General features: G+C 65.1%; 50 protein-coding genes and 1 tRNA gene (1 of these 51 cut by a window edge). 25 read left to right on the forward strand and 26 right to left on the reverse strand.

Annotated elements, in window-relative coordinates; translation table 11 throughout:
- The first annotated feature begins 58 nt into the window (after positions 1–58).
- The 3 genes from QA642_RS05670 to QA642_RS05680 are packed head-to-tail and all read left to right on the forward strand — an operon-like array spanning position 59 to position 3890.
- On the forward strand, positions 59–2140 hold the full coding sequence (locus QA642_RS05670; RefSeq protein ID WP_283083779.1) for a M3 family metallopeptidase: 2082 nt from the start codon (positions 59–61) through the stop codon (positions 2138–2140).
- Positions 2140–2778, forward strand: a complete 639-nt coding sequence (locus tag QA642_RS05675) for a DUF1007 family protein (protein WP_283083780.1) — start codon at positions 2140–2142, stop codon at positions 2776–2778. Before QA642_RS05670 ends, QA642_RS05675 begins: the two co-directional genes overlap by 1 nt.
- Positions 2769–3890, forward strand: a complete 1122-nt coding sequence (locus QA642_RS05680) for a nickel/cobalt transporter (RefSeq protein ID WP_283083781.1) — start codon at positions 2769–2771, stop codon at positions 3888–3890. The genes QA642_RS05675 and QA642_RS05680 overlap by 10 nt, the downstream gene beginning before the upstream one ends.
- 32 nt (positions 3891–3922) lie before the next feature.
- Here QA642_RS05680 and QA642_RS05685 read toward each other — a convergent pair whose 3' ends face one another.
- Complete coding sequence (locus QA642_RS05685; RefSeq protein ID WP_283083782.1) at positions 3923–4321, reverse strand: MAPEG family protein; 399 nt, start codon at positions 4319–4321, stop codon at positions 3923–3925.
- Positions 4322–4403: 82 nt separating this feature from the next.
- Between QA642_RS05685 and hemH the strand changes: the two genes are divergently transcribed.
- The 4 genes from hemH (at position 4404) to QA642_RS05705 (ending at position 8177) form a co-directional block, all read left to right on the forward strand.
- The gene (hemH, locus tag QA642_RS05690) at positions 4404–5441 is read left to right on the forward strand and encodes a ferrochelatase (RefSeq protein WP_283083783.1); all 1038 of its coding nucleotides are present in this window, start codon (positions 4404–4406) and stop codon (positions 5439–5441) included.
- Positions 5442–5452: 11 nt separating this feature from the next.
- A complete protein-coding gene (locus QA642_RS05695) occupies positions 5453–6421 on the forward strand; it encodes an ABC transporter substrate-binding protein (protein WP_349253867.1) in 969 nt (322 codons plus the stop codon).
- A 237-nt stretch (positions 6422–6658) separates the two neighbouring features.
- Positions 6659–7654 carry an SPFH domain-containing protein gene (locus QA642_RS05700; RefSeq protein WP_283083785.1) on the forward strand — a complete coding sequence of 332 codons (996 nt, stop codon included), beginning with the start codon at positions 6659–6661 and terminating at the stop codon, positions 7652–7654.
- A gap of 79 nt (positions 7655–7733) precedes the next feature.
- Positions 7734–8177, forward strand: a complete 444-nt coding sequence (locus QA642_RS05705; protein ID WP_283083786.1) for an NfeD family protein — start codon at positions 7734–7736, stop codon at positions 8175–8177.
- Positions 8178–8449: 272 nt separating this feature from the next.
- On the opposite strand, the gene QA642_RS05710 is transcribed toward QA642_RS05705, so the two are convergent.
- Entirely contained in the window at positions 8450–8776 is a 327-nt protein-coding gene (locus tag QA642_RS05710; RefSeq protein ID WP_283083787.1) for a winged helix-turn-helix transcriptional regulator, read from the reverse strand.
- Between the two features lie 72 nt (positions 8777–8848).
- Between QA642_RS05710 and QA642_RS05715 the strand changes: the two genes are divergently transcribed.
- Positions 8849–9400, forward strand: coding sequence for a carboxymuconolactone decarboxylase family protein (locus QA642_RS05715; RefSeq protein ID WP_283083788.1), 552 nt, complete (start codon positions 8849–8851; stop codon positions 9398–9400).
- Positions 9401–9433: 33 nt separating this feature from the next.
- Here QA642_RS05715 and QA642_RS05720 read toward each other — a convergent pair whose 3' ends face one another.
- Entirely contained in the window at positions 9434–10381 is a 948-nt protein-coding gene (locus QA642_RS05720) for an alpha/beta hydrolase (RefSeq protein ID WP_283083789.1), read from the reverse strand.
- A 222-nt stretch (positions 10382–10603) separates the two neighbouring features.
- Here QA642_RS05720 and QA642_RS05725 point away from each other — a divergent pair, with 222 nt between their 5' ends.
- Positions 10604–11065: an Hsp20 family protein gene (locus QA642_RS05725; RefSeq protein WP_283083790.1), complete on the forward strand. Its 462-nt coding sequence runs from the start codon at positions 10604–10606 to the stop codon at positions 11063–11065.
- 148 nt (positions 11066–11213) lie between these two features.
- The gene (locus QA642_RS05730; RefSeq protein ID WP_283086809.1) at positions 11214–11984 is read left to right on the forward strand and encodes an alpha/beta hydrolase; all 771 of its coding nucleotides are present in this window, start codon (positions 11214–11216) and stop codon (positions 11982–11984) included.
- 239 nt (positions 11985–12223) lie between these two features.
- Here QA642_RS05730 and QA642_RS05735 read toward each other — a convergent pair whose 3' ends face one another.
- Positions 12224–12970: a hypothetical protein gene (locus QA642_RS05735; RefSeq protein WP_283083791.1), complete on the reverse strand. Its 747-nt coding sequence runs from the start codon at positions 12968–12970 to the stop codon at positions 12224–12226.
- Between the two features lie 490 nt (positions 12971–13460).
- Between QA642_RS05735 and gltB the strand changes: the two genes are divergently transcribed.
- Positions 13461–18194, forward strand: coding sequence for a glutamate synthase large subunit (gltB, locus tag QA642_RS05740; RefSeq protein ID WP_283083792.1), 4734 nt, complete (start codon positions 13461–13463; stop codon positions 18192–18194).
- 141 nt (positions 18195–18335) lie between these two features.
- The gene (locus QA642_RS05745) at positions 18336–19787 is read left to right on the forward strand and encodes a glutamate synthase subunit beta (protein WP_283083793.1); all 1452 of its coding nucleotides are present in this window, start codon (positions 18336–18338) and stop codon (positions 19785–19787) included.
- A gap of 166 nt (positions 19788–19953) precedes the next feature.
- On the opposite strand, the gene QA642_RS05750 is transcribed toward QA642_RS05745, so the two are convergent.
- On the reverse strand, positions 19954–21711 hold the full coding sequence (locus tag QA642_RS05750) for an outer membrane beta-barrel protein (RefSeq protein ID WP_283083794.1): 1758 nt from the start codon (positions 21709–21711) through the stop codon (positions 19954–19956).
- A gap of 193 nt (positions 21712–21904) precedes the next feature.
- On the opposite strand from QA642_RS05750, the gene QA642_RS05755 reads away from it, so the two are divergent.
- A complete protein-coding gene (locus QA642_RS05755) occupies positions 21905–22912 on the forward strand; it encodes a KpsF/GutQ family sugar-phosphate isomerase (protein WP_283083795.1) in 1008 nt (335 codons plus the stop codon).
- A gap of 54 nt (positions 22913–22966) precedes the next feature.
- Here QA642_RS05755 and QA642_RS05760 read toward each other — a convergent pair whose 3' ends face one another.
- Together QA642_RS05760 and QA642_RS05765 are read right to left on the reverse strand one after the other, a co-directional pair.
- A complete protein-coding gene (locus QA642_RS05760; protein ID WP_283083796.1) occupies positions 22967–25750 on the reverse strand; it encodes a di-heme-cytochrome C peroxidase in 2784 nt (927 codons plus the stop codon).
- A 196-nt stretch (positions 25751–25946) separates the two neighbouring features.
- On the reverse strand, positions 25947–27743 hold the full coding sequence (locus QA642_RS05765) for an adenylate/guanylate cyclase domain-containing protein (RefSeq protein ID WP_283083797.1): 1797 nt from the start codon (positions 27741–27743) through the stop codon (positions 25947–25949).
- Positions 27744–27962: 219 nt separating this feature from the next.
- On the opposite strand from QA642_RS05765, the gene QA642_RS05770 reads away from it, so the two are divergent.
- On the forward strand, positions 27963–28595 hold the full coding sequence (locus QA642_RS05770; RefSeq protein ID WP_283083798.1) for a LysE family translocator: 633 nt from the start codon (positions 27963–27965) through the stop codon (positions 28593–28595).
- A 235-nt stretch (positions 28596–28830) separates the two neighbouring features.
- Here the strand turns inward: QA642_RS05770 and QA642_RS05775 are convergent, their stop codons facing one another.
- A complete protein-coding gene (locus QA642_RS05775) occupies positions 28831–29583 on the reverse strand; it encodes a sulfite exporter TauE/SafE family protein (RefSeq protein ID WP_283083799.1) in 753 nt (250 codons plus the stop codon).
- Positions 29584–29733: 150 nt separating this feature from the next.
- Between QA642_RS05775 and QA642_RS05780 the strand changes: the two genes are divergently transcribed.
- Positions 29734–30624 (forward strand): LysR substrate-binding domain-containing protein, encoded by an 891-nt coding sequence (locus QA642_RS05780; protein WP_283083800.1) that lies wholly within the window; start codon positions 29734–29736, stop codon positions 30622–30624.
- Positions 30625–30865: 241 nt separating this feature from the next.
- On the opposite strand, the gene QA642_RS05785 is transcribed toward QA642_RS05780, so the two are convergent.
- From QA642_RS05785 to QA642_RS05795, 3 genes are all read right to left on the reverse strand, one after another.
- The gene (locus QA642_RS05785) at positions 30866–31843 is read right to left on the reverse strand and encodes a tripartite tricarboxylate transporter substrate binding protein (RefSeq protein WP_283083801.1); all 978 of its coding nucleotides are present in this window, start codon (positions 31841–31843) and stop codon (positions 30866–30868) included.
- Positions 31844–31865: 22 nt separating this feature from the next.
- The gene (gene hisN / locus QA642_RS05790; RefSeq protein WP_283083802.1) at positions 31866–32648 is read right to left on the reverse strand and encodes a histidinol-phosphatase; all 783 of its coding nucleotides are present in this window, start codon (positions 32646–32648) and stop codon (positions 31866–31868) included.
- Between the two features lie 525 nt (positions 32649–33173).
- On the reverse strand, positions 33174–34064 hold the full coding sequence (locus QA642_RS05795) for an N-formylglutamate amidohydrolase (protein WP_283083803.1): 891 nt from the start codon (positions 34062–34064) through the stop codon (positions 33174–33176).
- Between the two features lie 327 nt (positions 34065–34391).
- Here QA642_RS05795 and QA642_RS05800 point away from each other — a divergent pair, with 327 nt between their 5' ends.
- The 3 genes from QA642_RS05800 to QA642_RS05810 all read left to right on the forward strand — a co-directional run bounded on the left by QA642_RS05800 (position 34392) and on the right by QA642_RS05810 (position 35274).
- The gene (locus tag QA642_RS05800) at positions 34392–34751 is read left to right on the forward strand and encodes a cell cycle two-component system response regulator CpdR (RefSeq protein WP_007597092.1); all 360 of its coding nucleotides are present in this window, start codon (positions 34392–34394) and stop codon (positions 34749–34751) included.
- Positions 34752–34826: 75 nt separating this feature from the next.
- Positions 34827–34901 (forward strand) — tRNA-Val (locus QA642_RS05805).
- Positions 34902–35046: 145 nt separating this feature from the next.
- Positions 35047–35274, forward strand: a complete 228-nt coding sequence (locus QA642_RS05810; protein WP_283083804.1) for a DUF2945 domain-containing protein — start codon at positions 35047–35049, stop codon at positions 35272–35274.
- 68 nt (positions 35275–35342) lie between these two features.
- On the opposite strand, the gene QA642_RS05815 is transcribed toward QA642_RS05810, so the two are convergent.
- Positions 35343–35867, reverse strand: a complete 525-nt coding sequence (locus QA642_RS05815; protein ID WP_283083805.1) for a DUF4440 domain-containing protein — start codon at positions 35865–35867, stop codon at positions 35343–35345.
- 239 nt (positions 35868–36106) lie between these two features.
- Here QA642_RS05815 and QA642_RS05820 point away from each other — a divergent pair, with 239 nt between their 5' ends.
- Complete coding sequence (locus tag QA642_RS05820; RefSeq protein WP_283083806.1) at positions 36107–36580, forward strand: L-2-amino-thiazoline-4-carboxylic acid hydrolase; 474 nt, start codon at positions 36107–36109, stop codon at positions 36578–36580.
- An 11-nt stretch (positions 36581–36591) separates the two neighbouring features.
- Positions 36592–36837, forward strand: a complete 246-nt coding sequence (locus QA642_RS05825; protein ID WP_283083807.1) for a hypothetical protein — start codon at positions 36592–36594, stop codon at positions 36835–36837.
- Positions 36838–36913: 76 nt separating this feature from the next.
- Here QA642_RS05825 and QA642_RS05830 read toward each other — a convergent pair whose 3' ends face one another.
- Entirely contained in the window at positions 36914–37411 is a 498-nt protein-coding gene (locus QA642_RS05830) for an NUDIX hydrolase (protein WP_283083808.1), read from the reverse strand.
- A 213-nt stretch (positions 37412–37624) separates the two neighbouring features.
- Here QA642_RS05830 and QA642_RS05835 point away from each other — a divergent pair, with 213 nt between their 5' ends.
- Entirely contained in the window at positions 37625–38047 is a 423-nt protein-coding gene (locus QA642_RS05835; protein WP_283083809.1) for a RidA family protein, read from the forward strand.
- Positions 38048–38084: 37 nt separating this feature from the next.
- Here the strand turns inward: QA642_RS05835 and QA642_RS05840 are convergent, their stop codons facing one another.
- Positions 38085–39173, reverse strand: coding sequence for an enolase C-terminal domain-like protein (locus tag QA642_RS05840; RefSeq protein ID WP_283083810.1), 1089 nt, complete (start codon positions 39171–39173; stop codon positions 38085–38087).
- A gap of 396 nt (positions 39174–39569) precedes the next feature.
- Between QA642_RS05840 and QA642_RS05845 the strand changes: the two genes are divergently transcribed.
- Positions 39570–41132 carry an adenylate/guanylate cyclase domain-containing protein gene (locus QA642_RS05845; RefSeq protein ID WP_283083811.1) on the forward strand — a complete coding sequence of 521 codons (1563 nt, stop codon included), beginning with the start codon at positions 39570–39572 and terminating at the stop codon, positions 41130–41132.
- 263 nt (positions 41133–41395) lie between these two features.
- On the opposite strand, the gene QA642_RS05850 is transcribed toward QA642_RS05845, so the two are convergent.
- The 5 genes from QA642_RS05850 to QA642_RS05870 all read right to left on the reverse strand — a co-directional run bounded on the left by QA642_RS05850 (position 41396) and on the right by QA642_RS05870 (position 45792).
- Complete coding sequence (locus tag QA642_RS05850) at positions 41396–42619, reverse strand: ABC transporter substrate-binding protein (protein ID WP_283086810.1); 1224 nt, start codon at positions 42617–42619, stop codon at positions 41396–41398.
- 413 nt (positions 42620–43032) lie between these two features.
- Entirely contained in the window at positions 43033–43962 is a 930-nt protein-coding gene (locus tag QA642_RS05855; protein WP_349253868.1) for a carboxylesterase family protein, read from the reverse strand.
- A gap of 122 nt (positions 43963–44084) precedes the next feature.
- Entirely contained in the window at positions 44085–44579 is a 495-nt protein-coding gene (locus tag QA642_RS05860) for a hypothetical protein (RefSeq protein WP_283083813.1), read from the reverse strand.
- 23 nt (positions 44580–44602) lie between these two features.
- Entirely contained in the window at positions 44603–45019 is a 417-nt protein-coding gene (locus QA642_RS05865; protein WP_283083814.1) for a DUF3606 domain-containing protein, read from the reverse strand.
- 203 nt (positions 45020–45222) lie between these two features.
- The gene (locus tag QA642_RS05870; protein ID WP_283083815.1) at positions 45223–45792 is read right to left on the reverse strand and encodes an alpha-ketoglutarate-dependent dioxygenase AlkB; all 570 of its coding nucleotides are present in this window, start codon (positions 45790–45792) and stop codon (positions 45223–45225) included.
- Between the two features lie 81 nt (positions 45793–45873).
- Here QA642_RS05870 and QA642_RS05875 point away from each other — a divergent pair, with 81 nt between their 5' ends.
- On the forward strand, positions 45874–46014 hold the full coding sequence (locus QA642_RS05875; protein WP_007597071.1) for a hypothetical protein: 141 nt from the start codon (positions 45874–45876) through the stop codon (positions 46012–46014).
- On the opposite strand, the gene QA642_RS05880 is transcribed toward QA642_RS05875, so the two are convergent.
- Genes QA642_RS05880 through QA642_RS05890 form a run of 3 tightly spaced genes read right to left on the reverse strand, consistent with a single transcriptional unit; the run spans position 46011 to position 49807 of the window.
- The gene (locus QA642_RS05880; protein ID WP_283083816.1) at positions 46011–47597 is read right to left on the reverse strand and encodes an ATP-binding protein; all 1587 of its coding nucleotides are present in this window, start codon (positions 47595–47597) and stop codon (positions 46011–46013) included. The two genes, QA642_RS05875 and QA642_RS05880, sit on opposite strands and share 4 nt — an antisense overlap.
- Positions 47594–48298, reverse strand: a complete 705-nt coding sequence (locus QA642_RS05885) for a response regulator transcription factor (protein WP_283083817.1) — start codon at positions 48296–48298, stop codon at positions 47594–47596. Before QA642_RS05885 ends, QA642_RS05880 begins: the two co-directional genes overlap by 4 nt.
- A gap of 12 nt (positions 48299–48310) precedes the next feature.
- Positions 48311–49807, reverse strand: a complete 1497-nt coding sequence (locus QA642_RS05890; RefSeq protein WP_283083818.1) for a DUF4173 domain-containing protein — start codon at positions 49805–49807, stop codon at positions 48311–48313.
- 189 nt (positions 49808–49996) lie between these two features.
- On the opposite strand from QA642_RS05890, the gene QA642_RS05895 reads away from it, so the two are divergent.
- Positions 49997–51340, forward strand: coding sequence for a glycoside hydrolase family 3 N-terminal domain-containing protein (locus QA642_RS05895; protein ID WP_283083819.1), 1344 nt, complete (start codon positions 49997–49999; stop codon positions 51338–51340).
- On the opposite strand, the gene QA642_RS05900 is transcribed toward QA642_RS05895, so the two are convergent.
- Together QA642_RS05900 and QA642_RS05905 are read right to left on the reverse strand one after the other, a co-directional pair.
- Positions 51337–52959: an ABC transporter substrate-binding protein gene (locus tag QA642_RS05900; RefSeq protein ID WP_283083820.1), complete on the reverse strand. Its 1623-nt coding sequence runs from the start codon at positions 52957–52959 to the stop codon at positions 51337–51339. The two genes, QA642_RS05895 and QA642_RS05900, sit on opposite strands and share 4 nt — an antisense overlap.
- An 88-nt stretch (positions 52960–53047) precedes the next feature.
- Complete coding sequence (locus QA642_RS05905) at positions 53048–53929, reverse strand: LysR substrate-binding domain-containing protein (RefSeq protein ID WP_283083821.1); 882 nt, start codon at positions 53927–53929, stop codon at positions 53048–53050.
- 97 nt (positions 53930–54026) lie between these two features.
- Here QA642_RS05905 and QA642_RS05910 point away from each other — a divergent pair, with 97 nt between their 5' ends.
- Complete coding sequence (locus QA642_RS05910) at positions 54027–54704, forward strand: peroxiredoxin-like family protein (protein ID WP_283083822.1); 678 nt, start codon at positions 54027–54029, stop codon at positions 54702–54704.
- A gap of 126 nt (positions 54705–54830) precedes the next feature.
- Here QA642_RS05910 and hydA read toward each other — a convergent pair whose 3' ends face one another.
- On the reverse strand, positions 54831–56285 hold the full coding sequence (gene hydA / locus QA642_RS05915; RefSeq protein WP_283083823.1) for a dihydropyrimidinase: 1455 nt from the start codon (positions 56283–56285) through the stop codon (positions 54831–54833).
- Positions 56286–56395: 110 nt separating this feature from the next.
- A protein-coding gene (locus tag QA642_RS05920; RefSeq protein ID WP_283083824.1) for a TetR-like C-terminal domain-containing protein crosses the window boundary here: on the reverse strand, positions 56396–56945 show its 3' portion. Its footprint extends 59 nt past the window's final position; only the last 550 of its 609 coding nucleotides appear in the window; the start codon falls outside the window, past its right edge; the stop codon is at positions 56396–56398.

Raw genomic sequence — 56945 nt, forward strand, 5'->3', positions numbered from 1 at the left:
AGCCCCATCGCGTGCTATAGCTGACGCAGCAATCGAGCCACGAAAATCGGGACTTGTGATGTCAGAACCCCGCCAAAATCCGGACACCGAGATCAACCCGCTGCTGAAGGCCTGGGTGACGCCGTTCGCGACCCCGCCCTTCGACGAGATAAAGCCGGAGCACTTCCTCCCCGCCTTCGAGCAGGCCTTCGCCGATCACTCCGCCGAGATCGCGGCGATCACCAATGATCCGGCCGCGCCCGACTTCGCCAACACCATCACGGCGCTGGAGCGCTCGGGCAAGCTGCTGAGCAAGGTCGCGGCGGTGTTCTACGACCTCGTCTCGGCGCATTCCAATCCGGCCATCCTGGAGATCGACAAGGAGGTCTCCTTGCGGATGGCGCGGCACTGGAATCCGATCATGATGAACGCCGTGCTGTTTGGACGCATCGCCCATCTGCACGAGAACCGCGCTGGCCTTGGTCTTTCGCCCGAGCAGCTCCGCCTCCTGGAACGCACCTACACCCGCTTCCACCGCTCTGGCGCCGGCCTCTCCGAGGAGGCCAAGACGCGGATGGCGGAGATCAACGAGAAGCTCGCCCAGCTCGGCACCAGTTTCAGCCATCATCTGCTCGGCGACGAGCAGGAATGGTTCATGGAGCTCGCCGAGGCCGATCGCCAGGGCCTGCCGGAGAGTTTTGTCGCCGCTGCCACGGCTGCGGCAGAAGAGCGCGGCATGGAAGGCAAGGCCATCGTGACGCTGTCGCGCTCCTCGACCGAGCCGTTCCTGAAGAGCTCGGCGCGGCGTGACCTTCGCGAGAAGGTCTACAAGGCCTTCACCGCGCGCGGCGACAACGGCAATGCCAACGACAACAACGACACCATCGTCGAGATCCTCAAGCTGCGGGAGGAGAGTGCCAAGCTGCTGGGCTATCCCACCTTCGCCGCCTACCGGCTGGAGGATTCCATGGCCAAGACGCCGGACGCGGTGCGCGGGCTCCTGGAGCGGGTCTGGAAGCCGGCCCGCGCGCGGGCGCTCGCCGACCGCGACGAGATGCAGGCGCTGATCACGGAAGAGGGCGGCAATTTCAAGCTCGCGCCCTGGGACTGGCGCTTCTATGCCGAGAAGCTGCGCCTCCAACGCGCCAATTTCGACGATTCCGCGATCAAGCCGTATCTGACGCTCGACCATATGGTCGCCGCCGCCTTCGACTGCGCCACGCGGCTGTTCGGCATCACCTTCGAGGAGCGCAAGGACGTTCCCACCTGGCACCCCGACGTCCGGGTCTGGGAGGTGAAAGGCCCCGATGGCAAGCACAAGGCGCTGTTCTACGGCGACTACTATGCCCGGCCGTCGAAGCGGTCCGGCGCCTGGATGACCTCGCTGCGCGACCAGCAGAAGCTCGACGGCGACATCGCGCCGCTGGTCATCAATGTCTGCAACTTCGCGAAGGGAGCAGGCGGCGAGCCCTCGCTGCTGTCGCCGGACGACGCCCGCACCCTGTTCCACGAGTTCGGCCACGGCCTGCACGGCATGCTCTCCAACGTGACCTACCCGTCGCTGTCGGGCACCTCCGTGTTCACCGACTTCGTCGAGCTGCCCTCGCAGCTCTACGAGCATTGGCAGGAACGGCCCGAGGTGCTGCAGCAGTTCGCCCGCCACTACCAGACCGGCGAGCCGCTGCCCGACGACCTGCTCCAGCGGTTCCTCGCTGCGCGAAAGTTCAACCAGGGCTTTGCCACGGTCGAGTTCGTCTCCTCGGCGCTGGTCGATCTCGAATTCCACACCCAGCCGGCCGCCGCCGCGCAGGATGTCCGCGCCTTCGAGAAGAAGGAGCTGGAGAAGATCGGCATGCCCGAGGAGATCTCGCTGCGCCACCGCCCGACCCAGTTCGGCCACATCTTCTCCGGCGACCATTATGCCTCCGGCTATTACAGCTACATGTGGTCGGAGGTAATGGATGCCGACGCCTTCGGCGCGTTCGAGGAGGCCGGCAACATCTTCGACCCGGCAGTGGCAAAGCGCCTGCACGACGACATCTACTCCTCAGGCGGATCGGTCGATCCGGAAACGGCCTACGAGGCCTTCCGCGGCCGCCCGCCCGAGCCCGACGCACTGCTGCGCCGCCGCGGCCTGCTCGACGACGCAAAGGCGGCCTGATGCGCATGCGCGTCCTGTTTGGAATGCTGCTCGCCGCTGGCATGATGCTGGCGGCGGGGGCGGCGAGCGCGCATCCGCATGTCTGGATTACCGCGACTAGCGAACTGCTCTACGCCGCCGACGGCAGCATCACCGGCGTCCGCCATGCCTGGACCTTTGACGAGATGTTCTCGGCCTATGCGGTGCAGGGGCTCGAGAGCAAGACCAAGGGCGCCTATACGCGCGAGGAGCTCGGGCCGCTGGCGCAGACCAATGTCGAGTCGCTGAAGGAATATGCCTATTTCACCTTCGCCAAGGCCGACGGCAAGAAGGAGCGATTCCAGGAGCCGGTCGACTATTTCCTCGACCACAAGGACACGGTGCTGACCCTGCACTTCACGCTGCCGCTGAAGAACCCGGTCAAGCCGAAGCAATTGGTGCTCGAAGTGTTCGACCGCTCCTTCTTCATCGACTTCCAGATGGCCAAGGACAATCCGGTCAAGCTGGTCGGCGCGCCCGCCGGCTGCCAGATGAAGCTGGACCGTCCCAGCGACGGCTCGGCCACTGCCCAGAAGCTCAATGAGCAGACCTTCCTGAACGGTGAGAACACCAATTTCGGCATGATGTTCGCCAACAAGATCACGGTGGATTGCCCTTGACCGGTCGCCTTCAGTCCCCGCTTGCACGCGGCCTTCTCGCCTGCGCTGCGGTCGTCGTCGTGCTCGGCGTGGCTGATGCTGCGCTCCACGATCTCCTCGCGCAAAACCCCTTTGGCGCGCCGCGCCCGGCACAGGCGGCCGAGCCCGAGGCCAGCGGCATCGTCGGCTGGCTGCTGGCAAAGCAGTCGGAATTCTATCGTCAGATGTCGTCGACCATCCGCGCCGCCAAATCCGACGGCTCGGCGGTCTGGACGCTGCTCTTCATCTCGTTCGCCTATGGCATCTTCCATGCCGCCGGCCCCGGCCATGGCAAGGCGGTGATCGCCTCCTATCTGGTCGCCAACCGCGAGACCGCCCGGCGCGGCATCGCGCTGTCGTTCGCCTCGGCGCTGATGCAGTCGCTGGTCGCGATCCTGATCGTCGGCATCTCGGCCTGGATCCTGAACGCGACCGCCAAGACCATGTGCAAGGCGGAGGGCGCGATCGAGATCGCGAGCTACGCCCTGATCGCGCTGTTCGGCCTGCGCCTCGTCTGGGTCAAGGGCCGCACCTTCATCCGCACGCTCCCGGCGGCCCAGCCCGTGCCGGCCATCGCCGGCGTGCCGCATGAGCATCATGATCACGACCATCACCATCATCATGATGCGCATGGTCATCATGATCACCATCACCACGATCACGCCCAGGCCCATGACCATCACGGGCATGACCACGTCCACGACGAGCATTGCGGCCATTCCCACGGCCCGACGCCGAGCGAGCTCGCCGGCCCCGGGGGCTGGCGGCGTGGCTTTGCGGCGATCCTGACCGTCGGCATCCGACCCTGCTCGGGGGCGATCCTGGTGCTGGTGTTCGCGCTGGCGCAGGGCCTGTTCTGGGCCGGCATCGCCGCGACCTTCCTGATGGGGCTCGGCACCGCGATCACGGTCGCGGCCATCGCGGTCGTCGCCGTCTCCGCCAAGGACATCGCGCAGCGCCTCAGCGCCGGCCGCGACGGCGGCGGCGCGCTGTTCATGCGCGGCATCGAATTCGCGGCGGCTGCCGTCGTGCTGCTGTTCGGTGCGGGGCTGTTGTTCGGCTACATCGCGGCCGAGCGGACGACGTGTTTCTGAGCTCCTCTTCCCCCTCCAGGGGAGGGTAAGAGTCACACCGGCAAAAACTTCATCAACGCCGGCATGAAGAAGATCCCGAGATTGATCGCAAAGCCGATGCTCCACAGGATCGAGCGCAGCGTCGGGCGGTTGCCGAGATAGGTCAGCACATAGGCGATCCGCACGATCAGGAACAGCACCGCGAGCTCGTCGATCAGGCGCTGCGGCGCATCCCGGAATTCGGCGAGCAGGACGGCGAAGGCGAAGAACGGGAAGGTCTCGATGCCGTTCTGATGGGCGCCGAGCGCACGCTGCGCGAGGGCGTCCTCATAGAAGGCGGGATCGCGCGGCCGTGAATTGTCGAAGCCGCGAAACCTGATCCATTTGATCGAGACGATCGTCGACAGATACAGCAGCAGCGCCCCGAATACGCACCATTCTGCGAGCGTCATCTTTCCTCCCCCGCTTGGGTGCGACCCTAGCGAAACCCGCCTCATCTTGACAAGTTCGGGGCAACGCGCGACGCAAACGGCCATGACGAACGTTGTCCCCATCGAGACCGCGAAGGCGGCCGTGCAGTCCGGCCGCCCGCGGGTCGGCGTGCTCCTGGTCAATCTCGGCACACCCGATACGGCCGATGCGCCGGGCGTGCGGGTCTACCTCAAGGAGTTCCTCTCGGACGCCCGCGTCATCGAGGACCAGGGCCTGATCTGGAAGCTGGTGCTGAACGGCATCATCCTGCGCAGGCGCCCGCGCACCAAGGCGCTCGACTACCGGAAGATCTGGAACAACGAGCGCAACGAATCGCCGCTGAAGACCATCACGCGCTCGCAAGCCGACAAGCTCGCGGCCGCGCTGTCGGACCGCGCGCATGTCGTCGTGGACTGGGCGATGCGCTATGGCAATCCGTCGATCCAGGCGGGCATCGATGCACTGATCGCCAAAGGCTGCGAGCGCATCCTCGCCGTGCCGCTCTATCCGCAATATTCCGCCTCGACCTCGGCAACCGTCTGCGACGAGGTGTTTCGCGTGCTCGCGCAGCTTCGCAACCAGCCGACGCTGCGGGTGACGCCGCCGTATTATGAGGACGCGGCCTATATCGAGGCGCTCGCGACCTCGATCGAGACGCAACTGGCGACGCTGTCCTTCAAGCCCGAGTTGATCGTCGCCTCCTTCCACGGCATGCCGAAATCCTATGTCGACAAGGGCGATCCCTATCAGGGCCACTGCATCGCCACGACCGAGGCGCTGCGCCGTCGGCTCGGCATGGACGAAACAAAGCTGCTGCTGACCTTCCAGTCGCGCTTCGGTAATGACGAGTGGCTGCAGCCCTACACCGACAAGACCATGGAGCGGCTGGCGAAAGAAGGCGTGCGCCGCATCGCGGTGGTGACGCCGGGCTTTTCCGCCGACTGCCTCGAGACGCTGGAGGAGATCGCGCAGGAGAACGCCGAGATCTTCAGGCACAATGGCGGTGAAGAGTTTTCCGCGATCCCCTGCCTCAACGACAGTGAGCCCGGGATGGACGTGATCCGCACCCTGGTGCTGCGTGAGCTTCAGGGCTGGATCTGATGGTTCGCCCCGTGAATCGCCGCGACTGCCTGGCGCTTCTCGGGATGACGGCCGCGCTGCCGACCGCGGTGCTGGCGCAGCAGCCGAACGCAACGCGCCGGCTCGGCGTGCTTTCGGTCATTGCGGGCGATGAGGTGATCGGCCAGGCACGACTGGCCGAGGCGCTCGCCACCCATGGTTGGAAGGAGCAGGACAATCTGAAGGTCGACTGGCGCAGCGGCGCCGGCGATCGCGCGCGTATCGCCCAGCTTGCCGACGAGCTGATCGCGCTCAAGCCCGACGTCCTGCTCGCGCTCGGCACGCCCTCGGTGGAGGAGCTGCGCCAGCGCACCACGACGATCCCGATCGTGTTCGCCGTCGTCACCGATCCCGTCAGCCAGGGCTTTGTCAAAAATCTCGCTCATCCCGGCGGCAACATCACCGGCTTCACCGATTACGACGGTCCGCTGGCCGGCAAATGGCTGGAGATGCTGACTCAGGTCACGCCAAGGGTGTCCCGCGTCTTCGTCGTCTACAATCCCGCCACCGCGCCGTTCGCACCCCTGATGCTGCGCACGGTCGAGGAGGCGGCACGGACCCTGCACGTGACAGTCGAGGCCGCGCCGGTTCATGACGCCGCCGCGATCGCGGCGCTGGCGGCGCGCAAGGAGGGCGGCCTGCTGGTGCTGCCCGATTTCTTCACCATGGCCAATCGGGTGCAGCTCCTGGCGGCGATCAGCGAAGCGCACCTGCCGGCGGTGTTCTGGAGCCGCACCTTCGTCGACGAAGGCGGGCTGATGTCCTACAGCACTGATAGCGCCGAACAGTTGCGGCGCGCCGCGTCCTACATCGACCGCATCCTCAAGGGCGCGCAGGCGGCCGACCTCCCGGTTCAGAACCCCACCAAGTTCGAGCTCGCGATCAACCTTAGGACCGCGAGGGCGATCGGCGTCACGCTTGCCCCGGGCCTCATCGCACTCGCGAACGACGTCATCGAATAGGTGATCGAATGGAGGCGTCGAACGGACGCCTTGCCGGATTCGTTAATTCTCGTTGCTAGGTCTGCGCCTGCGCGCTTTCAAGATCCCGTTGCAAATACATATCGTGACCATTCCCTCCCTCTCCGTCTTGTGCAGAATCGGGCCGATACCGACGTGAATCGCGACCGCTGAACCGGCAGGGTCGCGCTCCCGACCAATGACGGCGCGGGAAGGGCCTTTTCCCGCCTTGGAGGAAATATGAGCGGTTTCGACATTTTCGCGATTGTTCTGGTGTTGCTCGTCATCGCCACGCTGCTGGCCGGCGTGAAGACGGTGCCGCAGGGCTATGACTGGACCATCGAGCGGTTCGGCAAATACACGCAGACGCTCAGCCCCGGGCTCAACCTGATCGTGCCCTATTTCGATCGCGTCGGGCGCAAGATCAACATGATGGAGCAGGTGATCGACATCCCCGAGCAGGAGGTCATCACCAAGGACAACGCCACCGTGACGGTGGACGGAGTCGCCTTCTACCAGGTGTTCGACGCCGCGAAGGCGAGCTACGAGGTCGCCAACCTCAACCAGGCGATCACGGTTCTGACCATGACCAACATCCGCTCGGTGATGGGCTCGATGGACCTCGACCAGGTGCTCTCGCATCGCGACGAGATCAACGAGCGCCTGTTGCGTGTGGTTGATGCCGCGGTCTCGCCCTGGGGCGTCAAGGTCAACCGGATCGAGATCAAGGACATCGTGCCGCCGGCCGACCTCGTCGAAGCCATGGGCCGGCAGATGAAGGCCGAGCGCGTCAAGCGCGCCGACATCCTCGCCGCCGAAGGCCAGCGCCAGTCCGAGATTTTGCGCGCCGAGGGTGCCAAGCAGGGCCAGATTCTTCAGGCCGAAGGCCGCAAGGAAGCCGCCTTCCGCGACGCCGAGGCGCGTGAGCGGTCCGCGGAGGCCGAGGCCAAGGCGACGCAAATGGTCAGCGAGGCCATCGCCAAGGGTGACGTCGCGGCGCTGAACTACTTTATCGCCGACAAATATATCAAGGCGTTCGGCCAGTTCGCGGATGCGCCGAACCAGAAGATCATCATGCTGCCGATGGAAGCGACCAGCATGCTCGGTTCGCTGGCCGGCATCGGCGAGATCGCCAAGGCGACGTTCGGGGAGAGTGCCGCATCGGCTGCGGCCGCGGCCCGTCGCGGCGGCTCGGTGCCGTCGTCGGGTCCGACGCCGCCGGCCGTGCCGCAGTAACGGGATTTGCGCGCATGCCCAGGAAAAGTGGGTACCGGTTTTCCGATGAGGGCATGCGCCAATATGACGAGGTCGTGTCATGACCGACATGTTCGCATCGCTCGGCACCTGGAATTGGCTGATCTTCGGCTTCATCCTGATGGCGCTGGAGACGATCGCGCCGGGCGTATTCCTGTTCTGGCTCGGGCTTGCGGCCTTGCTGGTAGGCCTGGTCTCGTTCGTCGTCGTGATGTCCTGGCAGATCCAGCTCGTGATGTTCGCGATCTTCGCGGCAGCGGCCGTGCCGGTGTGGCGGCGCCTCGCCCGCCCGAAGCTGGACGCCAGCGCCAGCCCCTTCCTCAACAGGCGCACCGAGGCGCTGCTCGGCCGTGAGTTCACGCTGGAGAAGCCGATCATCGACGGCTCCGGCACGGTCCGCATCGGCGACACCGTGTGGCGCGTCGCCGGCCCCGACACGCCGGCGGGAACGCGCGTGAAGGTGGTGCAGGTGGATGGCGCGAATTTGACGGTCGCGGCGGCGTAGCCGCTCTTACCCCCTCCAGGCGGGGCTATCGCATGCGGCTTGCACGATGCGGCATCGGCACTGGGCTCCCTCTCCCGCTTGCGGGAGAGGGTTGGGGAGAGGGTGTCTCCACAACGGGACAATCCCCAAGAGGAAAGAACCCTCACCCGCCGCGCTCTGCGAGCGCGTCGGCCTCTCCCGCAAGCGGGAGAGGCGGAGCAAGCCCGCAGACAATCCTCGTGAAATTCACATGCATTTGCCCTGCCCCTCCAGGAGAGGGAAAGCGAGAACTCTTACCTCTTCCACCGCTCCGCAAACCGGTGCAGCGGCATGAAGGTCTCGCACAGGTCTCGCCCGAGCGGTGTCAGCCCGTAACCGCCGCCTTCGCCCAGCTCCACGAAACCGGCCTCGCGCAGCTCCGTCAGGCGCGCCTGCAGCACCGTGGGCGACGCCTCGTCGCAGGCCGTGCGCAAGCTGCGTGAGGTGAGGGGGGCGTCGCGCAATTCCCAGAGGATCCGTAAGGTCCAGCGCCGCCCGAGCAGATCGAGCAAGGCCATGATCGGCCGCCCGGTGCGCGAGCCGCGGACGCTGCGTGCCTTGGAGTCGGCCTGTCTTGCCATCACATCCCTCTTGCGCGATGCTACAGAAAGTGTAGCGTATTGCTACGATAAATGTAGCAAGGGAGACGGCCGATGTCCCAGGCCACACCGCGCATCGCTCCGCTGGAGGCGCCTTATCCCCCGCAGATCCAGGCGCAGTTCGATCGCATCATGCGCGGGGCGCCGCCGCTGCTGCTGTTCCGGGTGATGGCGGGCCACGCCCGCGCCTGGGACAAGTTCCGCGCCGGCGGGCTTCTTGATCCGGGTCCACTCTCCCTGCGCCAGCGCGAGATCGTGATCGATCGCACCTGCGCGCTGACCCGATGCGAATATGAATGGGGCGTGCACGTCGCGATCTTTGCCGGCCCGGCGCGGCTCACCGAGGACGAGATTCGCGCCACCGTCCAAGGCGATGCGGCCTCGCTGTGCTGGTCGCCGGCCGAGCAGGCGCTGATCGCGGCGGTCGATGCGCTGCATCACCGCGCGACCTTGAGTGACGACGAATTCGCCGCGCTCTCGGCGCATTACGATACGGCGCAGATCCTCGAGATCATGCTGCTGTGCGGCTTCTACCGCACAGTGTCCTATCTGGCGAACGGCCTGAAGCTGCCGCTCGAGGAGAAGGCGGCGCGGTTTCCGCAATAAACGTTCTCTCCCGTAAAGCCGGGGGAAGTTGGCTCACCCGAACAGCGGCGTGCCCGGCACGAAGGCGTCGAAGGCGGCCCAGAACTGCGAGCGGTAGCGGTCCTGCTCCTGCAGGATCTCGTGCTTGGCCCCGGCGATCACGAGATGCGAGCCGGCGCGTAAGTGATAGGCGAACTCCTCGATCGCCGCGGTCGAGACCACGGTGTCGTTGGAGGCCGCCAGCATCAGGATCGGCTGGCGGATCTCGGAGGGGTAGTTCATGCCCTTGAAGGTCTGCATCGCGCCGAACGCAGTGTCGGCCCAGGCGACCGTCGGCGAGGCCAGCCCCAGCGTCGGGTCCTCCTCCAGGATCGCGGCATTGCGCGCATAGCGCACGGGATCGCTGGTCACGGGATTGTTGATGAAGGGATCGAGCCCGGTGAGGCGGTCGCTGCCGCCGGGGACGTAACGGCCGCCCTGCCCGAGCAGGCGCATCGTCTTGAGCAGCGCGCGCACCGGAAACGAGGTGGTGCGGCCGGGCAGGTCGATCATCGGCGCCGACAGCACCATGCGGTCGAACCAGCGCTTGCCCGCATGCGCCACCCGCAGCAGCACGGTGCCGCCCATGGAGTGGGCGAGCGCGAAGAACGGCGGCGGACAGTCCGGCAGCACCACCTGCTGCACGAAGGCCTCGACGTCGATTTCGAAATCGGCGAAATCGCGCACATAGCCCTTGCGCGGATCGCGCAGGCGGCGCGCGGAATGGCCCTGACCGCGCCAGTCGATCATCGCCACCGCAAAGCCGCGGTCGCGCAGGTCGCGCACGGTCTCGAAATATTTCTCGATCTGCTCGCTGCGCCCGGTGAAGACGCAGACCGTGCCCTTGCGGTTCGCCGGCGGCGCCCAGCGCGCAAAGCGCAGCTCGACGCCGTCGGACGTCTTGATGGTGCCGCTGACGACGTCTTCGGGAACGGGGTTGGACGGAATCGAGACCAGCGTCATGATGGGGCGTGCGTGGGCACCAGGTGCTGCAAATCAAGGGGCGGGAGCGCCGAAAAGGGGCCAATGCCGCCCTCTTGAACGCCGTCTGGACTCACCCATATCACCTTCGTGCAGGCCGCTACCAGTGTTTCGGAACCGGAACATCAGGCTGCACACAGACTAAAGCCCGGCCCGATTGGCGGGCGGGTTACCTGAACAGTCGCTCAATGGAGGACTTGAACCATGCGTACCTACGACCTCACCCCGTTTTATCGTTCCACCGTCGGCTTCGACCGCCTCTTCAACCTGCTCGACCAGGCCGGTTCGGACGGCAGCCCCGGTTATCCCCCCTACAACATCGAGCGTACCGGCGAGAACGCCTACCGCATCACCGTCGCGGTCTCGGGCTTCTCCAAGGATGAGCTCTCCATCGTCGCGAAGGAAAACACGCTGACGATCAAGGGCGAGAAAGTCGCCAACGAGAACAGCAAGTCCGAGGTGCTCTATCGCGGCATCGCGGCGCGGGCCTTCGAGCGCGCCTTCCAGCTTGCCGACTTCGTGCAGGTGAAGGACGCCTCGCTCGAGAACGGGCTGCTTCACGTCGATCTCGTGCGCGAGATTCCCGAAGCCAAGAAGCCGCGCCAGATCGCGATCAACGCCGCAACGCCGAAGGCGCAGGTGATCGAGAACTCGGCCGCCGCCTAAGACAAGCGACCTCCAGGTTGCGAAAACGCCCCGGTGCCCCGGGGCGTTTTTTCATTTTGCCTCGCGTCACAGAACGGTGAGGACCGTAACGCCACGGCCTCACGCTCCGTCCTTTGGGCATCGCACCCTAACGAGACGGAAGATGATCATGTCACTTTGGCGCAGCCTTTTCGTCGCCGCGAGCCTGTTGGCGGCCCCGCTCAGCCTCGCTCACGCGCAGACGCCGCAAACCGTGAAGGCCAAGAACGTCGTGCTGGTGCACGGCGCCTGGGCCGACGGCTCGAGCTGGTCGGAAGTGATCCCGATCCTCCAGGCCGCCGGCCTGCATGTCACCGCCGTGCAGAACCCGCTGTCGTCGCTTGCGGACTCCGTCGAGGCGACCAAGCGCGAGCTCGCCGAGCAGGACGGACCGACCGTGCTGGTTGCGCATTCCTGGGGCGGCACCGTGATCAGCCAGGTCGGCACCGACCCGAAGGTCACCGGCCTCGTCTATGTCGCCGCCCGCGCGCCTGATGCGAACGAGGATTTCGTCGCGCTCTCGAAGCAATTCCCGACCGGCCCCGTGCGCGCGGGGATCGTCGAGCGCGACGGCTACACCAAGCTGTCGGAAGAGTCCTTCCTGAAGTATTTCGCCAATGGCGTGAAGCCGGAGCAGGCGAGGGAGCTCTACGCCGTGCAATGGCCGACGGCCGCCTCGATCTTCGCCGGGCGCACCACGGAAGCCGCGTGGCGCTCCAAGCCGAGCTGGTACGCGGTGTCGAAGAACGACTACACCATCAATCCCGATCTCGAGCGCTTCCTCGCCAAGCGCATGAACGCCACCACGATCGAGCTCGACGCCGGCCACCTCTCGCTGGTGTCGCATCCGAAGGACGTGGCGAATTTGATTCTGGAAGCTGCAGGGTATCCGCGGAGCTGAGGTGATTGCGTGAATGCAAAAGGCGCCTGCAATCTCAGGCGCCTTTTGTTTTGCTCCACTATCTCCCCGCCGTCGTCCCTGCGAACGCAGGGACCCATAACCCCAGGGAGCAGTTTGGCGATGATTCGGAGTTCGGGACTCGCTCTTCATCCGCACCGATCAATCACGCGGTATGGGTCCCTGCGTTCGCAGGGACGACACCGTTTGTGTGGTCATCCCATCGCATCAAACGCGCAGCGCTAATCCAGTCCCTGCGCGGCCGGCATCTCCTGTGTCGGCAGGATGGTCGGAGCTGGCTTGGCCTGACCGACGGTGGGTGTGGCCGCTTCGGCGGGCTTGGCCTGCACGGCCACCGTCTGCTGCGCGGGCTGGGCCTGCTGTGGTGTCTGCTCAGCTGGCTTGGCGGCTGCCGCCGGCGCCTCGGCGCGCTGCGGGGCGGCCTTGGGGAGCGGCACGGTGCGGCTGGCGACATGCGGGATCGGGGCAGGCGGGCGCGGCGGGCCACCGCGGACCATGGTCGGCGGCGGCAGCGCACTTTGCGGACGGTAAGGTGCAACCGCGGGCTCATCATACGAAGGCGCCATGCCGTAGGCATCGGCGGCCGGCATGAAGCGGATGATCCTGCCGTCGCGGGCGTCGATCACGAGCCGGCCGTCATCGCCGCGGCGGTCGATCACCGCGATGGTGTAGACGCTGCCGCGCAGGCGCGGGATGCCGAGCGGCGAGAAGCCGTTCTCCCGCAGCACGGCGTAAACCTCGGTGGGCGGCAGCAGGGCCGGGGCCGGACCGCGCTCCTCATAGCCGTAGCCATAGCCGTAACGCGGCGGCATTGGCGGTGCGGCGTCCGGCGGGGCATAGGGCCCGTCGAAATCCGACACGGCGATCATGGTTCCGCCGCCGCTTCCGTTCGCCGGAACCTGCGCTTGCGCCCCGGTCGCAGCCATCGCCAGCGCGGCGGCGGCCACACATCCTGTGAAAAACTTCATGGTCGACACGCTCCTGTCAGGGCCCCGGATGCTCGCGCTCTTTCGCTTCTTGCGGCGTGGCGTGCCTTCCGAAGGGCCGATCCGAAGCTTCATTTGCGATTTCGGCGCCGCTTGGGCCGGATCAGGGCGCGTTTGCTTCAAAACCGGGGCTGCGCAACTTTCGGAAAGCGATTGATTGACTTATCGGGAATCGGGACTTCCACGCGCTTGTGTGCTAGACAAAAATTTGGCAAGGTGATGGTTAGGACAGGAAGACTGTCTCAATTTTGCTTGCGGTTCCGGCACAGGGATTGCAACGAAAGTCGGTGCTTCCGAGCACCATAAGGCAACAGGAAAAGCCGTTCTCGGGGACGAAGAACGCCTTGGCCTGAATTTAAGAAAATGCGGCTCGCAGCGGACGAGCGGTGACCCAGAGGCGGGTGCCGCGGAACGCCCAAGGTGCGCCGAAGATGGCGGTGAGACAGCTTGCCGCACGGAGAGGACAGGAACAATGAACGGGTCGCAATTCGAGCGCGCAAACATCGTGGCAGAACAGCTGTCGGCGACGGTCGCCTCGAAACCGGCCGATCCGATTCAGGAGCACAACTCCCGTCCGGCCGCTGAAGGCCTCTACGATCCGAGCCTGGAGAAGGACAGCTGCGGCGTCGGCTTCATCGCCAACATCAAGGGCAAGAAGTCGCACGAGATCGTCTCGGACGCGCTCAGCATCCTCTGCAATCTCGAGCATCGCGGCGCGGTCGGCGCCGACCCGCGCGCCGGCGACGGTGCCGGCATTCTGGTGCAGATCCCGCACGCCTTCTTCAGCCGCAAGGCGAAGGAGCTCGGCTTCGCGCTGCCCAATCCCGGCGAATACGCCATCGGCGCGCTGTTCATGCCGCGCGACACCGCCTGGCGCAACGTCATCAAGAGCATCATCGCCGACCAGATCAAGGAAGAGGGCCTGACCCTGCTCGGCTGGCGCGACGTGCCGACCGACAATTCCTCGCTCGGCGTCACCGTGAAGCCGACCGAGCCCGCTTGCATGCAGGTGTTCATCGGCCGCAACGGGGTTGCCAAGACCGAGGACGAGTTCGAGCGCCGGCTCTACATCCTGCGCAAGTCGATCTCGCAGGCGATCTACCAGCGCCGCGACCGCGGCCTTGCGGGCTACTATCCCTGCTCGATGTCCTGCCGCACCGTGATCTACAAGGGCATGTTCCTCGCCGACCAGCTCGGCAAGTACTATCCCGATCTGCACGAGAAGGATTTTGAGAGCGCGCTCGCGCTGGTGCATCAGCGCTTCTCGACCAACACCTTCCCGGCGTGGTCGCTGGCGCATCCCTACCGCATGATCGCGCATAACGGCGAGATCAACACGCTGCGCGGCAACACCAACTGGATGGCGGCGCGCCAGGCTTCGGTGAGCTCCGAGCTCTACGGCAAGGACATCAACCGGCTCTGGCCGATCTCCTACGAAGGCCAGTCGGACACTGCCTGCTTCGACAACGCGCTCGAATTCCTGGTGCAGGGCGGCTACTCGCTGCCGCACGCCGTGATGATGATGATTCCGGAGGCGTGGGCCGGCAATCCCTTGATGGATGAGAAGCGCCGCGCCTTCTACGAATATCATGCCGCGCTGATGGAGCCGTGGGACGGCCCCGCCGCGATCGCCTTCACCGACGGCCGCCAGATCGGCGCCACGCTCGACCGCAACGGCCTGCGGCCGGCGCGCTATCTCGTCACCAAGGACGACCGCATCGTCATGGCGTCGGAGATGGGCGTGCTGACGATCCCCGAGGACCAGATCATCACCAAGTGGCGCCTGCAGCCCGGCAAGATGCTGCTGGTCGACCTCGAGCAGGGCCGCCTGATCCCGGACGACGAGATCAAGGCCGAGCTCTCCAGGAGCCATCCCTACAAGGAGTGGCTGGAGCGGACCCAGATCGTGCTGGAAGAGCTGCCGAAGGTGCCGACCACCGGCGTGCGCTCCAACCTGTCGCTTTTGGATCGCCAGCAGGCGTTCGGCTACAGCCAGGAAGACATCAGCATCCTGATGACGCCGATGGCGGCCACGGGCGAGGAGGCAGCCGGCTCGATGGGCAACGACACGCCGATCTCGGCGCTGTCGGACAAGGCCAAGCCGCTGTTCACCTACTTCAAGCAGAACTTCGCGCAGGTCACCAACCCGCCGATCGACCCGATCCGCGAGGAGCTGGTGATGAGCCTCGTCTCGATCATCGGGCCGCGGCCGAACCTGTTCGACCTCCAGGGCATGGCCACGACCAAGCGCCTCGAAGTGCGCCAGCCGATCCTGACCGATGCAGATCTGGAAAAGATCCGCTCGATCTCCGACGTCGCCGAATCCCACTTCAAGTCGCGCACGCTGGACACCACCTTCCACGCCGGTCTCGGCGCGGCCGGCATGGACCAGGTGCTGGACGAGCTCTGCGCGCGCGCGGAGAGCGCGGTGCGTGAGGGCGTCAACATCATCATCCTGTCCGACCGCATGGTCGGCACCGACCGCGTGCCGATTCCGGCGCTGCTGGCCTGCGCCGCCGTGCATCATCATCTGATCCGCGTCGGACTGCGCACCTCGGTCGGCCTCGTCGTCGAATCGGGCGAGCCGCGCGAAGTCCATCACTTCGCCTGCCTCGCGGGTTACGGCGCCGAAGCGATCAATCCCTACCTCGCGTTCGAGACCATCATCGCGATGAAGGATCGCCTGCCCGGCTCGCTCGACGACTACGAGATCGTCAAGCGCTACATCAAGTCGATCGGCAAGGGCCTGCTCAAGGTCATGTCCAAGATGGGCATCTCGACCTACCAGTCCTATTGCGGCGCGCAGATCTTCGACGCGGTCGGCCTCAAGGCGGACTTCGTGTCGAAGTTCTTTGCGGGCACGCATACCCGCGTCGAGGGCGTCGGCCTTGCCGAGATCGCCGAAGAGGCCGTGCGCCGCCATGCCGACGCGTTCGGCGAGGCGCAGGTCTACAAGACCTCACTCGATGTCGGCGGCGAATATGCCTATCGCAGCCGCGGCGAGGACCACGCCTGGACCGCCGAATCGGTGTCGCTGCTCCAGCACGCCGCGCGCGGCAACTCGCAGGAGCGCTACCGCGCCTTCGCAAAAATCCTCAACGAGCAGTCGGAGCGCCTGCTGACGCTGCGCGGCCTGTTCCGGATCAAGAACGCGGACGAAGAGAAGCGCAAGCCTGTAGCGCTCGACCAGGTCGAGCCCGCCAAGGACATCGTCAAGCGCTTCGCCACGGGTGCGATGAGCTTCGGCTCGATCTCGCGCGAGGCGCATACGACACTGGCGATCGCCATGAACCGGATCGGCGGCAAGTCGAACACCGGTGAAGGCGGCGAGGAAGCCGACCGCTTCAAGCCGATGCCAAACGGCGATTCCATGCGCTCGGCGATCAAGCAGGTCGCCTCGGGCCGCTTCGGCGTCACCACGGAGTATCTCGTCAACTCCGACATGATGCAGATCAAGATGGCGCAGGGTGCCAAGCCCGGCGAGGGCGGCCAGCTGCCCGGCCACAAGGTCGACGCGACCATCGCCAAGGTCCGGCACTCGACGCCGGGCGTCGGCCTGATCTCGCCGCCGCCGCACCACGACATCTACTCGATCGAGGATCTGGCGCAGCTCATCTACGACCTCAAGAACGTCAACCCGACGGGAGACGTCTCGGTCAAGCTCGTCTCCGAAATCGGCGTCGGCACGGTGGCCGCGGGCGTTGCCAAGGCGCGCGCCGACCATGTCACCATCGCCGGTTTCGAGGGCGGCACGGGCGCTTCGCCGCTGACCTCGATCAAGCATGCCGGCTCGCCCTGGGAGATCGGCCTTGCCGAAACCCACCAGACCCTGGTGCGCGAGCGGCTGCGCAGCCGCATCGTGGTCCAGGTCGACGGCGGCTTCCGCACGGGGCGTGACGTCGTGATCGGCGCGCTGCTCGGTGCCGACGAGTTCGGCTTCGCCACCGCGCCGCTGATCGCGGCCGGCTGCATCATGATGCGCAAGTGCCATCTCAACACCTGCCCGGTCGGCGTCGCCACCCAGGACCCCGTCCTGCGCAAGCGCTTCACCGGCCAGCCCGAGCACGTGATCAACTACTTCTTCTTCGTCGCGGAGGAAGTCCGCGAGATCATGGCTTCGCTCGGCTTCCGCACCTTCAACGAGATGGTCGGCCAGGTTCAGCTGCTCGACCAGACCAGGCTGGTCGCGCACTGGAAGGCCAAGGGCCTCGATTTCTCAAAACTGTTCGTCAAGCAGAAGGAAGAGAAGGGCCAGAAGATCTATCACTCCGAGCGCCAGAACCATCATCTGGAGGCGGTGCTCGACCGCACGCTGATCGAGAACGCGCAGCCCGCGCTCGACCGCGGCGCGCCGGTGAAGATCGAGGCCACGATCAACAGCACCAACCGTTCCGCCGGCGCCATGCTGTCGGGCGCGGTCGCCAAGATCTACGGCCATGCCGGTCTTCCGCACGACACCATCCATGTCGGCCTCAAGGGCACTGCCGGCCAGGCCTTCGGCGCCTGGCTCGCGCACGGCGTCACCTTCGGGCTCGAGGGCGAAGCCAACGACTATGTCGGCAAGGGCCTGTCGGGCGGCAAGATCATCGTCAAGCCGCCGCGCAACGGCGGCATCGTGCCGGAAGAGAGCATCATCGTCGGCAACACCGTGATGTACGGCGCGATCGCGGGCGAGTGCTACTTCCGCGGCATCGCCGGCGAGCGCTTCGCCGTGCGCAACTCGGGCGCTGTCGCGGTGGTCGAGGGCGCGGGCGATCATTGCTGCGAATACATGACCGGCGGCATCGTGGTCGTGCTCGGCAAGACTGGGCGCAATTTCGCGGCCGGCATGTCGGGCGGCATCGCCTATGTGCTGGACGAGGCCGGCGATTTCGACAAGCTGTGCAACCTCAGCATGGTCGAGCTCGAGCCGGTTTTGTCGGAAGAGCTGATCAACGCCGGCACCTACAACCACTCCGGTGACCTCGAGGCGCATGGCCGGGTCGACGTGTTCAAGAACCTGCTCGACTCCGACGTCGAGCGCCTGCACGTCCTGATCACGCGCCATGCGAAGGCGACCGGCTCCAGGCGCGCCGCCGAGATCCTTGCCAATTGGAAGGACTGGCTGCCCAAATTCCGCAAGGTGATGCCGGTCGAATACCGGCGCGCACTGCGCGAGATGGCCGCCAATGCGGACGCCGAGCCGAAAATCGCGATCGGGGCGTAATTCTCACCTCGCGTCATTCCGGGGCGCGCGATGCGCGAACCCGGAATCTCGCAAAGATAACCTCCAGGTTCCGGGTCTGCGCGCCGCGCGCGCATCCCGGAACGACGGAAAGAAAACTAAGCGGCAGGGACTTCGGGTTTAATGGGCAAGATCACGGGTTTTCTGGAAATCGAACGGCATGACCGCAAGTACACCCCGGTCACCGAGCGCGTGAAGCATTACAACGAGTTCGTCGTTCCCTTGAGCGAGAAGGAAGTGCGCGACCAGGCCGCGCGCTGCATGAACTGCGGCATTCCCTATTGCCACGGCACCGGCTCGGTCGCACCCGGTACGCCGGGCTGCCCGGTCAACAACCAGATCCCCGACTGGAACGACCTCGTCTATCAGGGCAATTGGGAAGAAGCCTCGCGCAACCTGCACTCGACCAACAATTTCCCCGAGTTCACCGGCCGCATCTGCCCGGCGCCGTGCGAAGCGTCCTGCACGCTCAACATCGACGACAACCCTGTCACCATCAAGACCATCGAATGCGCGATCGTCGACCGCGCCTGGGACAATGGCTGGCTGAAGCCCGAGGTCGCCGCCGAGAAGACCGGCAAGAAGGTCGCCGTGATCGGCTCGGGTCCGGCCGGCATGGCCTGCGCGCAGCAGCTCGCGCGCGCCGGCCACGACGTGCACCTGTTCGAGAAGTACGCCAAGGCCGGCGGCCTGCTGCGTTACGGCATCCCCGACTTCAAGATGGAGAAGGGCGTCATCGACCGCCGCGTCAAGCAGATGGAAGGCGAAGGCGTGACCTTCCACTACAACAGCCATGTCGGCGCTGACGGCAATGTCGATCCGCGCGAGATGCTCAACGAGTATGACGCGATCGCGCTCACCGGCGGCGCGGAAGCCCCGCGCGATCTGCCGATCCCCGGCCGCGAGCTCGACGGCATCCACTACGCCATGGATTTCCTCCCGCAGCAGAACCGCCGCGTCTCCAACGAGCCGCTGGGCGGCGGCGCCGACATCCTCGCCGGCGGCAAGCATGTCGTCGTCATCGGCGGCGGCGACACCGGATCTGACTGCATCGGCACCTCGATGCGTCAGGGCGCGCTGTCGGTGACCCAGCTCGAGATCATGCCCGCCCCGCCCGAGCGCGAGAACAAGGGCCTGACCTGGCCGAACTGGCCGCTGAAGATGCGCACCTCCTCCAGCCAGGCCGAAGGCGCCATCCGCGAATTCGCCGTACTGACCCAGAAGTTTTCCGGCGAGAACGGCAAGGTCAAGAAGCTGCACTGCGTCCGCGTCGACGACAAGTTCAAGCCGATCGCCGGCACCGAGTTCGAGCTCGACGCCGAGCTCGTGCTGCTCGCCATGGGCTTCGTGCACCCCGTGCACGAAGGCCTCTTGAAGCAGCTCGCGGTCGACCTCGACCCGCGCGGCAACGTCAAGGCCAACACGCTGGACTACCAGACCTCGCGTCCGAACGTGTTCTCCGCCGGCGACATGCGCCGCGGCCAGTCGCTGGTGGTGTGGGCGATCCGCGAGGGCCGGCTGTGCGCGCGGTCGATCGACACGTTCCTGATGGGGAAGACGGATCTGCCGCGCTAGGTGCAGTCATTCCGGGGCGCGCGAAGCGCGAGCCCGGAATCCATTCATCCACAAACCCTGAGGCCCGATGGATTCCGGGTTCGCGCCAAGTGGCGCGCCCCGGAATGACCAGCGGAGAGAGCCGCGCCCACGCGCCTCGCCTGAGTAGACGCGCAGGCAAGCAGCGCTAATTCTGCAGCCTCACCCCCACCATCATCACAGTCCCCTGCGAGCTCGATCCCGCCTGGTTCGAGTCCAGGATGTCGTGCCGCAGCGTGCCCTTGACCCAGATGTTGCGGTTGAGCTTGTAGATCAGGTTGCCTTCGAGCGAGTAGGTTTTGTCGTTGCGGCCCTGGTTCTGGTAGTCGTAGGTGCCGTAGGTGAATTTGCCGACCGCGGTGAGCCAGCGGCGGAAGTCGTGGTCGACTTCGATCCCGTAGGTGTGCACCAGCACGCCGGAGGAGCCGGGGACGGTGGTCTCGGCGATCTGCGTGTCGGTGGCGAATTTCACCGTGGTCAGGCCGCTCGCATTCCAGATCAGCGAGCCCGCGGTGAGGAAGCCCGCGAGCTGGCTGAGGCGCGGGTCGACATAGTTGCGCGCGGAATAGCCGACCGAGATCTCGCCGATGAGGATGCGCGAGAACTCGAAGGACGAGCCGACCTTGGCATAGCCGCCGTTTGAATCGCGGAAGTAGCCGTTGCGGTCGGCGGCCTGGTCGTGCACGCGGGTGTCGCCCTCGATCTCGACGAACGGCTTCAGGCCCGGCTTGAGATCGTAGGAGAAGCGCCCGACGCCGCCATACTGGTTGAAGTCGCGATCGTTGTTGCTGAAGGTCGAGCCGTCGGTGAGCTTCGAATCCGTGTAGGCGGTGCGGTCGACGGTGGCGCCGGCGGCGACCTGGAAACGGTTGAAGGTCTGGTCGAAGCCGAGCGTCGTGCCGTAGGCGGCGTAGACAGGATATTTTTGCAGGCCGGCCTGCACGTTCGGGCTGCCTGGATTGTCGGTGGCGAGCCGCAGGCGCAGCTGCGAGGTCAGCTTGAAATCGCGGTCGACGTCGAGGCGGCCGTCGACATGGCCGGTGAAATCGGGCCGGTCGACCTCGACCGGCGAGGGCGAGGCAAAGCCGTCGATCGTCGCCGGCATGTTGTTGGTGTAGCCCGAGAACGAGCCGCGCAGATCCGCGACCAGCGCGTGGCGCTCCCAGTCGGACTGGACAAGAAGGTCGGGTGCGACGACGTAGACCGGCGAGCCCACCGGCTTGTTCAGGCGTGCCGGATTGGTGTCGTAGCCGGCGGAGAGCTCGAGCCCGCCCCTGATCAGGAAGCTGCCGGCATAATCGCCGACCGCACTGAAGGCGTCGTCATCGGCCTTGAGGCGGCGGCGCAGCGGCTGGCCCGGCACGTTGCCGGCCATCGCCGGGGCGACCGGCGTCTTGTGCGCGGTCTCGGACGGCGGCGGCGCGATGCGCGGCGGGCCGAGCGTCGTCACCGGCGTTGCGGGTGGGGGCGGCGAGCCGGGGCCGAGCGGGCGCTTCGGCTTGGCCTGGCCGGGATAGAGTTTTGGCTGCTGCCGCTTGCGATTGAGCGAGTCATAGCCCGAGCCGCTCGCGCCGTTCGCGGCCGGCAGGCCGTAGGTCGGGACCTGACCGGCTGTGTTTTGGCCGAGGCGCGAAGGCGCTGGCGTCTGCTGGCGCTTGCGCGGATCGGCACCCGGATCGGGCAGCGTCGGCAGCGCGTCTGAGGGGGCCTGCGGCACGCCCGCCGTGCGGCGGGTCGGCAGCGTGTCGGGCGCGACGAAGCCGCCGCGGTTGGGATTGAACAGGTCGGGCGTGAGGCTCTGGGCGGCCGCGGGCGCGCTTTCCAGCGCGGTCAGCAGCAGGCATGGCAAAGCGGCGCGGAAAGCGTATGCGCAGCTGCCCCGGCCTCTACCTGGAGGCGACCCCACGATGGAATAACTCCAACGAAATCAAGCACTTTCACGATTGCCCCCGCCGGACGGCCGGAACCATCGTTAATGGACTTAAAACAATTATGGTTAATGACCGGTTGAGGGCATTTGCGGCCGCGTCGCGTCACCCGCCCGGGCGTGCTAAGCAGGCGGCAACGGGCGAACGCCCACCCCTTCCTTGGACCTGATCATGCCGAGTTCGAAACCGCTGATGACCCAATCATCCGGCTCCACCCCCGCCAGCGTCGAATCCGCGCTCCGCACCCTGGAGACAGGCAGCGCAGGCATCAACGCACTCTCGGCGGCGCTGCGCGGCCCGTTAAGCACGACCTTCGCGGCGGCCGTCGATCTGATCCGCCAGGCCAAGGGCCGCGTCGTCGTCACCGGGCTCGGCAAGTCCGGCCATATCGGGCGCAAGATTGCAGCGACGCTCGCCTCCACCGGCACGCCGGCTTTCTTCGTCCACGCCGCCGAAGCCGGCCATGGCGATCTCGGCATGATCACGCCCGACGACGTCATCATGGCGCTGTCCTGGTCCGGCGAGCAGCCGGAGTTGAAGAACCTCGTCAACTATTCGGCGCGGTTTGCCATCCCGATGATCGCGGTGACGTCGAACGCCGCGTCCTCGCTCGGGCAGGCCGCCGACATCGTGATCGAGCTGCCGAAAGCACGGGAGGCCTGCCCGCACAATCTGGCGCCGACCACCTCGACGTTGATGCAGGCCGCGATCGGCGACGCCATCGCGATCGCGCTGCTCGAAGGCCGCGGCTTCACCGCGCTGGAATTCGCGCATTTCCACCCCGGTGGCAAGCTGGGGGCGATGCTGAAATTCGTCCGCGACTACATGCGCACCGGCGCGGAGATCCCGGTCAAGCCGCTCGGCACCGAGATGTCGGAGGCCGTGGTCGAGATGTCGGCCAAGGGTCTTGGCTGCGTCTGTATCGTCGATGAGGCCGGCGCCATCGCGGGCATCATCACCGACGGCGACCTGCGCCGTCACATGCGCCCCGATCTGCTGACGGTATCCGTCGACGAGATCATGACCAGGCAGCCCAAGACCGTGCCGCCCTCGATGCTCGCGACCGAAATGATCGAGGTGCTGAACACGCGCAAGATCACGACGCTGGTCGTGACCGAGGCCGACAAGGTGGTCGGCATCGTGCATCTGCACGACCTGCTGCGCGCCGGCGTGGCGTAGTCCTCGCGCCGCCGGGCCCGGGACAAGCCCGGGCACGACGACGGGCAGCCGGCATCACAGCGTCTTCAGATACTCGATCAGCTGATAGCGCTCGTCGTCGTCCTTGAACATGCGGCCGATCACGCCGTCGCGTCGCGGCTCGCCGTCCCTGAGCTCGAACGAATGGCCGCGCACGCTGTTGCCCTGGATCGGCTTGCCGTCCGACCCGGTCATCGAGAACTGCGTCTCACCCGTCTTGCAGCGCTCGTCGGCGGTGACGGCGAAGCCGACGGTCACGGGATCGTAGTCGCGGCGGCCCATACAGAATTTGGTCGGGCGTTCGTTCTGCGGCTTCAGCAGCCAGTACAGCGAAGGCACCGAACCGTTGTGCAAATAGGGCGCCGTCGCCCAGATGCCGTTCAGCGGGCGCGCGCGATAGCGTGCTCCCCCCGCCGGGTTGAGGCAGTTCTTGCGCGCGAGATTCCACAGCTTCGCCCGCTCGGCGTCCGACAGCTTCTCGTCGTCCATCCATTTGCGGGCGACGAGATCGACCACCGTCATCAGGCCGAGCGCATAGACCATCTCGTTGGGCGAGGCGCTCGCGGTCGGGACCTCGCATTGCCACCATGTCTGCAGGTCGGCGGTATTGACCTTCAGGAAGCCGGGCACGTCGATGATCCTGTTGCTGAGCACGAGCGTCTGCTCGGGGTCGGTGTTGATCTCCTTGAGGGGAATCGTGACCGCGTTCAGCACCTTGCTGTCGCCGCTCGGCTCCCAGCGTCCTGACGACCAGAACGCCGGGGTGTCGATCGCCGGCAGATGGCATCCAGAACACATCTCGGTGTAGATCTTGCGGCCCTTCTCGGCCTTGTCCCTGTCGATCCTCCAGGCATCGCCGAGGATCTGCGAGGGCCATTTCGGCGACAGCAGGCCGCCGAATTTCGGACCGGTGGCGGCATCGGCCGACTTGAAGGGATCGGGACCCCTCAGCATGTCCTCGATCCAGCCGAGCGTGTTGACGTGAACCGAGGACCGCCAAATCCTGTCGCCGGGATAGGCGTCGGACAGGTTGAGCAGCGCCGTCACGCCGAGCGCTTCGCCGGCGTTGCGGATCAGCGGCTGCTCGATCGAGGCGTCGTATTGCGCGAACTTGAACCACGGCACGGTCCAGATCGGGGGATAGCTCACCGGCGCGTCCTGGGCGTGCAGATTCTTCTCGAAGCCCTTGAGCCCACTCAGCGCAAGATCCTGCGAGAAGACCTGGTTGCCGATGCGGTTGAGGGCGTCGAGGCGGCCGAACCCTTCCTCGGTGTCCTTCTGCTGCCTGCCGTCCCAGGTCTTCTTGCCTTCGATCGTCTCGTTGTACTTCTCCTGCCAGCCGATCAGGAACTTGCCGATCGCGCTGAGCTTCTGCTTGAGCGCGTCGCGATCCGCCTTGCCGGCGTCGGCGCCGAGCACGCGATCGGCGAAGCGGTCGAAGCGGAACGGGACGTAGAGCGTGTAGGCGATCGACAGGCCGGTGGCGAGCTCGAGCTTCTTCAAGTCGGTCATGGCCGGGCCGCCGTCGAAGCGGACATCGATGCCCTGGTAATGGATCTGGCCGGTGTGACACGCCGCGCAGGTCAGCCCGATCTTGTCCTCCTCGCGTCGGCCGCTCGCGGGATCGACGACGCCGGTCATCCGTGCAAAGCCGACCGGCAGGCCGTCGACGTTCTCGGCTGGCGTCCATCGCGTCGACCAGTCGGACACCTGCGTCGTGTCATAGACATTGGCGTAGCCGAAGCGGCGCAGCGTCGTCGCGTCGGTCTGGACCGACTGCGGGCTCGGGATGAAGCCGAAACTTTCGAGATAGGCGCTGTCCTTCATCATGCCCGGCTTCGAGAACAGACGCAGGCGCGGCTGCTCCAGCGCCACGAACCACTCATAGGGTACCGGGAAGGTCGCAGTGCCCTGGCTCGCATGGTGAAACCAGTGCCGGTCCTTCAGCGACCAGTTTTGCTCGAGCCAGAACGCGGCCTTCGTGTCCGGCACTGCGGGGAGGGGCGGCGGCAGGAGCTGCGCGAGGATTCCCTTCTGCGGCAGCATGGCGCGGACCTGGTTGGGGAATTCGGCCACCGCAACGAGCGCGGCGAGAGCGCCGGCGAGGACGAGCCCCGCGATCCCGAGAGCCCAGCGAAACCTGAGGGCGCAGGATGACAGCAGCGGCTGTGACACGATCCGCTGGGTGATCCGCTCGGGGAATTTGCGCTCGTTGAACAGCGTGCGCACCTCGGCCACGCTGAGATAGAGCTCCGTCTTCTTGCCGTCGACCTTGCCCTTGCCCATGATCTTCAGCAGCACGGGCCATTCGAACTGCATCAGCACCGGGTAGTACCAGCGCGCAGCGCTGCCGGCGCGCTCGAGATTGTCGCGCATGAAAGTCTTGATTTCCGCGGCGTTGAGGCCAGGCTCGCTGACGCCGGTGTTCGGATCGGTGTAGATCCGGCCGAAGCTCTGGAGGCGCGCGATCTCGTCCTCGTTGACCTTGCCGTCGACGCCGAGGATGCGGGAGCCGGCGCCCAGCTTGTCCAGCGGGCCGCCGCGCAGCGCGTCGAGCTGTGGGCCGGTCCAGATGCTCTTCAGGATGTGACTGAAACCGTTGGCGATCGTCGCGACGCCGCGGACCTGGATGCGGGCCCAGATCTTCTTCAGCCCGGTCTCGCCGCTCGCATTCGCGATGGTCTGCGACAGCGTGTTGAGCGGGACGGTCCCGCCGTCGACAAAACCTTCGCCGACGAGGCCGCGCAGGAACGGGCAGGGATTGTCCGGCGAGACTGGGATCGAGGGGTCGAAGGGCGGCTTCGAAGCGGGGTCGTGCATGGCCCAAATCCTGAAAACAGCGAATCGTGAAATGACGCGCGCCGATAGAGCGCGAAAAGTCCTAACAAACCGGCAGCACACTATACTACTTCAGCGTGTGGCGAAGTGTGTCCGAATTCACTGTCGTGTCAACACGGCCCAGGCGCGTGGTCGGGGAAAACCCTGAGGGGATCGCAAGCGGCCGCCGCCTGCCTTTTCAGGACTCGGCGGCGCGTTTGACGTCGCTCTGGACCAGGGTCAGCTTGCCCAGCGGCACGCCCGCATTCAGGAGTCCCTCGCGGTAATGGGCGAGGTCCTCGGGCCGCTTCCAGTGGAAATTGCGCAGGTGACGGTCGACATTCAGGGTCGGGTAATTGGCCATCAGCACGGCTGTGGCCTCCGCGGCCTCATCGTCCCGGCGCAACTGTGCCAGCGCCGCGGCGCGGATCGCCAGCGCCTGCATGTGGTTCGGGTTTATGTAGAGCTGCTCGCGGGCCCATGACAGCGTCGCGTCGTATTGTCTCAACAGATAATGGCTGAAGGCGTTCAGCGCGGCCCATTGATAGCGCGGGTCACTATTGTCGCGTTGGGCGGCCATCGAGAACAGCTCGATCGCCTCGCGGTGCTCGCCGATGACGAAATGGCAGATGCCGAGCACGCCGCGCGCGCCCATGTCGTAGGGATTGAGTGCGACCGCGCGTTTGGCCGCGTCCATCGCGGCCTCGTAATGGGCTTCCATCGCATGCGCCCAGGACAGGATCGAGAACGCAAAGGAGGAACGCGGGTCGAGCCGGACGCTGGTCTCGGCGAGGTTCATCGCCTCGGCCCACATCTCGCGCGTGCCCTTGACCCAGCCGAACTGGATGCTCTGGATCTGGATCGTGGCGAGATAGGCGTGCGCGATCGACAGTTTGGGATCGAGCCTGATGGCCTCCCGGAACAGGTCGACGGCGGTGGCGAGGTCCTCCTTGGTCTGCCGGTAGTAATGCGACAGCCCCTTGAGGAAGCGGTCCCAGGCGGTCACGTCGGTGGAGGGCCGCGCCGGCGCCGAGGCTTCCGCGCGGACGATCTCGGTGGCGATGGCGGCGGACAGGTTGGTGGTGATCTCGTCCTGCATCGCGAAGAGGTCGCCGATGTCGCGGTCGTAGCGGCCGGTCCAGAGCTGCTCGCCGGTCTCCGGCGCGATCAGCTCGGCGGTGACGCGGATTTTTGCGCCGGCGCGCCGTACCGAGCCCTGGATCAGATAGGTGGCGTCGATCTCGCGCGCGATCAGGCGGGTCGAGACATTCTTGCCCTTGAAGGCGAAGGTCGAATTGCGGCTCAGCACGCGATAGAACGATTGCAGCGCCAGCGCGTGGATCAGGTCCTCGGTCAGGCCGTCGGAGAAATATTCGTCCTGGGCGTCGCTGAGATTGGCGAAGGGCAGCACGCCGACGATCGCGGTGCGGTACTGCTGCGACAGGACGGACGCCTCCCGCACCTCGGGGACGAGCGCCGGTGCGTTCTCGGGCGTCCAGGTGAAGACCCCGACCGAGTCCTTGATGTTCTTGAAGCGATGGTTGCCGGCATCGGTCAGCGGCACCTGGAGATGCTTGCTCGCCTCTCTGTAGGCCTTGGCCGAGATCGCGAAGCCGCCGGGGCTCGCCACCGCTTCGAGGCGAACGGCGATGTTGACGTCGTCGCCGAAGACCTCGTCCTCGTCGGCGATGACGTCACCCATGTGGATGCCGAGCCGGAATTGCATGGCGCGGTCGGCCGGCAGATGGTGGTTGCGCTCCGCCATCAGCGTCTGCATCGCGATCGCGGCCTCAGTGGCGCCGACGATCGAGGCGAATTCCAGCAGGAAGCCGTCGCCAGTGTTTTTGACGACGCGGCCGCCGTGATTGAGGATAATGGGATGAATCGCGCTGCGATGGGCCTTGAAGGCGGCGTGGGTGCCGGCCTCGTCGCTGCCCATCATGCGCGAATAGCCGGCGACATCGGCGCAGACGATGGCGGCCAGACGTCTTTCCATATCCCCGGAGCTCCAAGGGATCGAGGACCGGCCACGGCGTGGCAGTCGCCTCGAATCCCGCATTTCAAGAACCCTGCCTTTATAGAACAGATGCGGCCGAGCGAAAGTATGATCCGCATTGCAAATTCGAGGTAAATTTGACGCATGCCGGCGGTGGACGCCGGCGGGCGAACCGATTAAGCCCACCTTTTGTGGCAGGCGGTCGGGCGGGCACCTCACATGCTGGGCATTCACGAGATCTGGCTCTTCATCCTGTCGGGCATATTGCTCAACATCACGCCGGGGCCGGATACCGTCTATGTGATCGGCCGCAGCATGCAGATGGGCTGGCGGGGCGGCGCCGCGGCCGCGCTCGGCATCAGCTGCGGCTGCTTTTTCCACGTCGCAGGCGCCGCGATCGGCCTTTCGGCCTTGCTGATGGCCTCGTCCACCGCGTTTTCGATCCTGAAGCTGGTCGGCGCTGCCTATCTCATCGTCACCGGGCTTCAGATGCTGTGGTCGCGTCCGGCGCTGGCGCCGGCCATCGACGAGCCGGCGCGGAGCTCGCTGCGACTTGTGTTCCTCCAGGGCGTCTTCACCAATGCGCTCAATCCCAAGGTCGCGCTGTTCTTCCTGGCCTTCCTGCCGCAATTCGTCGCAGCCGATTCCGCTCACAAGCCGCTCGCCTTCCTGACGCTCGGCCTGATCTTCATCTCCACGGGAACGCTGTGGTGCCTGGTGCTGGCGGCGTTCGCGGCCAAGGCCGCGCACCGCTTGCGGAGCTCCGAAGGCGCGATCGCCTGGGTCAACCGCGCGCTCGGCGGCCTCTTCATCTATCTCGGCATCCGCGTCGCCATGCTGGAGACGCGGTAGCTCATCCGAACGGATGACACGCAACTGCGGAGGGTAGGCAAAGGCGCAAAGCGCCGTGCCCACGCTTTGGCGATCCGGACGGTCAGGAATGGTGGGCACGCTCCGCTTTGCCCACCCTACGATCTGCTTCTGTCCTAAAGCATGATCCGGAAAAGTGCGCAGCGGTTTTCCGAAAAGATCATGCGCAAACAACAAGCTTAAGCGCGATGACGATTCATCCTGATCTCATCGCGCTTTAGACGAACTCTTTCGCGAGCGCGCTGCCGGCGAGATACAGCCCCAGCAAAATCATCGCGATCAAAAACCAGCGGCGGAACGCTTCGGCCGGCATCCGCGCCCGCACCGACTGGCCGATGAACATGCCGGCAAAGGCCATCGCCATCGCGACGGCGCCCGGCGCGGCATTGGCCGGCGTCAGCAATCCGCCAGCGGTGAGATTGAAGGCGAGCGCCAATGTCGCGGTGGTGAAGAACACGCCGAGCGCCTGCACCAGCTCGTCCTTCTCCATGCCAATCGCCTGCATGAACGGCATCGAGGGGATCACCTGCACGCCCGTCGAGGCCGAGATCACGCCGGTGATCACGCCGACCACGCCGCCGACCCATTTCTCGTTCTGCGGCGCGACGCGGAACTTGAATTTGCTGAGACCGATGATCGCGTAGATCACCAGGAGAACGCCAAGCACCACGGTGCCGTAGCGCGCATGGGGGCCGGTGAGCGCGCCGGCATTGAGCCAGCAGCCGATCACGGTGCCGATCATCAGCGGCCATAGCCGCTTCAGGATGTCGCGCAAATGGGGGCCGACAAAGGTCTGCCAGATGTTGGTGACGATGGCGGGCACGATCACGATGGCGATCGCGCGGCTGGGTGCCATGCTCACCGCGAGCAGACCCATGGACACGGTCGGCAGGCCGAGCCCGACCACGCCCTTGACGAATCCGGCGATCAGGAACACGGCGGCGATGACAATGAGAAGCGGGTCGATCATGCCGCCCACATTGACCGAAGCCGCATCCCGGCACAATCTGGAGGATACGGAGATAGCCTTCGCCAGCTACGAAGGCTGGAGCACGATCCGGAAAAATGTGGAGCGGTTTTCCGAAAGATCGTGCTCAATCAACAAGGTTGGAGACCTGCCATGCGTTTTGATCTCGTCGATCTCCAGCTCTTCATCGCTGTCGCCGACCAGCGCAGCATCACCCGCGGGGCCGAGCGGTCACATCTCGCCTTGGCTTCCGCCAGCGCGCGCATCAAGGGGCTCGAGGACGCGCTCGGGGTGGCGCTGCTCAAGCGCGGGCGTCGCGGCGTCGAATTGACCGCGGCCGGCGAAAGCCTGCTCGATCATGCACGGCTCGTCATCCACCAGATCGATGCCATGCGCGGCGATCTCGCCGGCTTTGCCAGCGGCGTGCGCGCCAGCGTTCATTTCCTGGTCAATACCTCGGGGCTGTCGGAGCATCTTCCGAAGGCGCTGGCCGGATTCCTGCACGAGCATCGCGATGTCGCCGTCGACATCGAGGAGCGCGAAAGCACCGACATCGCGGCCGCGATCACCGCGGGCGCCGCCGATCTCGGCTTCGCCGCCGAGCACGCGCTGCCCGATCATATCGAGCGCTTCGTCTTCAGCGAGGATCATTTGACGCTGGTGACGTCGCGGCGCGGCCCGTTCGCGGGCCGCCGCCAGATCGATTTCCAGGAGGCGGGCGCTTGCGATTTCGTCGGGCTCACGAGCGCGACCGCGCTCCAGATGCACATTTCGAAGCACGCCGCCCGGCTCGGCATGCGCCCGCATTATCGCGCGCGCATGCGCGATTTCGACGCGATCTGCCAGATGGTCGCCGCCGACGTCGGCGTTGCCCTGGTGCCGATCTCCGCCGCCCGCCGCTGCGCCAAGCTGATGCCGCTCGCCATGGTCCGCCTGCGCGATGCCTGGGCCAACCGCAAGCTCGTGATCTGCGCGCGCAGCTTCAAGACGCTGCCGCGCCCGGCCAAGATGCTGGTGGAGCATTTGCGGGCGGAGGCGGTGTGAGGGGGCTGTTGCCGCGAACTGGCGTGAGCCCGCGTCATAGCCGCGAACTCAACTGCGCTCCCTCCCCCCTTGCGGGGGAGGGCGGGGGAGAGGAATGGCCCGGCAAAAGGTGTGACTGTCGTGAAGAAGTTTCTTTGCGCGATCGATGGAGTCCCCGTGTGAACCCCTCTCCCTAGCCCTCCCCCGCAAGGGGGGAGGGAACGCACCTGTTGTGTTGTGAGGTCGTTCGCCTATCGCTTCGCTACTTCGCCGTCTCCACCCCGGCGTCCTTGATCACCTGCGCCCACTTCCTGGTCTCATCGGCGATGAACTGCCGGAAATGCTCCGGCTCATCGCCGACAAGCGTCGCGCCTTGGGCCGCGAGCTTCTCCTTCACCGCGGGATCCGCCATCGCCTTGGTCGCGAGGCCATGCAGCGCGGTGACGATCTCCTTCGGCGTGCCCTTGGGCGCCACCATGCCGTACCAGTTCTCGATGCGCAGATCGGGAAAGCCCGCTTCCTTCGTGGTCGGCACGTCGGGCGCGGTTGGGGCGCGCTCGACTGATCCGACGGCAATCGGCTTCAACGCGCCGGCCTTGACCTGCGGCAGCAAGACGGGGAGATCGAGGAACGTCATCTGCACCTGCTGGCCCAGGAGATCGTTCACCGCAGGAGCTGCGCCGCGATAGGGCACGTGCACGATGTCGATCTTGGCCGTCAGCTTGAACAATTCACCGGCGAGATGCGGCAGGCTGCCGGGGCCGGAGGAGGCGAAGTTGAGCTTTCCTGGCTGCGCCTTGGCGAGCGCGATCAGCTCGCCGATGTCCTTTGCGGGCACGTTGGTGGCGACCACCAGCATCTCCGGCACGGTCGCAACCAGCGTGACCGGCGTGAGGTCGACCTGCGTGTCGTAGGCGACGCGCTCCATGCTCGGGCTGATCGCGAGCGCGCCGGCCGAGGAGATCGCGATGGTGTAGCCGTCGGGCGCGGCCTTGGACACCGCATCGGTGCCGAGCACGCCGCCCTGGCCGCCGCGATTGTCGATCAGCACCGGCTGGCCCGACAGTTCCGACATGCGCTGGCCGATCACGCGGGCGATGATGTCGTTGGGCCCGCCGGCCGGGAACGGCACGATCAGCTTGATCGGTTTTGCGGGAAAATTCTGCGCCGATGCCAATGACGGCAGCAGCAGGAACAATCCCAAAACCAATTCAACGAGCAGCCTGCGTGAGATGGTCATGCAAGCCTCCCGCTCGCGTTTGTTATTGGTTGAGCAGCTTGAGTGCTTCTTCGTGAACTCTTGTATCGCCGGCGGCAACGATGCGGCCACCGCCCTGCGCCGGCTTGCCTTCCCAGGTGGTGACGACGCCGCCGGCGCCAGTCACGATCGGGATCAGGGCTGCGATGTCGTAAGGTTTCAGCTCGGTCTCGACCACGAGGTCGACATGGCCGGCCGCCAGCATGCAATAGGAATAGCAATCGCCGCCATAGCGCGACAGCCGCGCGCCCTGCTCGATCCGGCCGAAAATGGCGCGATCGCGCTCGTTCATCAGCAGCGGGGAGGTGGTGTAGGTGGTCGCCTCCGACAGCGAGGCACAGCGGCGGACCTGGAGCCGGCGCTCGCCGGAGGGACCCTTGTAATTGGCCGAGCCGTTGTCGCCGGAGAAGCGTTCGCCGATGAAGGGCTGGTGCATCATGCCGTAGACCGGCGTGCCCTTGTGCAGCAGCGCGATCAGCGTGCCCCAGATCGGAAAGCCGCCGATGAAGGATTTCGTGCCGTCGATGGGATCGAGCACCCAGACATAGTCGGCGTCCTCGCGCTCATTGCCGAATTCCTCGCCGACGATGCCGTGCTGGGGGAAGCTCGCCTTGATCAGCCGCCGCATCACCGCCTCGGCGGCGCGGTCGGCTTCGGTGACGGGATCGAAATCCTTGGTCTTGCTCTTGTCGTCGATCGACAGCGAGGTGCGGAAGAACGGCAGGATGGTTTCGCCGGAGGCGGTGGCGAGCCGTCCGATGAAGGCGGAGAAGTCGATCACCGTCACGGCGTGTCCTCAAAACGAAAGTGGGGTGAAGCTTGCATCTGCCTAGCTCAAATCGCCTCTCGCGTGCAGCGCTGTCTTGATTTGCACCCTGGTATTTTGAATGCAGAGGGCCGTCGCCTCATTCGAGTCATCCGCTGGCCAAATATCGATCACAGAGTTGAAAACTTAGTTCCGAGTATGCCTCGTTCGTATGCAAATGACTATCAACCCATTGAAATTCCTTATCAAAGAAACTGAATCTGGGTTTCTCTAGAAGCAATTGAGCCATGTGCATATTGCATGGGAAACGGCTCAAAAGGCCTTGCACTTTGTGCGTCGCGGCCGCATATTGTTGCGGTGCGGTAGCGCTTCGCGTTACCGCTGCCCTCCTTGGGCGTTTCCTCCCTAGACTTGGGCCGCTTCTTCATTAGAAGCGGCCCTTTTTTCTTTGGGCCTCGGTTTTCATTTTGGCGCGCGCAAGCGGCGAAGCGAAAACGCGTTCGCACCCAGCGCGCGCGACGCGATCATCCGAAGAAAAGCTGCCGTCTATTCTGCTGCGGCCTGGAACGGGCCGAGATCGCCGAACGGGATCGTCGTCGCCAGCACGTCGGCGAGCACGCCGAAGTCGGACGCCACTTGCGCAAAGCGCGGGCCGCGCTCGCGCCGCCGCTCGTCCATGTAGATCGCGCGATTGAGCTCGAGCTGCACGGCATGCAGGCCGCTTGCGGGGTTGCCGTAATGCTCGGTGATGAAGCCGCCAGCATAGGGCTTGTTGCGGCCGATCGAATAGCCGAGCCCGCCCAGGGTCTCCTCGATCCTGTCAGGCAACAGCGGCGTGCAACTGGTGCCGTAGCGATCGCCGATCACGACGTCGGGCCGGCGCGGCTCGTCTCTGCTGACGCCGACCGACGGCATCGAGTGACAGTCGACCAGCACCACGGTGCCGAATATCTGGTGCACCTTGTTGATCAGCCGGCGCAGCGCGCGGTGATAGGGCTTGTAGAGCGTCTCGATCCGCGCCAGCGCATCGTCGACCAGGATGCGTTCGCGATAGATCTCCTGGCCGTCGCCGACCACGCGCGGAATGGTCCCTAGGCCGCCCGCGACCCGCATCGAACGGGTGTTGGCGAAGCTAGGCAGGCGGCCGGAGAACATGCGGGGATCGAGCTCATAGGGCTCGCGATTGACGTCGACATAGGAGCGGGGAAAGTTGACCCGCACGGTCGGAAAGCCGCGCGCGCTCAAATGTCCGATCAGCTCGTCCATGAAGGAATCTTCGGACCGCCGCAGCGTCGTCAGGTCGATCCGCGATGCGCTGAGGAATTCGTCCGGATAGGTCGAGCCGGAATGGGGCGAGTTGAAGATGACTGGCGCGCGCCATTCGGCGGGCTCCACGATCTCGAAGGCTGGCGACACCTCGCCGTCAAACCGCGTCATCTTCTCAGGCTTCGTCCCTTCGCCGCACGATCCGGGCCCCCGGATCGAATGATTCGGCCGGTCGAGCGGCTCTTATGTGTCGTCATTGTCCGGAATCGCAACCATTCTGCCAAGCGAAAAGATGTGACGGGCACTGGAACTTGTCTTAACCGTGCGGGCATCGAGGTGGGGATGGGCGCGACCGGCTCGATTGATTCGCAGCCCCTTCGGGTTCACAAAGGTCCGGCAGCGCGAGCCGGCGCGGGTTAAGATTTTCACCCCAAATTTACCGTCTGTCGGGCTTAGTGATTGCTGCTGATATCCTCTGGGGATTCGACGTTTCCTGCCATGCCAAAGATCCTGCTCGCCGAAGACGACAACGACATGCGCCGTTTCCTAGTCAAGGCGCTGGAAAACGCCGGTTTTCAGGTCTCGTCCCATGACAACGGTATGGCCGCCTATCAGCGGCTCCGGGAAGAGCCGTTCGAGATGCTGCTGACCGACATCGTGATGCCGGAAATGGACGGGATCGAGCTCGCCCGCCGGGCCTCGGAACTCGACCCCGACATCAAGATCATGTTCATCACGGGTTTTGCCGCGGTCGCCCTGAACTCGGATTCGGACGCCCCCAAGAACGCCAAGGTGCTGTCCAAGCCCGTGCATCTGCGCGAATTGGTCAGCGAAGTGAACAAGATGCTGGCGGCCTAAATCAGGCCCGTTCCGTCCTTGCGCACGCTCCCTTGAGCCGTTATAGGGACCCCACCCGACGTAAGTGGACTTTTAGGGCACGTAGCTCAGCGGGAGAGCACTACCTTGACATGGTAGGGGTCACAGGTTCGATCCCTGTCGTGCCCACCACGCTTCGCCAAAAGGCTTCGCGTGGCGCAGCCACGCCCCAATAAGGGCAGAAGCGTGTCCGGCGTAGCTCGCAGAGCGAAGACGGACTGTCGCGTCTAGCTCCACTCCCCTGGAACACGCCACCGCCATCCGGCATTGTTCCGCCATGCCGAAAGCCTCCACAAAAACCTTCAAGCGCGGCGACCACGTCAGCTGGAATTCCGAGGCCGGCCGGGTGCGCGGCCATATCCTGCGCGTCCACACGGAGGACGTCGACTACAAGGGCTACACGCACCACGCGAGCCCGGACGATCCGCAATACGAGATCAAGAGCGACAAGACCGACCACGTCGCCCTGCACAAGGGCCGGGCGTTGCGACTGCTGCGCAGCTGAGCGGCACATACGTAGCCGGATTACGCTGCGCGCCATCCGGGCTACGGCGCCGCTTGCGGGATCCCCGCCTATTTCAGTTCCGTATTCGCTACCGGCATGATCGAGGCGACGTGCCAGCCGGTCGCGTCCTGAACATAGGTCTGGCTGATCAGAAACGTATTCTGCTGGGGCGGCTTGCCCGGAAGCGCGCGCGTGAAAACGATGGGGACGAGGATCTGCATGATCTCGTGCGAGAGCACGGCGACGTGGAATTTCGACATGTCGGGCTCGAGGTGCCAGGTACCCTCGTAATAGGTCTTGAACCGGGCCGCGACGTCATCGCGGCCGCGCGTCTCGATGCCTCTGGCAAACAGCAGCGTGCCGGGCGAATTCAGGAGCATGGCCTTCACCGCGTCCGCATCATGCGCATTCTGCGCCGTGATGAATCTTTCGAAGATGGCTCGTGCCTCGGCGTCATTCGCGGCAGCGCGCGCGCTTTCGGCTGACCAGAACGTTGCGGCGAGAAACAGCGCTGCGGTCACCGCCGCGACATGACGGCTTCGTAAAGATCGTCGTGGCCTGATGGTGCTTGGAGACGCTTCGGGCCGGGTCATGTTCACCTCTGGTCATTGGGCAGGCATCATTTGAATGGTGATCGTCATACCATTGATGGTCGCATCGACGTTTTCAGGAATGCACGATCGGCGGTAACCCCGACATCACGGAAGGGTTAGTCGAGGCCTTCGGGTGTGGTGGCACGCACCGCGCAAGCTCTCGCCGCCAACACCGAGTTGAGTTATCGTCCGGTGATCCATCGGGGCTACGATCACCCCCTTCAGGCGCGAGGCCGCCCATGAGCGTGTCCGTCATCGAGCAAGCAAAGATCCAGGCGCAGGTGCTGGTGCCGCTGGTCAAGGCACTCCAGGCCGAGCTCGGCGAGGCGCGCGCCAACGCGCTGGTGCGCAGGGCGCTCGGCGATCTCTACCGCGGTTTCGGTGAGGAGTTCTGGAAGGCCAAGAATGAGAGCGATCTCGGTAAGGCCGTGTCCTCGGCGTTCAGGACTTATGCCCGCGACGACGCGCTCGCCTATGACGTCATCGAGCAGACGGCGGACGCCTTTGCGTTCGACGTGACGCGCTGCGCCTATGCCGAGTTCTACAAGGCGCTCGGCGAACCGGAGCTCGGCTTCCTCCTGGTCTGCACCGCGGATTTTGCGACCGCGGAAGGGTTCGGCGCCGACGTCAAGCTCACGCGCACCCAGACGATCATGCAGGGCGCCTCTCATTGCAATTTCCGCTACCGGCGCGATGGAGGCAGGTCACAGTGAAGGAACTGCATATGATGCGGTCGAGTTGTCTGGCCGCGGCGGTGCTGGCGCTGATGGCGCCGCGCGCCAAGGCTACGATCATCGACTGGCAGGCCGAGCTCCAGCGCTGCCGTGAGCTGCGCCAGAACGTGGCACCGCTGCTGCAGGCCGGCGAGGGCATATCCGCCGTCGGCCGCTCCAACAGGTCCGTCCGTCGCTGCATCTGGATCCAGCGCATTGCGGTGCGGAAGAAAATACCGGGGGCGGAGGTGTGGTAGCGCCCGCCATGACGATTCCATAACCGTCACCTTGAGGCGCTCGCCTCGCGCCACTCGCGCCTCCAGCGACAACCGCTTAGCGGTTGCGCGGGGATGACGGAATTGAAACCTTCGTCTTGTCCCTGCGCACGAGCAGTACATCCTTCAGCCCGGTCGGATAAAGACTCGGACCGTCTCCGACCTCGAGATCGGCAAGGTCGAACCAGCGCGCGACGATTTGCTCTCCATTATCCTCGCGAAAGTCGATGCGGTCCTCGCCGCCGAACGCGCCGTCCGGGAACGAGACGTCCGCGATGAACATCACCTCGTGCCCGGTCGATCCCTCGTGCGCGAAAATGTTCTCCAGCACCAGCGGCTCGCTCGTGATAGTGACCTCGATGCCAAGCTCTTCCTTGAATTCCCGCACCAGCGCAGCGCGCCAGCTCTCGCCGAACTCGATCTCGCCGCCGAGCGGGCGCACGCCCTTGATCCGCCCCGCATCGTCGCGCACCTCGGCCGCCAGCAGCCGCCCGTCGCGCCAGTGCAGGCCGATCGCGACGACGCGGATGTGAGGATGGGGACGCCATGTGGTCATGGGAAATCGTTATCGCGCGCACCGCCGCCGTGCAATGCGCGCAGGCGAGGACTTGTCGGGCTGGATCTGCGCCGCCTTCGCAGCCTTGATCCATGACTCGCCGCCTGCCATTGTCCGGTCACCCACCATGGCAACGACCTTGGTGCGATCGAATTATGGCGTTCGGCGAAATGCGTCGCTCCGCCGGATGTGAAAAGAAGGCAGGCTGGCAAGATGAGCAGTGTGAACAAGCCCGGCGGCAACTACCTGCCGGTGATCATCCATGGTGGAATTGCGTATGTGAGTGGTCAGCTGCCGCGTCGCGGCGAAGACCTGCTGTATGCGGGCAAGGTCGGCGCAGGCGTCGATATCGCGGCCGCGCAAGAGGCTGCGTCCCTCTGCGCCGATCTATGTATTGCGGCCATCAACCACGCAACAGGCGGAGAGGACAAGATCGTCCAGGTCTTGCAGGTCGTGGGATATGTCGCCTCAGTGCCTGGATTTACCCAACAGTCGCAAGTCATGAACGGTGCTTCCGACCGGCTGATCGAACGCCTCGGCGATCGCGGCCGTCATACGCGTACGTCCGTCGGCGTCGCCGAGTTGCCGCGAGGGGCGCCGGTCGAACTGAGCATGGTTGCCGCTGTTCGGCCGTAGGCCCGTCGATCGGTGATCGACGGGGCGACAGGCGGCCTTATGTAACGAGATATTTTGCGACCGCCGCCTCGTCCCACGCGATCCCGTTCCCCGGCTCCTCGCTCGGCAGCGCAAAGCCGTCCTTGATCTTCAGCCGGCTCGCCAGCACCGCGTCGGCCCAGTCGACATATTCCAGCCAGTGCGCGGTCGGCGTCACGCAGAGCAGGTGCGCACTGACCTCCGAAAACAGATGCGTCGACATCTCGATGCCGGCGGCATGCGCGAGCGCGGCGGCGCGCAGCCAGCCGGTGACGCCGCCGATGCGCTGCACGTCAGGCATCACGTAATCGGACGCCTCGGCGGCCAGCGCCGCCTGCATCGAGAAGGCGCTGTCAAAATTCTCGCCGATCTGGACGGGGGTGCGCAGCGCGTCCGCGATGCGCGCATTGCCCTCATAGTCATCGTGACGGATCGGTTCCTCGATCCAGGTGAGGCCCTCGTCGTCGAGCATCTCGCCGCGGCGGATCGCTTCGGTGACCGTCAGCGCCTGGTTGTAGTCGCACATCAGCGTCACGTCGTCGCCGACGGCCTTGCGCACCGCACGCACCACGGCGAGATCGTCCCGCGCATCGGGCCGGCCGACGCGGATCTTTGCGGCGTGAAAGCCTTCGGCCAGCAGCTTGTGCGCCTCGTCCACAGCGGCGCCCGCCGGCATGATGCCGAGCCCCTTCGAATTGTACGCGCGCACCGGTTTCGGCGCGCCGCCGAGCAGGCGTGCCAGCGGCAGGCCCTTGCTGCGGGCCAGCGCATCCCATGCTGCCATGTCGATGCCGGACTGCGCGAGGCGCTGCAGGCCGGCAAGGCCAAGCAGCGTGAAGCGCTGGGTCAGCTTGCGCTCGATCTCGAACGGCTGCAGCGGATCGCCGGCGACGAGCTCTGACATTTCCGTGACCATCGCGGTCAGCGGCTTCAACGCCGAGGGGGTGATCGAGAACAGATAGGCGTGCCCGACGGCGCCCTGGTCGGTCTCGCAGTCGATCAGCACCAGCGGCGCCTTGACGACCGCGCCGGTCGAGGTCTGGAGCGGCAGGTTCATCGGCACGATCACGGGGCGCGCATGGAAGCGCTTGATGCGGATATCGGTCATTCGGAGGGTCTCCCGGCGGCGTGAATGCAGGTTCAGGCCGATCTTAAACCTTCATCATGAAACGAAAAGCTGCCTGCCGCGACCACTATAGATGCAATCAGGTGACAACGGTTGGGGCACCGATACCTCAACATCGTCATGGCCGGGCATAGCCGTCCGAAGGACGGCGTCGCTTCCGCTCGCCTATGTCCCGGCCATCCACGCCTTTCGTCGTGGTACGAAGAACGTGGATGCCCGGGACAAGCCCGGGCATGACGACCTCCGCATTCGCATGAGCGATGACCCTCCCATAAAATGGGGTTGCGCGAGCCTGTGTTTATTGGCTCTGTGCAGCCGAAGGCTGCGCCGCAAGTCCCGAGAGATTTGCGACAAAATCGCACACAACGGAGCCACAGAGTGAAACAAGAGATCTCCGAAGAGCAGCGCAAGAGCGGCCTCTTGACGGGCGCCGCGATCGCTTTCCTCCTGCTCGCGCTGCCGCTTGCGGTCTGGCTGGACCTGACCGAGCTGAGCAAGACGGCGCTTCGCCGGCAGGCCGCCGATCTCAATTCGGTGATCACGAGCGTGCGCAGCTATTACGCCTCCAACGTGGTCGGGCGGATCCTGGCCAATCCCAACGGCACTACCAGGGTGGTGCACAATTACGAATCCGTTCCGGGCGCGATCCCGATCCCCGCGACATTGTCGCTCGAGCTCGGGCGGGTGATCGGCGCGCAGCAGGAGAACATCACCTATCGTTTCGTCTCCGACTTCCCGTTCCAGAACCGCGCCCCGCACCAGCTCGACAAATTCGAGAAGGACGCGCTCGATGCGCTCAGGAAGGACCCCGAGCAGAAGATCGTCGACACCGAGACCTCGCTGTTCTCCGACAAGGTCCGTCTGGTCGCGCCCGTCACGATGGGCCCGGCCTGCGTCAGCTGCCACAACAGCCATCCCGAGAGCCCGAAGAAGGACTGGAAGGTCGGGGATATCAGAGGCATCCAGGAAGTCATCATCGCCCAGCCGATCGCGGCCAACATCTTCTCGTTCAAGTTCCTGCTGGCCTATTTCTTGATCGCCGCCGGCAGCGGCCTCTCGTTCCTCTCACTGCAGCGCCGGCAGGCGAGCCGCATCAAGACTATGAACAAGGAGCTCGAATCCGCCAACGACTTCCTCGCCTCGCTGTCGATGAAGATCTCGCGCTACATCCCGCCTCAGGTCTACAAGAGCATCTTCTCCGGCCAGAAGGACGTCACCATCCACACCGAGCGCAAGAAGCTCACCATCTTCTTCTCCGACATCCAGAACTTCACCGCGACCACCGAGCGGCTTCAGCCTGAATTGCTGACCCAGCTGCTCAACGAATATTTCACGGAGATGTCGGCGATCGCGCATGAGCACGGCGGCACCGTCGACAAGTTCATCGGCGATGCCATGCTGATCTTCTTCGGCGATCCCGAGACCAAGGGCGACCGCGCCGACGCGCAGGCCTGCCTCCAGATGGCCTGGCGCATGCAGCAGCGCCTCGCCGAGCTCAACGCGAAATGGCGGGCGTCCGGCATCGAGCAGCCGTTCCGCTCGCGCATGGGCATCAATTCCGGCTATTGCAATGTCGGCAATTTCGGCAGCAGCGACCGCATGGACTACACCATCATCGGCGCCGAAGCGAACCTCGCCGCGCGCTTGCAATCGATCGCCGAGCCCGGCGGCATCGTGCTGAGCTATGAGACTTTCGCGCTCGTCAGCGACATTGTCCGCGCCCACGCGCTGCCGGCGATCACGATGAAGGGCATCAGCCGCGAGGTGATTCCCTATTCGGTCGACGCGCTCAATGATGCCGCAGCCGAAAGCAGCGGCATCATCACCGAACGCGCGCCCGGCCTCGAGCTCTATCTCGATCCCGCCGTGGTGAAGTCAGGCGATGCCGCCCGCGTGCGAACGCTGCTGGAGAACGCGCTCGCCTCGCTGAAGCCGGCGTGAGGGGACGATTGACGCGCTGCTGATCGAGAGAGTCCCCGTGTGAACCCCTCTCCCTAGCCCTCCCCCGCAAGGGGGGAGGGAACGCACCTTTGTTGTGACGAATAACTCGACTCAAAACGCGCAAGCGATGAGCCCAGCTCTTGCCGCGTAGCACGCTGAGCTCCCTCCCCCCTTGCGGGGGAGGGCGGGGGAGAGGGGTAGCCCAGCAAAAGGTGCCTGTTGAACGCCGTGCCGTACCAACGCCACCTCCACGCGGGGGCAATTCACCTCGCCGCGCCCTCCGTGAACGCCGTCTCGATCACGTCGCCAAACGGCTGCCAGGAGCGGCCGTCGAATTGCACCAGCCGCATCTGCCGGATCGGCAGATAGCTGTCCGCCGAGGTGTTCATCCTGATGTCGGGCAGCGCGACGGAGGGTTGATAGGCCTTCAGCGATGCGGCCTGCCGCATGATGTTCTCGCGCGAGAAATCGTCGCCGCATTGCTTCAGCACCTTCGTCAGCGCCTCGGCCGCGGCGTAGCCGTAGACTGCCGCGCTGTTGTTGGTGCTTTCGATCTGATGGTACTTGTCCATGAAGGCGAACCAGTCCTTCATGCCGGCATCCTCCTTCCAGGCGGGATCGCTCGGATCCTTCAGGAACGCCGCCGAGATCACGCCGGATGAATTTTCGAGGCCCGCGGGCGCCATCGCATTGGCGATCGAGGCGGAGGCATCGTTCACGATGAAGACCGGGCGCCATTTCATTGACGCCGCCAGCTTGATCACCTTGGACGCCGTCGACGGCACGCCGAGAAAGACGAAGATGTCGGCGCCCGCGCGCTTGAGGATCGAGACGTGGCCGTCGAGATGCTCGTCATTGATGTCGAAGGCGATGTCGACGAGGACCTGACGGTTCAGATCGCCGAGCCCTTCCTGGATGCCCTTGTACAGCATGCGCCCGAACTGATCGTTCTGCCAGAGCACCACGATCTTCTTCCGGGGGTAGTAGGCCTGGATGTAGTTGGCGTAGATGCGCCCCTCGGAGCGGAACGACGGCTGCCAGCCCATGGTCCAGGGAAATGCCTTGGCCTGGCTCAGCTCCTCGTCGCCGGAGGCGACGAACAGCTGCGGGATTTTCTTCTCGTTCAGATACCAGCGCGTGGCGATATTGCCGGGCGTACCGAACGAGCCGAACATCAGCTGCACGCCGTCCTTCTCGACTAGGTTGCGGGTCAGGTCCAGCGCGGTCGCCGGATCGGAATTGTCATCGCGCGTGATGAAGCGGATCTTGCGGCCGTTGATCCCGCCGCGCGCATTGACCATGTCGAAATAGGCGGCCTCCGCGGTGCCGATCGCGCCGAACTCCGAGAGCGGCCCCGAATACGGCATGACATTGCCGATGCGGATTTCCTTGTCGGTCGCGGGTTGTTCGGTGTGTTGCTGCGACATCGCCCCGAGCGAGGCGAAAGCAATCATCGAAACGAACAGCAGTCTGCCGGTGACGCGCATGTTCGACACCTTGTCGTTGGCCCCCAACGAGGTCGGCCCGATCCGCTCCAAGGCCGCTTGATCTAGGTCAAGCGTTTGGCATTCCTATGGCCGGGCAGCCCGCTTCAATGCGACGCATGGTCCTGAAGCGAAACGGCAGGCGTGTTGACGCGCCGCTCTGGCGACGTGTCGATTCCGCAATCGAGAGAGTCCCCGTGTGGCGCCCCTCTCCCTAACCCTCCCCCGCAAGGGGGAGGGAACGCACCTGTGCTTGTGGTTGGGGGGCGGAGGCCGCAAGCCGCATTGAGTTTTCGCTTCGAGTCTTAAAACCGGCTGTCGCCGTGCGGCACACTGCGCTCCCTCCCCCCTTGCGGGGGAGGGCGGGGAGAGGGGTGGCCCAGCAAAAGGTGCGAGTGGATGGTCCGAGCGCAACCCTACGGCAGCCCGCGTGCCTCGAGCTGATGCACCAGCAGCAGCGTCGGCTCGGCGAGACTGTCGCCCGAACCATCGAGCCCGAACGCGGCGGCGATGCCGGCGCGGCTGCGCAGCAGCGCACTGCGCGGACAGTGGCCGGCGCCGCAGAGCGTCTTTTTCAGCGTCTCGCCTTGCGCGACCAGATTGGCCGCATCGTCCGCGGCCCAGGCCAGCACGATCGGCACATCGACATTGAGGATCCCGGGGTAGACCGACCGCTTGTCGTACTGGGCGGCGTCGGAGCCGAGATAGGCCTTCACGCTGTCGCTCGGGTCCTTGCCGGCGCGGTAGATCCCGGACACCAGCACCACGGCGGCGACCTCGGCGCGATCGGTCTGGAGCTCGGGATGTGCCAGCAGCGTCGCGACATGGAAGGCGCCGGCGCCGTAGCCCACCGCGACGATCTCGCGGGCATCGCCATTGAACAGATCGATATTGCCGTGGACCCAGGACAGCGCCGCCGCCACGTCCGTGGCGCCGACCGGCCAGGCCGCCGACGGCGCCAGCCGATAATTGACTCGCACCCCGATCATGTCGTTGCGCGCGGCAAAGCACATGGCCTGGTCCTGGATCTCGCGCGACAGGTCCGGCGCCGCGCGGTCGCCGGTGAAGGTGTCGCCGGTCACGAACACCAGCACCGGCCGCGGCGTCGTCGCCTTGGTCGTGCTGGCGGCGACGTCGAGCACGTTGGCTTCGCTCTCGCCATAGCGCAGGCCGCGCGAGAAGGTGACATCCTCGCACAGCCGAGCGGTGCCGCCGGCGGTCGTGTCGGAATCGGTGAGGCCTGTCAGGACGAGATCGGACGGGGGAAGCAGCCGCGCAGGCATCGGGCCATGCGCGGAGGCGGTCGTGACGGTCAGAAGCAGGAATAATGCGAGATAATTCTTCATATTGGTGCCGGCCTTGCGCGCCTCATCATGGGTCGCCGGTTTGGCCTGTCTTTTCAATTCGCCTTATTAGTTAGCTGGGCTTGAGGCGATTTCGCGGCGGCGTGGCTGGTTCTCGGGCGCGCTCAATTCCCCGGCTGGAACGTGCAGTCCGCCCCGCTGCCGTCCTTCCGCCTGATCGCGTTGGGGTCGATCGTGCAGCTCAGCTTGCTCAGGCTCTCGAAATTCGATCCGGCCGCACCGTCAGGCGGAATGCCCGCCAGCGCTTCCGTGGCGAAGATCTCGTTGGCGGTGGAGCCGTTCACGGTCTTGGTCTTCTTGCCGAAGCTCACCTCGCAGTTGCGGACGGTGATATCGACATTGCCGGTGCGGCAGACGATCTTGTCCGCCGTCACCACGATCGGCTTCTTGTAGGGAATGTCGGCATTGGCGGCGAACAGCATCGCCACCGCCTTCTTCTCGGGCCCCGTCAGGTCCGGCGACAGCGGTGCGATCACGCCCGCGAGCGCCAGCGCCGTCGCGCCCGAGACTTTTGCAGGCGCGGCGCCTGAGGCGCCGGTGGCACCTTGCGCGCAGGCGGCAACGAGGCCGCAGGCGAGGATCGATCGAACGGATTTCATCTTTGCTCCACCGACCTGGCGTTTCAGGCGGCTTTCTTGCGCGTAGCAGCCTTCTTGGCGGCTTTCTTCACGGTCTTCTTGGCTTTTTTCTTCTTCGCCGCCTTCTGCGCCGCGAGATAGGCCTCGACCTTCTTGGATGAATGGCCGGCTGCGCCTACCACGAGCCTCAGCTTGGCCGGGGTGATCTTGAACTTCTTCGACCAGTAGCGAACCTCGTAGGGCTCGCTGAGGGCGATCCGGCTCTTGTCGGCGGCGCGGTGCTTCTGGAGCTTGATGTACTCCTCGACCTTCCTGGCGGAATGGCCGACCTTCTCGACGGCGTATTTCAGCTTGGCCGGCGTCACCTTGAACTTCTTCGACCAGTAGGCGACTTCGTATTTCTCGGTGAGCGCGATCAGCGCCCGATCGGCTCCGCCGCGCTTCGCCTTGTTGTCGGCCATGCTTCCCTCCTGCCCTGGATGGCATCCAGTCTAGCATGCAACCGGATTTGGAAGGCAAGATGCCAATCCCGCATCGAATGCGCGGCCCGGCCGTTTAGCACCGATGTGTCAGCCGTTTGTCGCGCGTGACCCCCGCTTCAAGCCGGCCGAGGCTTGCTACTGTGCATGGGGTTGTTTTCGCAGTTTTTGTTTGGGCCGACCTGTCACGCCCGCTTCATGGTCCGGAAGGTGATGGAATAGCGGCGTGCCTCGACCGGCGGGATGCTGTGCTCCCATTGCGAGCGCGCCTCGCCGTCCATCATGTAGAGCGAGCGCGGCAGGGCCTCGAGCGTATGGCGCTGCCATTTGTCGCCGCTGCGGCGGCGGAAGCGGAATTTGCAAGGCGAGCCCAGCGACAGGCCGAGCACCTTGTCGAAATGCGGCTTGTCGCGATGCCAGCCGATGCCGACGCCGGCCTCGTACTCGGTGCACAGCACCTGCCGCACGCTGCCCTCAGTGAGGCCGGCCCATGCCTCGACCCGGCGCGCGACCGGCAGCACCCACACGGGGATCGGCTCGGACTCGGCGAGCCGTTGCAGCGTGTAGTCGTAGCGGTAGCCGAACGAGGCCACCCGGCGGTTGCCCTCGAAGGCGCCGAACTGGAAGCGCTGGAGCGGCAATGCTGCGATGCGGCCGATCAGCTCCTGCTCAGCGGCGGCATCGATAAAATTCTCCGCATAGCGAAGCCCGGCGGGACCGCTGTCCGGATTGGTGAACAAACCAAGCTGCGTCATTTCCTCGCATTTCCGTGATGGAACCTAATGGCGGCTGATGCGACTTATCTATTGACGCGGGAAGTAACGTGCGAGGCTGTCATGGCAGAGAAGCATACCGCCGATCCAGCAGAGATCATGCGGGCCACCGGTCATCCCGAGCTGGAATACGCCGCCGGCTGGACCATCGCCGGTCTCGTCACCATCGGCACCATCGTCGCGGCCTGGGTGTTCGCGATCTAGGCGATTGGAAACTGAAGCTCGAAGGCCGCCCCTTGGTCCGTCGGCTTGAGCCTGATCGAGCCACCATGGCTCGCCATCACCGCGCGCGCGATGGCGAGGCCCATCCCGGTACCGCCTTGGTCCCGCCGGGTGGTGAAGAACGCATCAAAAATCCTGTCGCGGTTCGGCGCCGAGATCGGCTCGCCGTCATTGCTGACCGTCACAAGCAGGGTCGTCCGTGCGTCCACCGCCTCCAGCCGGATTGTCCCCGCCTTGTGCCGCACCGCGTTATCGGTGAGATGCGACAATACGATCAGCGCCTTCTCTGACGACATCCCGATCGCCCGGTCGAGGCTGCCGCTGGCTTCGATGCAGCTTGCCGGAAACCGGCTTTTGAGGTCGGCGATCACGGGCGCCAGCTCCGTCCGCTCGTTCTGCGGCAGGCTCTCGGCCCGCGCCAGCTCGCGCAGCCGCTGCGCCATTGCTTCGAGCCGCTGGGTGTCGGACAGGATGTTGGCGATGAACGTCTTCTGCTCGGCCGGCGTCAGGCTGCCCGCCTTGCCTTGAACCGAATCCTGCAACAGCTCGGCCGCGCCCTTGATCGAGGTCAGCGGCGATTTCAGCTCATGGGTGAGATGGGCCGAGAACGTCGCGATGTAGTCGGAGCGCCTGGCGAGCTGCTCTGCCATGCCGAGGAAGCTGTGCGAGAGCTGGGCGAACTCGCGGGTGCCATAGTGCCGCAGCGGCCGAAATGCCTCGCGGTCGCCGCGGCCAATTCTGGCGGCACGGTCGATCAATTCGCGCATCGGCAGCGTGATGGTGCGGGAGAACACGAGGCCGATCGCGATCGTGCCGAGGATCACCGCGAGCCCGGCCAGCACGAACTTTGCCCGCTCCTGGTAGAGGTGATCGAAGATGTTGCTCGGCGTACGCGTGGTGTAGATCACTCCGGCGACGCGGTTATTTACGATCACGGGCATTGCCGAGAACACGTGAACGCCGAGGCCGCGGCTGAAGGAATAGATCGGTGGCGGCGGCTTGTCCGGCACGCGGTTGCGCAGGGTGGCGCGGTACTGCCCGTGCAGCGCGTCCGCGACCTCCTCGATATGGGCGAGCGACTGCCCGACCTCGTAGCGCCCGGCGATCACGACGCCCTGCGGATCGAGGATGCGAAAGCCCGCCAGCGTCACCTTCTGCGTCTCGCGGATGATCGGCGTCATCCTCGCGCCGATCTCGACGTAAGCGGGCTGAGCCGGCTGGGATGCAGGCAGCGCATCCGGCCGCCGCCTGAGCAGATCGTTGGCGGTGAGGTCGAGCGCGGGGCGGATCGGGGTGACCGGGTCGCCGGGGTCAGGCAGCATGTTCGGCGGCACCTCGGCGCCGAGCACCAGGCCGCTGCCAAGCCTCGCCGTAACCTCCTGCGCATAGATCGTTGCCAGCACGCGGCTCTGCGCGATCAGCTCGGCCTGGGTCTGGCGGATCAGCTGGTTGTCGTAGAGGCGGAAGAAGAACAGGCCGACCAGCGGCAGCACGCCGACCGTCGCCAGCACCGTGAAGATCACGAGGGTGAGCGATGGCCGCCATTTGTCGGGCGCCGCGCTCATGCCTCTTTCTCGCAGCGGCCGAGCTTGAAGCCGACGCCGTGGATGGTCTCGATCACGTTCTCGCAATTCTGCGCCGCGAGCTTGGCGCGGATATTGCGGATGTGGCTGTCGATGGTGCGGTCGGAGACCTGGATGTTGAGCTGGTAGGCCGCGCGCATCAGCTGCTCGCGGTTGAACACCGAGGTCGGCCGGGTCAGGAACGCGCGCAAAATGCCGAACTCGATCGCGGTCAGTTTCAGCGGCGTGCCGGCGAAGGTCGCGACATGCTGCTCGGGATCGATCAGCAGGCCGCCTTGCGTGAGTGCCGAAGGCCCGGCCTTGGCCTCGCCGTTGCGCGGGCTGAGGCGCCGCAGGATGACATTGACCCGCGCCACCAGCTCGCGCGGGCTGAACGGCTTTGTCACGTAGTCGTCGCCGCCGATCTCGAGGCCGAGAATGCGGTCGATCTCCTCGTCGCGCGCCGACAGGAACAGGATCGGCACGTCGGACGTCTTGCGGATCTCGCGGCAGACGTCGAGGCCGTCGAATTCGGGCATGCCGATGTCGAGCACGATCAGGTCGGGCCTGTCGGCGGCAAAGCGGGCGAGCGCCTCCTTGCCGTCGCGCGCCTCGATCACGTCCATGCCGGCCTTCTTCAGGGCGACGCGGATGACCTCGCGGATGTGGCCCTCGTCGTCGACGATGAGAATGCGATGCGCCAAGAATCTCTCCGCTCACCCGGCCGGCTGGCTGCTGGATTTGCTCCTTGCGCCGGCATCGAGCTTGCGCTGCAGACGCCAGCTCCGAAACCCCCAGGCACGCCAGGTCATGTCCAGGCGCTGAGCCTCCAGAAGTCGGTCACGTCCGACAAGATCATATTCTGGGCGAGACGGCATCACTTTCTCAATTGCGGGCAAAGCCTGTGGTCCAAGTTGCATAAGGTAGGCGATATCGACCGGCTCGCCGAACCCGATAACTTGCCGACTGTGCGCAACATTATAGTCGGCAATGAACGCGTCGAAGTTCACCAGCGAACAGCTATACAGTACGATCGTTAACGCGATCAGATTGGCACCGACGAGCCACCGGTTGGACCGCTTGAGCGCGATGCGGGCGACGATCAGGATCAGCCCGAGAGCCACCAGCCCCATCCAGATGAAGGCCGCGATGCGCCAATAGGTCAGCATGTAGATGTCGACGTAAAGATCGAGCCGGAGAATGGACGAGGCGACAAGCAGCACGTTTTGCCCGACCCAGAGATAGACCAGCGGCCGGATCACCCTGGATTTCTCGGCCGGCCCACCGGGGCGCATCGCGACCATAACGAAAGCGGCAGCGAGCAGGGCGGTTGCGATCAGCGGATAGGCGCCGCGATGGGCATAGGCCGCATAGGTCATGTTGGCCGGCAGCGCCACATGACCCCAGAGATAGATGCCGTCGAGGACCGACTGGGCCGCGAACAGCAGATTGAACAGGATCAGCGAGCGCAGAATCGTCGAGGCTCCCAGGAACTCCGCCGAGACCATGGGTGGCAGCGCCGGCGGCACGAGGACAGCGGTGACATCGGTGGTGACAACGGTCCTGCGCCGCCAGCGCACATGGATGAACGGCCAGACCAGCGCCAGCATCATGGTCCAGAACAGCACGCGCGGAATGCTGACATGATCGAAGATGAGCCTCGGATTGAGCAGCGACACCCATTGCTCGATCACGGGATTGGCGGCAGCGAACAGCGCGACGAACACGGTGCCGAGCGCCGCCGGCAATAGCCACAGCGCGATGCCGCGGGTGAAGGCCGACATGTTGAAGACCTGGAGCGCCTCGGGGAAGAATCTGAAGGGGCCGAACAGGACAAAGTTGCGCAGCGCGCGGGCGCGGTCGGCAAGGCCGGTCGTTTCAGGATTGGTCGCGAGCAGCAGGGCAATCGTCAGCGAGGTGACGAGGATCAGGAAGGACAGCGTGTTGAGCTCCTCGACCGCTGGCATGAGGCCGGCAACGAGAACGGCTGCGCCGATCCCCGCCCGCCGCAGGTCGAGTGAAGCTTGATTGAACAGCACCGACACGCACACAATCGCGAGCGCAAACAGCGTCAGCGACAGCCCGGTGCGCTGGGCGTAGAACAGCCAGTCCGCGAGGGCGGCCAGCGCCAGTGTGAGGCCGACCTTGGCCGGGATCGAGGAATGCCTGATCGGCTGGATGTCCGCTGCGATCGTCGAAGCCAGGCTCGTCATGTCCAGAACACCTTTCGTGATGGGTGGCATCACGAAGTCTGCACGGCGCTTGCGCAGAAGCCGGGGCCTTCGTCTGCACGGTTTCAGGAGTCTTTTGCAGTTTTCGTGCAGGTGCGCTTTTGCCTCTCGCGCAGCGCAGATCGCCTTGATAGGTGCGAAGCATTCGCCACTCCTAGCGCGTGACGCATCATGCAATTCCTCAATCGCCTCGGTCTCATCCTGCTCTGGCTTGCCGCGCCACTCGTCGCATTCGCGGCTGCGAACAAGAACGATCCCTATCTGCTCGTGCTGCGCGACACCGGAAACATCGCGCTTGTCGTCGCAAGCATCCTGATCGTCATCGTCCTGCTGCGGAGAGGACGCTGGCGCAGCATCGCGGGCAAGCTGCTCGTCATGCTCTGGTGCCTGCCGCCGCTGCTGATGTCGGCGGCGCATCTGAAATTCGAGCTGCGCAAGCGCGACGTCCTCACCGCCAGCGCTGCCGAGACGCGTCAGCTCGGGCCTCACTTCATGGTCGGCTATTCCTCCTTTCCCGAGATCGCGCGCCTTGCCGAGCAGGGATTGATCGGCGGCGTCTACGTCACCAGGCCCAATATCCGCGGGCGGACCATCGAGGCACTGCGCGCCGAGATCGCGGCACTTCAGGACAAGCGGCGCGCCGCCGGTCTGCCGCCGTTGGTCGTAGCCGCGGATCAGGAGGGCGGCATTGTCGGGCATCTGGCGCCGCCGCTGACCAAGGTGCCGGCGCTGGCGACGCTCACGGGACTCGCCCCTGACGACCAGCAGGCCAAAGCCGAAGAGTTCGGCCGTATCCACGGGCGCGAGCTCGCAGATCTCGGCGTCAACCTCAATCTCGCGCCGGTGCTCGATCTGAAGCCGCCGCAGCGGCGCAACCGCCTCGACTTTCACACGCTGATCGGCCGGCGCGCGATCGCGAGCGATCCCGTCGTCGTCAGCACGATCGCGAGCGCCTATGTCCGCGGGCTGGAAGTGTCAGGCGTCGGCGCCACGCTCAAGCACTTTCCCGGCATCGGTCGCGTGCGCACCGACACGCATCATTTCAGCGCCAATCTCGACACCCCTGTCAAGGAACTGGAGGCAACCGACTGGCTCCCGTTCCGCGAGGTGCTGTCGCATTCGCGCAGCGCGCTGATGGTCGGCCATGTCACGCTCACGGCGGTCGATCCTGATCGCGCCGCTTCGCATTCGAAGCGCGTTGTCCAGGGCATCATCCGCGACAAATGGGGCTATCAGGGCGTTGTCATGACCGACGACCTCGTGATGGGCGCGATCTATCAGAACGACGTCTGCAAGGCCGTGGTCGAGGCGATCAATGCCGGCGTCGACCTGCTGCTGGTCGCCTATGATGGCGCGCAATTCTACCGGATCTTTGCCTGCGCCCTGGAGGGATCACGGCTGGGCAGGCTCGATGCGGCGATGTTGCATGCGAGCGCGGCGCGGCTGGAGCGCGGTTTTCCGGCCGAGCAGGCGCGAGCTTCTTCAGGCGCAATCAGCGTCGCGCGTCGGAACTAGCCCTTCGCAAACTGGCGGTAGTCCGGCTCGCGGTGAAACCAGAATTCGTAGCCGGTGATGGCCTTCTGCATGGCGACGTCGTGGATCGGCTGATTGAGCGGGACGACCGGAACATCACGCATGCAGAGTGCGATGAAATCCTTCACCGTCTTATCGTACTCCGCTGCATCCGCGGTGAAGCGCGCCTTATCGATCAGCGCGTCCATCTCCTTGTTCTGGTAGGAGGAGATGTTGAAGATCGAATTGTTGCCGTGAAAATTCCAATAGAAGTAATATTCGGGATAATCCAGCCAGCCGCTGAAGCGGTTGAGCGCGAGCGGCAGCTCCTTCTTGTTGAGCGTCGTGCGCCAGTTTGCGCCGGGGATTTTTTCGATTGACGCCTTGATGCCGATCTTGGCGAGGCTCTCCTGAATCAGGATGGCGGTCGGTTCGCCGACGGTCGCAGTGCCCGCGTCGAGCGACAAGGTCGTCTCCAGACCGGACTCGAAGCCTGCTTCCTTCATCAGCGCCTTGGCTTTGTCGAGATCGGTGACATAGGGAAATGGCTGCGGCCAGACCGGTTTTGAGACTTCGGCAGCTCCGCCGTACATGGGAACGGCGCGCCCGAAGAACGCGCTACTCTGGATCTGTTCATAGGGCATCGCCCAGGCGATGGCCTGTCGCAATTTCACATTGTCGAATGGCGGTTTTGCCGTGTTCAGCGCGACGTACCAGAGCGCATTCGGGATCGGCACGCCGGAGACCTTGACCTTGCCCTCCCTGATGATCTGCTCGAAGTCGCGCGGCGCAAAACCGCTGGAAATATCGGCATCGCCGCGCTCCAGCATGGCGCGGCGCGTGCCGGCCGAGGGCACGTCGCGCGCGATGACGCGCTTGACCTTCGGCAGCGGCCCGCTCTTCCAGTCGTCGAAGCGTGCCAGCACGGTCTCGCTGCCGGGCTTCCAGCTCTCGATCCTGTAGGCACCGCCGCCGGCCTCGTTGTTCTTCAGCCAGGCCAGCGCCCAGGGGTCCTCGGCGGTCGCGTTCTTCTTCGCAAGCTCGGAGTTGATGATGAAGGGCACGACGACGGCGACGTTGAACAGCAGCATCTTGTCCTTGCGCACATAGTCGATGCGGAAGGTATGGTCGTCGACCACCACGAACTGCTCGGGCTTCTCCAGCGATCCCGCGGATATCTGGAAGGTCGGAAAGCCGCCGACTTTCACCGCGCGATCGAACGACCATTTGACGTCCTTGGCGGTCACAGGCGTGCCGTCGTGGAATTTCGCGTCCTTGCGAAGCTTGAAGGTGCAGGACATGCCGTCGGCCGCGACCTCCCAGCTTTCCGCGAGCTCAGGGGCGAGCTTCTCGCGGTCGTACGAGACCGTCCCATCCGGCAGCGTCTTCGAGGCATAGGTGAGCAGGCGGTCGTAGCAATTCCAGGACAGGCCGTTCACGGTCTGGTTGGAGCCGACGCCCTGCATGTCGAGCGAGTTCGGCCCGAGCTCCTGCACCACCAGAAGCGTCTCGCTGCGTCCCTGCGCAGAGGCCAAGCGGGGAGCGAGTGTTGTCATTCCGGCGATGCCGAGGCCGCCGAGCATCAAATTGCGGCGAGTGATGTCAAAAGGTGATGCGCTCATCGGTGTCTCTTTTGCGGGAAATCTACGCCCTAAAGAGGCAAGGCGCATGCCATCGGCCGCGCTTCACGGCGTCGCATCCGCTCCAGGCCTATCTCAACTCCTCCGCCAGGAAATCGACCAGGGCACGCACCTTGGTCGAGGGACGCGGACCCGCGGGGAACACGGCGTAGACGTCGACAGGTGCGAGCTTGTAGCTCTTCAGCACAGGCACCAGCGCACCCGCCTTGATCTCGGGACCGGCCATCACCGGCGAGGTCATCGCGATGCCGAGACCGGCCAGCACGCTCGCGAACACGCCGGGGCCGGAATCGGTGGTGATGCGGCCGCGGACATCGACGGAGGTCTCGGCACCGTTGCGGGTGAACGACCACGTGGTGTGGCCGAACAGGCCGGGACCGAAGATGCAATCATGCGAGGCGAGATCGGCCGGCGTCTTCGGCGTGCCGCGTTTGGTCAGATAGGGCGGCGCCGCGACGAGAAAGCGCGGCAGGGTCGCAAGCTTGCGTGCACCGAAGCCGGAGTCGCTCAGCGGGCCGAGCCTGATCGCGACGTCGGTGCCTTCCACGACGAGATTATGCCGCTCGTCGGCAACCGACAGCTCGACGCGCAGCATGGGATGCGAATCAAGGAATTTCGGCAGGCGCGGAATAATGTGCCTCGTGCCGTAGACGATCGGCATCGTGATACGCAGCGTGCCGCGAAGCGAGTCGACGCCGCGCGCGGCGTCCTCGGCATCCTCGATGTCGGCAAGCACTTCGCGGGCCCGGGTCAGGAACAGCGCGCCGGCATCGGTGACGGTGATGCGGCGCGTGGTGCGCAACAGCAGCTTGACGGCGAGTCGGGTCTCCAGTTCGCCAATGATGCGCGACACCGAGGGCTGCGACAGGCCGAGCTCGCGCGCAGCCTTCGAAAAACTGCCGCTTTCCGCCGCCCGGACGAAAACGGCCAATTCCTGAAGCCGGTCACTCATTTGGAGCTCGAATAAATCTTGTCCGCCATCGCCGTATACCCCTTCATTTGCAAATGATCCAGATAGAGCGGGCCAACAGCCAAAGATGGAGCTTCTCATGGCCCTGCAAGACAAACTCGACGCCTTCAAAGCCGATTTCGAAGGTGGCCGCTTTCCGATCAAACCGACGAAGGAGGCGCTGGACACCATGCATCGTGCCACCGCTGAATTGATCGCCAGCGGCCAGGCCCAGCGCGCGAAGAAGGCCGGCGACAGCGCGCCGGAATTCACCCTGATGGACCCCGACGGCAAGCCGGTCGCCTCGCGCGACCTGCTCGCGAAAGGACCGCTGATCGTGTCGTTCTATCGTGGCGTCTGGTGCCCCTATTGCAACCTCGAGCTCCAGGCCCTCCAGGAGGCGCTGCCGGAGATCGCCACGCGCGGCGCCAGCCTGGTTGCGATCTCGCCGCAGACCGCGCCGAACAGCCGCAAGTCGCAGCGCGACAACAAGCTGTCATTCCCGATCCTGAGCGACGTCAGGAGCGAGATCGCCGATGCCTTCGGGATCCGCTTTGCGCTGCCGCCGCACCTCGTCTCGCTCTACAGGTCCTTCAAGAACGACCTGCCGACGTTCAACGACAATCCGTCATGGGTGTTGCCGATGCCCGCGCGCTACGTCATCGGCCGCGACGGCGTCATCGCCTATGCCGAGGTGAACCCGGACTACACCCAGCGCCCCGATCCGTCCGAGCTGCTGCCGGTGCTCGACCGGCTGCGGGCGGGCAAGGCGGCCTGAGGGACTACCGATCGAGGTGAATACCTGCAAGTGATCGTCATGCCCGGGCTTGTCCCGGGCATCTACGTTCTTTGTGCCGCGTGACAGGCGTGGATGGCCGGGACAAGCCCGGCCATGACGGGAGTGCTACGGCGTGACCGCGCCGCGTGCGACCGCGCGCGGGGCGGTCAGCTCCTTCCAGGTCGAGTTCGCCACGTGCACCGGCGAAAATGCCGGGCGCTCCACATACCGGCCATCGCCCGCCTCGGCGCGCAGATCGCCATCCTTCCAGACGATGCGGCCGCGCGACAAAGTTGCGGCCGGCCCGCCGGTGCAGGCAAAGCCTTCGAACACGTTGTAGTCAATCCGGCTCATCTGCCGCTTGGCGCTGATGGTCTTGCTCGCCTTGGGATCCCACACCACGACATCGGCATCCGAGCCGACCGCGACCGCGCCCTTGCGCGGATAGATGTTGAGAATGCGCGCGATGTTCGCCGAGGTGACCGCGACGAACTCTTCCTTCGTCAGCCGCCCCGTGGCAACGCCCGCGGTCCAGAGCAGCGCAAGGCGATCTTCGAGGCCGCCGGTGCCGTTCGGGATTTTTCTGAAATCACCGAGCCCGAACCGCTTCTGCTTCGTCGTGAAGGCGCAGTGGTCGGTCGCGACCACCTGGAGCGAGCCGGCTTGCAGGCCCGCCCACAGACTGTCCTGGTGCGACTTGTCGCGGAACGGCGGCGACATCACGCGCTGAGCGGAATGATCCCAGTCCTTGTTCTGGTATTCATCGGCGTCCAGCAGCAGATGCTGTATCAGCGGCTCGCCGTAGACGCGCTTGCCCGCCGCGCGTGCCCGCGCGATCGCCTCATGCGCCTCGCGGCAGCTCGTGTGCACGATATAGACCGGCGTGCCGGTCATATCGGCGATCATGATGGCGCGGTTGGTGGCTTCGCCCTCGACCTCCGGCGGCCGAGAGTAAGCATGGCCTTCGGGGCCGGTGACGCCGCGCGCGATCAGCGCATCCTGCATCAACGCGACGACATCGCCGTTCTCCGCATGGACCACGGGCATGGCGCCGAGATGGGCGCAGCGCGCGAACGAGTTGTAGAGCTCGTCGTCGTTCACCATCAGCGCGCCCTTGTAGGCCATGAAATGCTTGAAGGTGTTGATCCCGTAGGTTTTGACCACGGTCTCCATCTCGTCATGGATCTGCTTCGACCATGACGTCACCGCCATGTGGAAGCCGTAGTCGGTTGCCGCCTTCTCGGATTTGTGCCGCCACTCCTGATAGGCCGCGAGCATCGACTGGCCGGGATCGGGCAGGCAGAAATCCACCACCATCGTGGTGCCACCGGCCAACGCCGCCTTCGTTCCCGATTCGAAATCGTCGGCGGTCACCGTACCCATGAACGGCATTTCGAGATGGGTGTGCGGATCGATTCCGCCCGGCATGACGTAGGCGCCGCCGGCGTCGACGATTTCGGCGCCAGTGGGCGCCTCGAGCGACGTGCCCATCGCCACGATCGTCTCGCCGTCGATCAGCACATCCGCGCGGCGCGAATGATCGTGATTGACGACGGTGCCGCCGCGGATGAGGAGGGGCATGGGGGGACTCCGGAGCGAGACGAGGGGACGTTTCGCCGCGAAGGCTAAGCGCGGTGTGCGCCATGCGACAGGCGAAATTTTAGTCAGCCGGTCGTTTTGCCGCGCACTCTCTACGCCGCATGGGCGATCAGTCCGTCGATCATCGCACGCACGAGGCCTGCGATCTCCTTGCGCAGCGCCGGCAAGGGAACGGCGACCAGCTTCTGCTCCAGCCCCAGTGCCACCATGCCATGCACGGCCGAGAACAGGCTGCGCGCGGTGATGCCGAGCTCCTCAGGGCTGCGCTTCGGAAACAGGACGGCCAGCGGCTGGTAGATGTGGCGGAACAGCTGCATCTGGTCGTCGATCGACCAATCGGGCACGGCCTTGTCGGCCTCCATGCGGTGCTCGAACAGCGCGCGCCAGAGTTCGAGATTCTCGGCGGCGAAATCGCAATAGGCAATCGCGATGCGAACCAGCGTCTCCTGCGGCGATGGTTCGCCCGCGCTCTCCGCCGCGCTGAGTACTTCGTCGAGCCGAAGCAGCGTGCGCGAGCCGACGCGGAGGATCAGCTCGTCCACATCGGCCACGAGATTGTAGACAGCGCCATTGGCGCAGCCGATCTCGCGAGCGAGATCGCGGGTTTTCAGGCCGGCCAATCCGCGGCTTGCGATCATCCGT

Origin of the sequence: Bradyrhizobium sp. CB2312 (assembly GCF_029714425.1) — a bacterium.
In the GTDB taxonomy this organism is placed as follows: Bacteria; Pseudomonadota; Alphaproteobacteria; order Rhizobiales; family Xanthobacteraceae; genus Bradyrhizobium.

Coding starts and splice junctions, on each gene's coding strand:
- QA642_RS05895 (WP_283083819.1), top strand. CDS start 49,997: ATGCAATTCCTCAATCGCCTCGGTCTCATCCTGCTCTGGCTTGCCGCG.
- QA642_RS05715 (WP_283083788.1), top strand. CDS start 8,849: ATGTCCCAGGCCACACCGCGCATCGCTCCGCTGGAGGCGCCTTATCCC.
- QA642_RS05820 (WP_283083806.1), top strand. CDS start 36,107: ATGAGCGTGTCCGTCATCGAGCAAGCAAAGATCCAGGCGCAGGTGCTG.
- QA642_RS05730 (WP_283086809.1), top strand. CDS start 11,214: ATGTCACTTTGGCGCAGCCTTTTCGTCGCCGCGAGCCTGTTGGCGGCC.
- QA642_RS05860 (WP_283083813.1), bottom strand. CDS start 44,579: ATGAAATCCGTTCGATCGATCCTCGCCTGCGGCCTCGTTGCCGCCTGC.
- QA642_RS05905 (WP_283083821.1), bottom strand. CDS start 53,929: ATGAGTGACCGGCTTCAGGAATTGGCCGTTTTCGTCCGGGCGGCGGAA.
- QA642_RS05775 (WP_283083799.1), bottom strand. CDS start 29,583: ATGATCGACCCGCTTCTCATTGTCATCGCCGCCGTGTTCCTGATCGCC.
- QA642_RS05810 (WP_283083804.1), top strand. CDS start 35,047: ATGCCGAAAGCCTCCACAAAAACCTTCAAGCGCGGCGACCACGTCAGC.
- QA642_RS05870 (WP_283083815.1), bottom strand. CDS start 45,792: ATGACGCAGCTTGGTTTGTTCACCAATCCGGACAGCGGTCCCGCCGGG.
- hemH (WP_283083783.1), top strand. CDS start 4,404: ATGACGAACGTTGTCCCCATCGAGACCGCGAAGGCGGCCGTGCAGTCC.
- QA642_RS05795 (WP_283083803.1), bottom strand. CDS start 34,064: ATGACGCGGTTTGACGGCGAGGTGTCGCCAGCCTTCGAGATCGTGGAG.
- QA642_RS05765 (WP_283083797.1), bottom strand. CDS start 27,743: ATGGAAAGACGTCTGGCCGCCATCGTCTGCGCCGATGTCGCCGGCTAT.
- QA642_RS05835 (WP_283083809.1), top strand. CDS start 37,625: ATGAGCAGTGTGAACAAGCCCGGCGGCAACTACCTGCCGGTGATCATC.
- QA642_RS05760 (WP_283083796.1), bottom strand. CDS start 25,750: ATGCACGACCCCGCTTCGAAGCCGCCCTTCGACCCCTCGATCCCAGTC.
- gltB (WP_283083792.1), top strand. CDS start 13,461: ATGAACGGGTCGCAATTCGAGCGCGCAAACATCGTGGCAGAACAGCTG.
- QA642_RS05685 (WP_283083782.1), bottom strand. CDS start 4,321: ATGACGCTCGCAGAATGGTGCGTATTCGGGGCGCTGCTGCTGTATCTG.
- QA642_RS05710 (WP_283083787.1), bottom strand. CDS start 8,776: ATGGCAAGACAGGCCGACTCCAAGGCACGCAGCGTCCGCGGCTCGCGC.
- QA642_RS05735 (WP_283083791.1), bottom strand. CDS start 12,970: ATGAAGTTTTTCACAGGATGTGTGGCCGCCGCCGCGCTGGCGATGGCT.
- QA642_RS05865 (WP_283083814.1), bottom strand. CDS start 45,019: ATGGCCGACAACAAGGCGAAGCGCGGCGGAGCCGATCGGGCGCTGATC.
- QA642_RS05840 (WP_283083810.1), bottom strand. CDS start 39,173: ATGACCGATATCCGCATCAAGCGCTTCCATGCGCGCCCCGTGATCGTG.
- QA642_RS05830 (WP_283083808.1), bottom strand. CDS start 37,411: ATGACCACATGGCGTCCCCATCCTCACATCCGCGTCGTCGCGATCGGC.
- QA642_RS05700 (WP_283083785.1), top strand. CDS start 6,659: ATGAGCGGTTTCGACATTTTCGCGATTGTTCTGGTGTTGCTCGTCATC.
- QA642_RS05855 (WP_349253868.1), bottom strand. CDS start 43,962: ATGAAGAATTATCTCGCATTATTCCTGCTTCTGACCGTCACGACCGCC.
- QA642_RS05675 (WP_283083780.1), top strand. CDS start 2,140: ATGCGCATGCGCGTCCTGTTTGGAATGCTGCTCGCCGCTGGCATGATG.
- QA642_RS05705 (WP_283083786.1), top strand. CDS start 7,734: ATGACCGACATGTTCGCATCGCTCGGCACCTGGAATTGGCTGATCTTC.
- QA642_RS05770 (WP_283083798.1), top strand. CDS start 27,963: ATGCTGGGCATTCACGAGATCTGGCTCTTCATCCTGTCGGGCATATTG.
- QA642_RS05900 (WP_283083820.1), bottom strand. CDS start 52,959: ATGAGCGCATCACCTTTTGACATCACTCGCCGCAATTTGATGCTCGGC.
- QA642_RS05825 (WP_283083807.1), top strand. CDS start 36,592: ATGATGCGGTCGAGTTGTCTGGCCGCGGCGGTGCTGGCGCTGATGGCG.
- QA642_RS05910 (WP_283083822.1), top strand. CDS start 54,027: ATGGCCCTGCAAGACAAACTCGACGCCTTCAAAGCCGATTTCGAAGGT.
- QA642_RS05745 (WP_283083793.1), top strand. CDS start 18,336: ATGGGCAAGATCACGGGTTTTCTGGAAATCGAACGGCATGACCGCAAG.
- QA642_RS05785 (WP_283083801.1), bottom strand. CDS start 31,843: ATGACCATCTCACGCAGGCTGCTCGTTGAATTGGTTTTGGGATTGTTC.
- QA642_RS05800 (WP_007597092.1), top strand. CDS start 34,392: ATGCCAAAGATCCTGCTCGCCGAAGACGACAACGACATGCGCCGTTTC.
- QA642_RS05725 (WP_283083790.1), top strand. CDS start 10,604: ATGCGTACCTACGACCTCACCCCGTTTTATCGTTCCACCGTCGGCTTC.
- QA642_RS05755 (WP_283083795.1), top strand. CDS start 21,905: ATGCCGAGTTCGAAACCGCTGATGACCCAATCATCCGGCTCCACCCCC.
- hydA (WP_283083823.1), bottom strand. CDS start 56,285: ATGCCCCTCCTCATCCGCGGCGGCACCGTCGTCAATCACGATCATTCG.
- QA642_RS05815 (WP_283083805.1), bottom strand. CDS start 35,867: ATGACCCGGCCCGAAGCGTCTCCAAGCACCATCAGGCCACGACGATCT.
- QA642_RS05875 (WP_007597071.1), top strand. CDS start 45,874: ATGGCAGAGAAGCATACCGCCGATCCAGCAGAGATCATGCGGGCCACC.
- QA642_RS05890 (WP_283083818.1), bottom strand. CDS start 49,807: ATGACGAGCCTGGCTTCGACGATCGCAGCGGACATCCAGCCGATCAGG.
- QA642_RS05670 (WP_283083779.1), top strand. CDS start 59: ATGTCAGAACCCCGCCAAAATCCGGACACCGAGATCAACCCGCTGCTG.
- QA642_RS05880 (WP_283083816.1), bottom strand. CDS start 47,597: ATGAGCGCGGCGCCCGACAAATGGCGGCCATCGCTCACCCTCGTGATC.
- QA642_RS05850 (WP_283086810.1), bottom strand. CDS start 42,619: ATGCGCGTCACCGGCAGACTGCTGTTCGTTTCGATGATTGCTTTCGCC.
- QA642_RS05780 (WP_283083800.1), top strand. CDS start 29,734: ATGCGTTTTGATCTCGTCGATCTCCAGCTCTTCATCGCTGTCGCCGAC.
- QA642_RS05720 (WP_283083789.1), bottom strand. CDS start 10,381: ATGACGCTGGTCTCGATTCCGTCCAACCCCGTTCCCGAAGACGTCGTC.